The sequence below is a fragment of the Priestia sp. SIMBA_032 genome, assembly GCF_046535215.1.
GTDB classification, from domain to species: domain Bacteria; phylum Bacillota; class Bacilli; order Bacillales; family Bacillaceae_H; genus Priestia; species Priestia aryabhattai.
On the sequence record NZ_JAWRXD010000024.1, the window covers coordinates 1 to 54,412 of the forward strand.

At 32.8% G+C, this 54,412-nt stretch carries 57 protein-coding genes and 5 pseudogenes; 27 read left to right on the forward strand and 35 right to left on the reverse strand.

All coding sequences use genetic code 11. The annotated features are described in order from the left end of the window. The first annotated feature begins 389 nt into the window (after window positions 1–389). Both desA and SB717_RS29285 read left to right on the forward strand, forming a co-directional pair. The gene (gene desA / locus SB717_RS29280) at window positions 390–1,442 is read left to right on the forward strand and encodes a Delta(5) desaturase DesA (protein ID WP_410906086.1); all 1,053 of its coding nucleotides are present in this window, start codon (window positions 390–392) and stop codon (window positions 1,440–1,442) included. Window positions 1,443–1,622: 180 nt separating this feature from the next. Continuing rightward, window positions 1,623–1,751: pseudogene (locus SB717_RS29285) on the forward strand (STAS domain-containing protein); the annotation flags it as partial. 215 nt (window positions 1,752–1,966) lie between these two features. On the opposite strand, the gene SB717_RS29290 reads toward SB717_RS29285, so the two are convergent. Next, the gene (locus tag SB717_RS29290; RefSeq protein WP_410906088.1) at window positions 1,967–2,488 is read right to left on the reverse strand and encodes a hypothetical protein; all 522 of its coding nucleotides are present in this window, start codon (window positions 2,486–2,488) and stop codon (window positions 1,967–1,969) included. Window positions 2,489–2,811: 323 nt separating this feature from the next. After that, window positions 2,812–3,252, reverse strand: coding sequence for a Spo0E family sporulation regulatory protein-aspartic acid phosphatase (locus tag SB717_RS29295; protein ID WP_410906090.1), 441 nt, complete (start codon window positions 3,250–3,252; stop codon window positions 2,812–2,814). 759 nt (window positions 3,253–4,011) lie between these two features. Here SB717_RS29295 and SB717_RS29300 point away from each other — a divergent pair. Then, window positions 4,012–4,320, forward strand: coding sequence for a hypothetical protein (locus SB717_RS29300; RefSeq protein WP_410906092.1), 309 nt, complete (start codon window positions 4,012–4,014; stop codon window positions 4,318–4,320). Between the two features lie 645 nt (window positions 4,321–4,965). Here the strand turns inward: SB717_RS29300 and SB717_RS29305 are convergent. Both SB717_RS29305 and SB717_RS29310 read right to left on the reverse strand, forming a co-directional pair. Beyond that, window positions 4,966–5,148, reverse strand: a complete 183-nt coding sequence (locus SB717_RS29305) for a hypothetical protein (RefSeq protein WP_114894902.1) — start codon at window positions 5,146–5,148, stop codon at window positions 4,966–4,968. A 138-nt stretch (window positions 5,149–5,286) separates the two neighbouring features. After that, entirely contained in the window at window positions 5,287–5,427 is a 141-nt protein-coding gene (locus SB717_RS29310; protein WP_080743162.1) for an FbpB family small basic protein, read from the reverse strand. Window positions 5,428–5,670: 243 nt separating this feature from the next. Between SB717_RS29310 and SB717_RS29315 the strand changes: the two genes are divergently transcribed. After that, window positions 5,671–5,871, forward strand: a complete 201-nt coding sequence (locus SB717_RS29315) for a cold-shock protein (protein ID WP_013056497.1) — start codon at window positions 5,671–5,673, stop codon at window positions 5,869–5,871. Between the two features lie 269 nt (window positions 5,872–6,140). Here the strand turns inward: SB717_RS29315 and SB717_RS29320 are convergent, their stop codons facing one another. Next, window positions 6,141–6,344: a cold-shock protein gene (locus tag SB717_RS29320; RefSeq protein WP_074683740.1), complete on the reverse strand. Its 204-nt coding sequence runs from the start codon at window positions 6,342–6,344 to the stop codon at window positions 6,141–6,143. Window positions 6,345–6,982: 638 nt separating this feature from the next. On the opposite strand from SB717_RS29320, the gene SB717_RS29325 reads away from it, so the two are divergent. The 3 genes from SB717_RS29325 to SB717_RS29335 all read left to right on the forward strand — a co-directional run bounded on the left by SB717_RS29325 (window position 6,983) and on the right by SB717_RS29335 (window position 9,263). Beyond that, complete coding sequence (locus SB717_RS29325) at window positions 6,983–7,837, forward strand: malate synthase (RefSeq protein WP_410906094.1); 855 nt, start codon at window positions 6,983–6,985, stop codon at window positions 7,835–7,837. 565 nt (window positions 7,838–8,402) lie between these two features. Then, a complete protein-coding gene (locus SB717_RS29330; protein WP_053488355.1) occupies window positions 8,403–8,591 on the forward strand; it encodes a hypothetical protein in 189 nt (62 codons plus the stop codon). A gap of 522 nt (window positions 8,592–9,113) precedes the next feature. Next, complete coding sequence (locus SB717_RS29335; RefSeq protein ID WP_312036284.1) at window positions 9,114–9,263, forward strand: hypothetical protein; 150 nt, start codon at window positions 9,114–9,116, stop codon at window positions 9,261–9,263. Between the two features lie 396 nt (window positions 9,264–9,659). Here SB717_RS29335 and SB717_RS29340 read toward each other — a convergent pair whose 3' ends face one another. The 3 genes from SB717_RS29340 to SB717_RS29350 all read right to left on the reverse strand — a co-directional run bounded on the left by SB717_RS29340 (window position 9,660) and on the right by SB717_RS29350 (window position 13,558). After that, window positions 9,660–9,878, reverse strand: coding sequence for a hypothetical protein (locus SB717_RS29340; protein WP_221789539.1), 219 nt, complete (start codon window positions 9,876–9,878; stop codon window positions 9,660–9,662). Between the two features lie 1,011 nt (window positions 9,879–10,889). Beyond that, window positions 10,890–12,239 (reverse strand): polysaccharide deacetylase family protein, encoded by a 1,350-nt coding sequence (locus tag SB717_RS29345; RefSeq protein WP_410906096.1) that lies wholly within the window; start codon window positions 12,237–12,239, stop codon window positions 10,890–10,892. Window positions 12,240–12,778: 539 nt separating this feature from the next. Next, entirely contained in the window at window positions 12,779–13,558 is a 780-nt protein-coding gene (locus SB717_RS29350; RefSeq protein WP_410906098.1) for a peptidoglycan-binding domain-containing protein, read from the reverse strand. A gap of 641 nt (window positions 13,559–14,199) precedes the next feature. Here SB717_RS29350 and SB717_RS29355 point away from each other — a divergent pair. Further along, a pseudogene (locus SB717_RS29355) lies at window positions 14,200–14,640 on the forward strand (transposase); the annotation flags it as partial. Between the two features lie 235 nt (window positions 14,641–14,875). Here SB717_RS29355 and SB717_RS29360 read toward each other — a convergent pair. Continuing rightward, window positions 14,876–15,361 (reverse strand): CBO0543 family protein, encoded by a 486-nt coding sequence (locus SB717_RS29360; RefSeq protein ID WP_410906100.1) that lies wholly within the window; start codon window positions 15,359–15,361, stop codon window positions 14,876–14,878. Between the two features lie 195 nt (window positions 15,362–15,556). Here SB717_RS29360 and SB717_RS29365 point away from each other — a divergent pair, with 195 nt between their 5' ends. Then, the gene (locus SB717_RS29365; RefSeq protein ID WP_410906171.1) at window positions 15,557–15,823 is read left to right on the forward strand and encodes an NlpC/P60 family protein; all 267 of its coding nucleotides are present in this window, start codon (window positions 15,557–15,559) and stop codon (window positions 15,821–15,823) included. Next, window positions 15,723–15,956, forward strand: coding sequence for a C40 family peptidase (locus SB717_RS29370; protein ID WP_410906102.1), 234 nt, complete (start codon window positions 15,723–15,725; stop codon window positions 15,954–15,956). The genes SB717_RS29365 and SB717_RS29370 overlap by 101 nt, the downstream gene beginning before the upstream one ends. Window positions 15,957–16,184: 228 nt before the next feature. On the opposite strand, the gene msrA is transcribed toward SB717_RS29370, so the two are convergent. Next, window positions 16,185–17,153, reverse strand: coding sequence for a peptide-methionine (S)-S-oxide reductase MsrA (gene msrA, locus SB717_RS29375; protein ID WP_410906104.1), 969 nt, complete (start codon window positions 17,151–17,153; stop codon window positions 16,185–16,187). A gap of 415 nt (window positions 17,154–17,568) precedes the next feature. Here msrA and SB717_RS29380 point away from each other — a divergent pair, with 415 nt between their 5' ends. After that, a complete protein-coding gene (locus SB717_RS29380; RefSeq protein ID WP_410906106.1) occupies window positions 17,569–18,027 on the forward strand; it encodes a hypothetical protein in 459 nt (152 codons plus the stop codon). 438 nt (window positions 18,028–18,465) lie between these two features. Here SB717_RS29380 and SB717_RS29385 read toward each other — a convergent pair whose 3' ends face one another. Both SB717_RS29385 and SB717_RS29390 read right to left on the reverse strand, forming a co-directional pair. Beyond that, on the reverse strand, window positions 18,466–19,428 hold the full coding sequence (locus tag SB717_RS29385; protein WP_410906108.1) for a DUF3231 family protein: 963 nt from the start codon (window positions 19,426–19,428) through the stop codon (window positions 18,466–18,468). Between the two features lie 666 nt (window positions 19,429–20,094). Next, window positions 20,095–20,736 (reverse strand): FMN-dependent NADH-azoreductase, encoded by a 642-nt coding sequence (locus tag SB717_RS29390; RefSeq protein WP_410906110.1) that lies wholly within the window; start codon window positions 20,734–20,736, stop codon window positions 20,095–20,097. Between the two features lie 208 nt (window positions 20,737–20,944). Between SB717_RS29390 and SB717_RS29395 the strand changes: the two genes are divergently transcribed. Further along, window positions 20,945–21,451 (forward strand): RrF2 family transcriptional regulator, encoded by a 507-nt coding sequence (locus tag SB717_RS29395; RefSeq protein WP_410906112.1) that lies wholly within the window; start codon window positions 20,945–20,947, stop codon window positions 21,449–21,451. Window positions 21,452–21,604: 153 nt separating this feature from the next. On the opposite strand, the pseudogene SB717_RS29400 reads toward SB717_RS29395, so the two are convergent. Then, window positions 21,605–22,303, reverse strand: a pseudogene (locus tag SB717_RS29400) (aspartate/glutamate racemase family protein). Window positions 22,304–22,586: 283 nt separating this feature from the next. On the opposite strand from SB717_RS29400, the gene SB717_RS29405 reads away from it, so the two are divergent. Both SB717_RS29405 and SB717_RS29410 read left to right on the forward strand, forming a co-directional pair. Next, window positions 22,587–23,375: a hypothetical protein gene (locus SB717_RS29405; RefSeq protein ID WP_410906114.1), complete on the forward strand. Its 789-nt coding sequence runs from the start codon at window positions 22,587–22,589 to the stop codon at window positions 23,373–23,375. A 4-nt stretch (window positions 23,376–23,379) separates the two neighbouring features. Next, window positions 23,380–23,850 carry a hypothetical protein gene (locus SB717_RS29410; protein ID WP_410906116.1) on the forward strand — a complete coding sequence of 157 codons (471 nt, stop codon included), beginning with the start codon at window positions 23,380–23,382 and terminating at the stop codon, window positions 23,848–23,850. A gap of 128 nt (window positions 23,851–23,978) precedes the next feature. Here SB717_RS29410 and SB717_RS29415 read toward each other — a convergent pair whose 3' ends face one another. From SB717_RS29415 to SB717_RS29435, 5 genes are all read right to left on the reverse strand, one after another. Beyond that, window positions 23,979–24,614, reverse strand: coding sequence for an MEDS domain-containing protein (locus SB717_RS29415; protein WP_410906118.1), 636 nt, complete (start codon window positions 24,612–24,614; stop codon window positions 23,979–23,981). A 397-nt stretch (window positions 24,615–25,011) separates the two neighbouring features. Next, window positions 25,012–26,178: an MFS transporter gene (locus SB717_RS29420; protein ID WP_410906120.1), complete on the reverse strand. Its 1,167-nt coding sequence runs from the start codon at window positions 26,176–26,178 to the stop codon at window positions 25,012–25,014. Between the two features lie 290 nt (window positions 26,179–26,468). Continuing rightward, complete coding sequence (locus SB717_RS29425; protein ID WP_410906122.1) at window positions 26,469–26,897, reverse strand: GNAT family N-acetyltransferase; 429 nt, start codon at window positions 26,895–26,897, stop codon at window positions 26,469–26,471. Between the two features lie 662 nt (window positions 26,898–27,559). Beyond that, a complete protein-coding gene (gene corA, locus SB717_RS29430; protein WP_410906124.1) occupies window positions 27,560–28,519 on the reverse strand; it encodes a magnesium/cobalt transporter CorA in 960 nt (319 codons plus the stop codon). A 46-nt stretch (window positions 28,520–28,565) separates the two neighbouring features. Further along, complete coding sequence (locus SB717_RS29435) at window positions 28,566–28,763, reverse strand: hypothetical protein (RefSeq protein ID WP_410906126.1); 198 nt, start codon at window positions 28,761–28,763, stop codon at window positions 28,566–28,568. A gap of 356 nt (window positions 28,764–29,119) precedes the next feature. On the opposite strand from SB717_RS29435, the gene SB717_RS29440 reads away from it, so the two are divergent. The 3 genes and pseudogenes from SB717_RS29440 (at window position 29,120) to SB717_RS29450 (ending at window position 32,732) form a co-directional block, all read left to right on the forward strand. Then, window positions 29,120–29,377, forward strand: a complete 258-nt coding sequence (locus SB717_RS29440) for a hypothetical protein (RefSeq protein ID WP_410906128.1) — start codon at window positions 29,120–29,122, stop codon at window positions 29,375–29,377. Window positions 29,378–29,419: 42 nt separating this feature from the next. Beyond that, complete coding sequence (ftsW, locus tag SB717_RS29445; protein WP_410906130.1) at window positions 29,420–30,610, forward strand: putative lipid II flippase FtsW; 1,191 nt, start codon at window positions 29,420–29,422, stop codon at window positions 30,608–30,610. A gap of 773 nt (window positions 30,611–31,383) precedes the next feature. Beyond that, a pseudogene (locus SB717_RS29450) lies at window positions 31,384–32,732 on the forward strand (IS3 family transposase). Between the two features lie 151 nt (window positions 32,733–32,883). On the opposite strand, the gene SB717_RS29455 reads toward SB717_RS29450, so the two are convergent. Further along, entirely contained in the window at window positions 32,884–33,093 is a 210-nt protein-coding gene (locus tag SB717_RS29455) for a hypothetical protein (protein WP_410906132.1), read from the reverse strand. A 74-nt stretch (window positions 33,094–33,167) separates the two neighbouring features. Between SB717_RS29455 and SB717_RS29460 the strand changes: the two genes are divergently transcribed. Further along, on the forward strand, window positions 33,168–33,314 hold the full coding sequence (locus SB717_RS29460) for a hypothetical protein (RefSeq protein WP_410906134.1): 147 nt from the start codon (window positions 33,168–33,170) through the stop codon (window positions 33,312–33,314). A gap of 188 nt (window positions 33,315–33,502) precedes the next feature. Here SB717_RS29460 and SB717_RS29465 read toward each other — a convergent pair whose 3' ends face one another. From SB717_RS29465 to SB717_RS29500, 8 genes are all read right to left on the reverse strand, one after another. Continuing rightward, on the reverse strand, window positions 33,503–34,345 hold the full coding sequence (locus SB717_RS29465) for an alpha/beta fold hydrolase (RefSeq protein WP_410906136.1): 843 nt from the start codon (window positions 34,343–34,345) through the stop codon (window positions 33,503–33,505). 21 nt (window positions 34,346–34,366) lie between these two features. Next, entirely contained in the window at window positions 34,367–35,380 is a 1,014-nt protein-coding gene (locus SB717_RS29470) for an NADP-dependent oxidoreductase (RefSeq protein WP_410906138.1), read from the reverse strand. A 370-nt stretch (window positions 35,381–35,750) separates the two neighbouring features. After that, window positions 35,751–36,500: an SDR family NAD(P)-dependent oxidoreductase gene (locus SB717_RS29475; protein ID WP_410906140.1), complete on the reverse strand. Its 750-nt coding sequence runs from the start codon at window positions 36,498–36,500 to the stop codon at window positions 35,751–35,753. 68 nt (window positions 36,501–36,568) lie between these two features. Continuing rightward, on the reverse strand, window positions 36,569–37,144 hold the full coding sequence (locus SB717_RS29480) for a TetR/AcrR family transcriptional regulator (protein ID WP_410906142.1): 576 nt from the start codon (window positions 37,142–37,144) through the stop codon (window positions 36,569–36,571). Window positions 37,145–37,634: 490 nt separating this feature from the next. Then, entirely contained in the window at window positions 37,635–38,693 is a 1,059-nt protein-coding gene (locus SB717_RS29485; RefSeq protein WP_410906144.1) for an alkene reductase, read from the reverse strand. A gap of 14 nt (window positions 38,694–38,707) precedes the next feature. After that, window positions 38,708–39,556 carry an alpha/beta fold hydrolase gene (locus SB717_RS29490; protein ID WP_410906146.1) on the reverse strand — a complete coding sequence of 283 codons (849 nt, stop codon included), beginning with the start codon at window positions 39,554–39,556 and terminating at the stop codon, window positions 38,708–38,710. Between the two features lie 110 nt (window positions 39,557–39,666). Further along, the gene (locus SB717_RS29495) at window positions 39,667–40,242 is read right to left on the reverse strand and encodes a TetR/AcrR family transcriptional regulator (protein WP_410906148.1); all 576 of its coding nucleotides are present in this window, start codon (window positions 40,240–40,242) and stop codon (window positions 39,667–39,669) included. Window positions 40,243–41,215: 973 nt separating this feature from the next. Further along, window positions 41,216–42,316: a GerAB/ArcD/ProY family transporter gene (locus SB717_RS29500; RefSeq protein ID WP_410906150.1), complete on the reverse strand. Its 1,101-nt coding sequence runs from the start codon at window positions 42,314–42,316 to the stop codon at window positions 41,216–41,218. 122 nt (window positions 42,317–42,438) lie between these two features. On the opposite strand from SB717_RS29500, the gene SB717_RS29505 reads away from it, so the two are divergent. The 4 genes and pseudogenes from SB717_RS29505 to SB717_RS40305 all read left to right on the forward strand — a co-directional run. Then, on the forward strand, window positions 42,439–43,641 hold the full coding sequence (locus SB717_RS29505) for a macrolide family glycosyltransferase (RefSeq protein ID WP_410906152.1): 1,203 nt from the start codon (window positions 42,439–42,441) through the stop codon (window positions 43,639–43,641). 28 nt (window positions 43,642–43,669) lie between these two features. Next, window positions 43,670–44,239, forward strand: coding sequence for a dihydrofolate reductase family protein (locus SB717_RS29510; RefSeq protein WP_410906154.1), 570 nt, complete (start codon window positions 43,670–43,672; stop codon window positions 44,237–44,239). 440 nt (window positions 44,240–44,679) lie between these two features. After that, window positions 44,680–45,426, forward strand: coding sequence for a type I methionyl aminopeptidase (gene map / locus SB717_RS29515; RefSeq protein WP_410906156.1), 747 nt, complete (start codon window positions 44,680–44,682; stop codon window positions 45,424–45,426). Window positions 45,427–45,579: 153 nt separating this feature from the next. Beyond that, window positions 45,580–45,693: pseudogene (locus tag SB717_RS40305) on the forward strand (DUF8096 family protein); the annotation flags it as partial. A 178-nt stretch (window positions 45,694–45,871) separates the two neighbouring features. On the opposite strand, the gene spxA reads toward SB717_RS40305, so the two are convergent. Continuing rightward, window positions 45,872–46,273 carry a transcriptional regulator SpxA gene (spxA, locus tag SB717_RS29520; RefSeq protein ID WP_057244072.1) on the reverse strand — a complete coding sequence of 134 codons (402 nt, stop codon included), beginning with the start codon at window positions 46,271–46,273 and terminating at the stop codon, window positions 45,872–45,874. Between the two features lie 634 nt (window positions 46,274–46,907). Here spxA and SB717_RS40310 point away from each other — a divergent pair. Then, window positions 46,908–47,060, forward strand: coding sequence for a DUF8096 family protein (locus SB717_RS40310; protein WP_486360773.1), 153 nt, complete (start codon window positions 46,908–46,910; stop codon window positions 47,058–47,060). A gap of 27 nt (window positions 47,061–47,087) precedes the next feature. Then, complete coding sequence (locus tag SB717_RS29525; protein ID WP_410906158.1) at window positions 47,088–47,546, forward strand: SMI1/KNR4 family protein; 459 nt, start codon at window positions 47,088–47,090, stop codon at window positions 47,544–47,546. A 142-nt stretch (window positions 47,547–47,688) separates the two neighbouring features. Here SB717_RS29525 and SB717_RS29530 read toward each other — a convergent pair whose 3' ends face one another. Together SB717_RS29530 and SB717_RS29535 are read right to left on the reverse strand one after the other, a co-directional pair. Next, complete coding sequence (locus SB717_RS29530; protein WP_410906160.1) at window positions 47,689–48,102, reverse strand: hypothetical protein; 414 nt, start codon at window positions 48,100–48,102, stop codon at window positions 47,689–47,691. Window positions 48,103–48,397: 295 nt separating this feature from the next. Further along, window positions 48,398–48,664: an AbrB/MazE/SpoVT family DNA-binding domain-containing protein gene (locus SB717_RS29535; protein WP_410906162.1), complete on the reverse strand. Its 267-nt coding sequence runs from the start codon at window positions 48,662–48,664 to the stop codon at window positions 48,398–48,400. 376 nt (window positions 48,665–49,040) lie between these two features. Between SB717_RS29535 and SB717_RS29540 the strand changes: the two genes are divergently transcribed. After that, the gene (locus tag SB717_RS29540) at window positions 49,041–49,298 is read left to right on the forward strand and encodes a hypothetical protein (RefSeq protein WP_200509023.1); all 258 of its coding nucleotides are present in this window, start codon (window positions 49,041–49,043) and stop codon (window positions 49,296–49,298) included. 43 nt (window positions 49,299–49,341) lie between these two features. Here SB717_RS29540 and SB717_RS29545 read toward each other — a convergent pair whose 3' ends face one another. The 4 genes from SB717_RS29545 to SB717_RS29560 form a co-directional block, all read right to left on the reverse strand. Continuing rightward, on the reverse strand, window positions 49,342–49,893 hold the full coding sequence (locus SB717_RS29545; RefSeq protein ID WP_057244070.1) for a L,D-transpeptidase: 552 nt from the start codon (window positions 49,891–49,893) through the stop codon (window positions 49,342–49,344). Window positions 49,894–51,028: 1,135 nt separating this feature from the next. Next, window positions 51,029–51,508, reverse strand: a complete 480-nt coding sequence (locus SB717_RS29550) for a site-2 protease family protein (protein WP_053488408.1) — start codon at window positions 51,506–51,508, stop codon at window positions 51,029–51,031. Window positions 51,509–51,882: 374 nt separating this feature from the next. After that, window positions 51,883–52,008, reverse strand: a complete 126-nt coding sequence (locus tag SB717_RS29555) for a hypothetical protein (protein ID WP_255257736.1) — start codon at window positions 52,006–52,008, stop codon at window positions 51,883–51,885. 31 nt (window positions 52,009–52,039) lie between these two features. Continuing rightward, window positions 52,040–52,315: a GlsB/YeaQ/YmgE family stress response membrane protein gene (locus SB717_RS29560; protein ID WP_053488407.1), complete on the reverse strand. Its 276-nt coding sequence runs from the start codon at window positions 52,313–52,315 to the stop codon at window positions 52,040–52,042. A 526-nt stretch (window positions 52,316–52,841) separates the two neighbouring features. On the opposite strand from SB717_RS29560, the gene SB717_RS29565 reads away from it, so the two are divergent. Beyond that, window positions 52,842–53,141, forward strand: a complete 300-nt coding sequence (locus SB717_RS29565) for a hypothetical protein (RefSeq protein WP_410906165.1) — start codon at window positions 52,842–52,844, stop codon at window positions 53,139–53,141. A 12-nt stretch (window positions 53,142–53,153) separates the two neighbouring features. Then, window positions 53,154–53,735, forward strand: a complete 582-nt coding sequence (locus tag SB717_RS29570; protein WP_410906167.1) for a hypothetical protein — start codon at window positions 53,154–53,156, stop codon at window positions 53,733–53,735. Window positions 53,736–54,061: 326 nt separating this feature from the next. On the opposite strand, the gene SB717_RS29575 is transcribed toward SB717_RS29570, so the two are convergent. After that, window positions 54,062–54,412: IS3 family transposase (locus SB717_RS29575; RefSeq protein ID WP_410906169.1), on the reverse strand; the 351-nt coding region annotated here is incomplete at its 5' end.

The window sequence follows — 54,412 nt, forward strand, 5'->3', positions numbered from 1 at the left end:
GATGAAATTGTTAAAGAGTTTTTATACCAAAATGAACAAAAGTTGAACATTCATAGCTCTGAAAAACTACCGGCCCTAGTCATCATTTAGAGGAGGTAGTTTTTTGTTCGCAATATATTTAAAAAAATAGTGGCTCAAAACCTGTTGGTAAGATACAGGTTTATGAGCGCCATTACATAGCTAGGACTTCAATAATCCTAATGCTTTAATCAAACTGATTTTTTCCCACACACTTTTTTCCTTTTATTAAGAAAATACATTCACACATGTATGACAGTTGTCATACTAGTTACTTGACGTTTATATCTTTTGTTACCAGCTACTATGTTCTACTATAAAGATAAAGAAGAGCTGTATATTAAATATGGTAAAGATGTAAGGAGGAACACATGAGCAAACAAAAAACGACTGAATTAAGAAAAAATGTAGCACCTTTTGAAAAATCCAATACGAAATCGAGTATAAAGCAATTGATAAACACATTCCTACCGTTTTTACTACTTTGGTTTCTAGCTTATAAAAGTTTGTCCGTTTCTTATTGGCTAACACTGCCAATAGCTATTGTTACAGCTGGATTCGTCGTCCGAATCTTCATTATTTTCCATGATTGTTGTCATCAATCATTTTTCAAAAGCCGAAAAGCGAATAATATCCTTGGTACAATCAGTGGGGTTATAACGATGTTTCCGTATGAACAGTGGAAACGAAGCCACTCGATTCATCATGCCACGAGCAGCAACTTAGATAAACGAGGAACTGGTGATGTGTGGGTCATGACAGTTGATGAATATGTTGCAGCTTCCTACTGGGGCCGGTTAGCTTACCGAATTTACCGTAATCCAATTGTTATGTTTGGATTAGGTCCCATCTATCTTTTCTTCGTTTCTAACCGATTGAACCGAAAAGACGCGAAACGAAAGGAACGTTTGAACACATATTTAACCAATTTCTCAATTGTTGCAGTGTATGCACTTTTATGTTGGGGTATTGGTTGGCAAGCTTTTCTGCTCGTTCAAGCTCCCATCCTTTTTGTAGCAGGATCACTTGGAATTTGGCTATTTTACGTACAGCATCAATTTGAGGATTCCTATTTTGAAAATGAAAAAGAGTGGGATTACGTAAAGGCTGCAGTTGATGGTAGCTCCTATTACAAGCTTCCTAAAGTTTTACAATGGGTAACAGGTAATATTGGTTTTCATCATGTACATCATTTGGCTCCAAGAGTTCCAAACTATAATTTAGAAAAGGCGCATGAGTCTACGCCACCATTACAGAAAGCAACAACCATTACACTAAGCACAAGCTTGAAGTCTCTTCGTTTTCGGCTTTTAGATCAACAAAATAAACGTTTTGTAAGCTTTAAAGAAATTAAGCATCTCGTAGACACTAAAAAATCGCATATGAATTTAAATAACAAAAGGCCAAATCTCGATAAAAATTAAATATTCATACGATAAAACTATTCATTTCCTAATAAAAAATAATTGGATTAGTTGAACTATAATCGGAATAAGGGTCACTACATAAAAAGTGTCCCTTATTGGCTATTTGTCTATGTTGTGTATACACCTTAAAACTTTTATTTGCATGTAATACATTAACTTTTATTCAGCCTTCTTTATCTCTTTCATTTAATTGATGCCCTTGGACTACTTCGGGTGAAGTTTATCTTATCTGGTATTAGACCCGAAGTTGCCCAAACAGCTATTCAACTTGACCTTTCATTTAAAAATATAAGATTGAAAGGGTAATGTGTTAATCAAGATGTTTCCAGGCATCGACTCATACAATTAAATTCTGCAACAGAAAAAACCTACCTCTCTTGACTGGAAAGAGATAGGTTTTTCTATTTTTAGTCGAATCAGATATACATCCTCAATTAACATAATGGATTTTATTAGAAATAATATACGAAAAGGCTCTTTATGGAAAAATAAATAAGTACCTTGATAAAATAGGGGTGCTTTTACGTATTTATTTCTTCTTTACCATCCAGCACTTCTTTCTTTAACGTGTCAAAATCTCTTTTAGCTACTTTTTCAATCTTATCAAATAATTCATCACCTTTGATTAATCCTTTTTCTTCTAGTATTTCTTCTAACGCTTTAAATCTTACTCTAGATAAAACAACCTCATTTACGGCATTAACCATCAACTTCTGATCTTTTGTAAGTTCTTTTTCTTTGGCTGGTTCTTGTTGTAACTTAATTCTAAATACGATTTTTGTATCATCTGATATCTCTGCTGCTTGATAAAAAGTACTGTGTGAAATATTTTTCATTTTAAGTTTCTCATTTTTATCAACAATAGTAAGTTCAAAATCGGGGCTCTCAAAAAATAAGTCATATAAGTTATAATCTTTTTTTCCTATAACCGACAATGCAAACCCAATCTTTTTTAGCTGCTCACCTGTAGTGGAATGTGTAATTGTTTTTTCTTCGAAATTTTCAACGTTAAATTCAACATTATTGATAATTAATTGTTTCAATTCAACCACCTCTTTATCTATATGAATACGACGAGTCTTAAAAGATTCCCTGTTTTCTCAAAATAAAAAAGGACACTGATGAATCAGTATCCTTAAAGGATTATTTAGAAAACCTTGTGCTTGGAAGGGTAATTATTGAAGATCGGTTGTAATGTCATATTTCAAGAAAAAAATTATACTGTTTTGTGGTTATATAACAATGGTACTTGTGAAGTTAAGGAACAAAATTCATTAGGAAAAGTTAAATTAGTATCAGTTTTTTCTAATCCGATGTTTTTTAAGTACTTATAAATTTAGTTTTAAGCGTTAGAAAAGATAGATTTTCACGAATGAGTTGTTAACTTTCGTAAATTTTGAAGGGCAACAAAACCTGCTTTAGTTCCATTACCAACTAGAACTAAAGCAGTACATACTCCAAATGTTGCTAGATTTGAATGAGCAATCAATTGGGCAGAACAAAAACGAATATTACTTCTTGCAAGCTCAACGGCTTTTACCTCATATTTAAAATTACTAACTTTATAAATACCATACGAGTGTCTCATTCTAGATAGATCCCCTCCGTAATCTAAAAACATGTTAGTTGAACTAGAATAAGATTTCATATGCAAATTTATAAGCTTGTCCAAATCTTGACTACACTTAATTGTTTTTTTATCTAAAAGTCCATAATTACTACCTAGATCAATTAATTCTTTCCTTTTTTTTGCAATACATTTTCGTAAGTCCTTTATTTGACCTACTGAATTGATTACCATTGACATAGCTTTTTCTCACCTCATCGAAATTTTTCAGTTTCTAGGAAATTTAGTAGGTCTATAATAAAAAGATAGAGCCAATAAAAAATATTATGAGCAATATAAGATAGAATGAAAACGATTTCTACAAAAGATATCAAAAAATTACAAGAAAATACAAAAATTATAGACATTAATGAGCTATCCCATTCGAAAAAGTATACTTTTTCGAATGGGATAGCTGTTTTTTAAGTCATTTTTCCACAGTCCAAGAAGGGGTGCTTTTTGGGACTATCTATATTGGACAACCTCAATCATAAATTAACTATACATAGTTAAGGGGATTCTGGTGCATAAGTGTTGAAGTGTTGTTACTGAGAAGCTACTAGAAGAAAATATCCTTTATTCCGCGGGTCATTGTCTATTCATTGCAATTCTGAGCGTTTCTCATAATAATGTTTTTAGTGAAGGAGTTGAGAAGATTGAAAAAAATCATATACTGGATTATCTTTATTTTGTTGATTGTAGCTTATGTGACTGACGTAGAAAACATTGACTTAAAGGATTTATTCTCTTCATCACAAGAAAGTACAACATCCTATGATAGATAAAGTGAACTATTTTCCGACTGATAAATATTCTGAAACCGCAGAACATATTGAACATACCATTAATAAAGGTAAGTCAGCTATTTGTACAATTAATCCTGATGGGGCAGAAGAGAACAGAAGCCAATCTTTAAAGGGGCTTCCTACTAAGTAAGGTTATGATAGAGATGAATTTTTAATGATATTTTGCGATGAAGGAGGAACAGGTACAGAAATTGAGTATGCTAAGCCTGCTGATAATCGGAGCATCTTATCAAGTCAATCAATTGCCGAGTGGAACAAAGGTTTTAATTCAGATAAAATAAAAAGAACAGGTATTGTAAGGGAATTAGACGAATTAGGACGTGTGAAAATTCGATATGAATTATGTAAAGCTTTTGGGATAGAAGATAATACAACACATTTAGAGCTATTTGTTATGGGAGGGTTTGTACAGGTACAGGAGAAATTAAATGATCAAATATTCTTATTCTCGAAGAAGAATTGAAAAGAAGGGATCTACCCTTCATTACTAAAACAGATAGGAGTAATTAATTCAGAATTATGCTTCTATCTGTTTTTCCTTTTTTACAACCCACATCAGGAATTCCATTTCTTGATTAGTTAGCTTTCTATTTAAGGATTGTTCAAACTGTAAAACTAACTCTATAAAGCGCTGCATGTTATCCATTTATGTTATAACTCAACTCCTTGAGTTTATCTTTAAGTATAGAATAAGTTTAAGGTTTTTATTTTGTCAAATTTTGTTGTGTTTTAATACTATAATTTAAGAAGAAGCATAAGGAAGCCATTATAAAGATAGTTCAATTAGACAATTAGCTCTTTTTTTTGGATGTCATATTGAGGTTAACTATGAGAAGGAATGGAAGAGATATAAGCATGAATTAACCTTTGTAGATCAAGTAATCTGGACTATCAAAGATTTATTTTGGAAAAGAAACATGTTGATTTAAAGTAAATAGCGATTAATGGAATCGCATTATAAAACATACATAGATAGAAAGAGCTGAGTTACATAAAAAGAGAGGAAAATACCTTTTTTATTTGTTTACCCTTGGAGAAAGTATTGACCATAGATAGTGGGTTCTAAGGTGAAAATGTTGAAAAAGCACCCCTGAATGGGTGCTGTGAATTAAAGTAGTTCATCATTCTGGTTTTTTAGAAACTTGCTTTCTAACTCTAATTGCTTCATTCGTCGTTGTAACCCTAAATTTTCTAAGTCTTGTTCTAGCTCGGAAGATAAATCAGTTTGTTCTTTAGCATTTTCCATTTGTTTTCTAGTAGTTGCCAACCTCTTTTGTTCTTTTGAATTCATATTAACAGCCCCTTTCTTTTGACTTGCTAGATTCGACATAGCAGATGAAATATCCTGTAAAAAGCCATTTACCTAAAAATGCAACAGCAGTACAATACAAAAAAACATCCGTTTAGATAGGATGTTTTTATTTTACTTTTATTTCGTTTTCATCTTTATAGCCTGCTCTTGGCGAGCTTCAATTTTTTCTTCAATCTTTTCCATGACCTTTTTATCTTCTAGTATTTTATGTCTATTTTCATTGACTAGGTTTTGAAAAGAGGGTTTTAACTTTCTCATAATGGCACTTCTTTCTCACTGTTTAGTTTAGTCCGTAGACAAGTATGATTATAACGGTTAAATGGAATAAAGCAATTATTTGCTATCAACATCCCTATGTGTTACACTACATTTAACTTGTTTTTGTTCGGTATAAGATTGAGAGAAGAAAAAACCTTAAACAGAAGTTTTTATCTTGAAATAGTATGATTGGGCAAGAGAGGTAATACATTTGTGGAGTATTCCACAGCAGGAGGCAACATTATGACACAAGGTACAGTAAAATGGTTTAATGCAGACAAAGGTTTCGGTTTCATTGAAATCGAAGGCGGAGACGATGTATTCGTTCATTTCAGTGCTATTCAAGGTGAAGGTTTCAAATCATTAGAAGAAGGTCAAAAAGTTACTTTTGATATCGAGCAAGGTCAACGTGGAGCACAAGCTGCTAACGTTCACAAAGCATAATCAAAAGTGATAACAAAAGGACTCCTTATGAAGGAGTCTTTTTTTATGGTCTTATAATTAGAAAACCATGATTTATCTACTATTAGTTCAATAGAAAACCCAGGCTTTAAAAAAAAGCCTGGGTTTTAGACAAGACGATCGATACAAGGTATAACTAGTTATAACACATAATAGAAATAGAAAGCAAATGTAAATAAATTAACTATATTTTCAATTAAATTAAATAATATAGTAGTAATTTTTAATCTATGCGATAGCATTGGTACAAATTATCTTCGATGGGGATTAAGGGGGATTTTATTAATAAGCCGTTCTCCAGCTTCCATGTGATTTCCACACAAAGGGCATTTTTGGTGATTGTCGTAAGAGAAATCTTTTCTCATCCAGCCCTTACAATCTTCTACTGTACATTCCCAAACCTCTGTTTGTTCTTGAGCTAAAAGTTCTTGATTTCTTTTGCCGTAATAATACATACTAACATCACTACTCCTCATATTATATTATAGCTTATAAAGGAGTAATAATTATTTATAGGAATTGAGTTTTTTACCATTATATTTCCATTGAATAATGCACGGAATTTTTAATATGAGAATTTCTAAACACTTGCTAATAATGTTCATATCTTCTTATTTTTCTTTTTACTTGTACCACTTACTGTAGTAGTACACCCTTAAACTAAGTCTCCAACGTAATAAGGGTTAGTTTAGAGATTAGTTTAATCGTGGAATCATTTCACTTATCACCTGTAATCAAGTGGTTATTTATAGGGACTTTCCAGAAGGATCGCGACTTTTTAGAGACTTTTATTTCAATTTATTATAAATAATAAAACTTTATTTTAACTCAAATTAAAATATATTGTCAATGGAAAATTTGTAATATTTTCAAAAAATGTTATAATAGTTTTACAATTGTTTTTTCAATCGTATTCCGAATTCTGCTGTGTTTTTTCAGATAGAATTATGGATACATTTTTTCAATACCCTTTTTTAAATTGAAAAAAAACTCAAACAGTTGTGTGAGCTTTAAAGGTAAGTTAGTTGAATAAAATTATTAATTTACTATCTAATAGTAATCGTGTTTTTATTCTACAAGGAGGCCTAGAATAATGAATTTAATCAATAAGAAAGTTACACACAAGCTTTTTGGGATAGGTAGTATAGTTAAATATAATGATTCTAGTATTGAAATACATTTCGCCTCGGAAAATAAAAAGTTTGTTTTCCCCGATGTATTTGGAAAGCATCTAAAACTGCATGATAAAAGTGTTGCTAATTCACTCGAAAAAATTATAGAAAAAAAGGAAATGGAACACAAGGAGGAAGAACGGAAGAAGGAAGAGGAAAAAAAACTTCAACGAAAAAACCAAGAACTTCGCTGGGGACTTGAAAAACTTATGAAAAATCATAAACTTCATTCTGAATCACAAATGGTTTTTTGGTGTGACATAGAAGAACAGAGTAGTTCTTTTTTAGAGTGGAAGGTTTTTTCAGGCGTAATAAAAAGTGGTAATAACAAGGGGAAGCCAACCAAACCCACCCGTTTGCACCAAAATAGTGCTGTCTTGTTAACTGCAATAGATTCCAATATGCCTGAAAAAGATAGACGTGTCTTAGGCGTCTATATGGTAAATGAAGATTTTATCGGTAAGCTTTGTGAAGATGGATATATTCCTGCTCATTCAAAATACAGACTCCAACTTACAGAACAGGAATCGGATCAGATGCTTTTCTGGGAATATTATGTAAATGAAAAGTCATCCCAAAAAATGACATGGAATACAGGTAAATACCGTTATTTTGATAATTTATGGATGGCTCAAATTTTACTTGATATAGTTGAGTTGAAAAATGACCCAAAGGAAAGAGAGCTGGCACAACAATTTTTTGAACATTTTTGTAAAATGAATCTGATAACAGTTGAGGAGTTACCAAAGCCTAATGGCGCATTAATGCGTATGTAAACGTTAGCCCAAAGATAATAAGAACGACTAGGGACTGACACATTTTTCCCACCTATTATTAATGGTGAACATTCCTTTGCTCTGTTCTGTTCGCTAATAAAAAGGCAAGATCAGAACATAGCAGAGGTAGAAAAGAGACAGTAGGTCATAAAAAAATCTATAGAAAATAATCCTTTACTATTTTATGACTATATACTTTACTATTAGTAACCTCTAGTGGAATAACTATCGGGGAAAGGTTACTTACTTTTTGAACGTATATACCAGAATGAGGAAAATCTATACGGGTTGATGTAAGCTTTTCTCAGCTCTATTATAAGAATAATACGATAATCTTATTATTTTTAATAGAAGAGAAGATGAGGGATATAAGCGTGAAAATATTTAGTAATGGAAAAACAGTAACTATAAGAGTATCGAACGAATTAGTAACAATCTTAAAAAGTCATTATATAGAAAACATGAACAGATACTCTTATACGGTTACTAAATATCCAAGTGCTTTTTCCTTTGAAGAAGAATTAATGAAATAAGAAGAATAAGTAGATAAAGAGGAGATAAACCTATGCTTAAATTTAAAGTTATTTTCGAATTTATAAATGGCAGGACAAAGGAATTAAAATTCGAAGCCACATCAAAGAAAGAAGTCATTAGTCATATAACAAAATATGAAAGATTCATTTCGAATGAAAAAGAGCTAGTGCACATCAATTTAAATAATGTGGTACAATTTATGGTTACAGAAGAAAAATAATAAAAAAAACTAGGCATCTAATAATTGAGGCGCTTTTTATTTTAATAGATAGACTGATTTAAGAAATAAGCAGCACTATAAGATTTAGAGCCTCTTGATTCCATGAGGTGTCATTAGTGTCATTAGTTGCAAGCACTTACGAAAAAAAGGTGCTTTTTTTAATGTATTTTTGTAAGTCTTTTATTTGACCTACTGAACTGACTACTATTGAAATAGCTTCTTCTCACCCCATTGAAATCTTTCAGTCTCTAGGAAATTTAGTAGGTTCATAGTAAAAAGATAGAGCCAACAAAAAATATTATGAACAATATACGAGAGAATGAAAACGCCTTCTATAAAACACATCAAAAAAATACAAAAAATATAGACATTAATGAGTTAATCTGTCCGAAAAAGTATACCTTTTAGTAGTAAGATGAACTACTTATTACTTATAGATTTAGCATAAAGATTGGGTTTTTCACCATACTTATAATAAGGATAAATTGAATCTGTTAAGTAGCCTGAAGGTGGTGAGTTTTTATGAAAAATAGAGATAAAAGACGAAAAAAGAAACGTGACTTTTTAAAGGATTATTTGAAAAAAAAGTTAGGAAATTGGAAGCCTGGACTTGGCAAAGAACCTACCTCTAACTCTAAGACGATGACTCATGAAAATAGAAACCTTGATTAGATAATATGTAGAGATGCTAACATATCATAGCTTCTACACGCTTGTCACTTAATAAGGTTAGATAAAAGGAAGAGGAATTCCTATTTTTTCGGGAATATTCATACTGAGATTTGCTCTGTGGCGAAATGAAGTCCATTTAAGCTGGATAAATGAGTCATTCATTGCAAAATCCCCACCTATATAATATGAAAAAGTATGTATATGGATTTTTAATTTAGTTTAAACTAATAACATATTCCCCAATCGCCTGAATTTTAACAAGCCTTTGCTCCCGTTGAGCAAAGGCTACTTTTTTGACGAGTGTCTTCTATAAAATATGTCATTTTAAAAAGACTTTTGTGTAAGTAAAATTAGTCGCTCTAAAAAGATCCATTCTTTTAGAGCGACTAATTTTTATCATTCTTTATAAAGACAGTTATATGCATGAGTATTAGTGGATGAGACAACAAATGTTGGTTGTCCCCTTTGATTTTTATGAAAGACTTTCACACCACAACCTGGGCAAGCAAAAAATCCTCTGGAATGCATGTAGCTGAATTTTGTGATTTCTTCGGGTTTAAAAACACCCATTTTCGTTCCACAATGAATATATACAGCTTCTTTTACACTTGACATTGGATCACTCCCCTATATACGTTGAGTAGCTTTCTATTTTTAGTATATAAGAGATGAGTGGATAATTTAACCTTTTTAAACCAATTTAATATGAAATTCAGAAAATTATTTAAATCTGAAGTTAAAGAGTAAAAGATATTTTTTTATTTATGTATCTTAAGAACCACCTTTTTATATAAGCAAACGTCAAAGTGAAAACAGTGAATGTTGGGTAAATAGAAAATATCTATTTGCGCAAAAGGGTTATAAAATTAATTATGTTTATTAAGTAATGTCTAAATTTATATTATACCTATAAGTAATAGTTAACGTATTTTATTAAAAAATGTTTTATCTATTACTCACTTTGTAGAAAAAGAACTAATTTGTCGTCAGGTGAAGTAAATAGTGAATCTTAAATTTTCATAACGGAGTTTATCAATTTACTCCTTTACGTTAAATACGTTTATTTTGTGTTTTTAATTAAATTTATCTTATTAAAAATATATCGATATTAAATACTTTAAATTTTTCGTTTAGTTATTAGGGATAAAGAAATTTCTTGAAAGGGAAGTAGAAGATAGAGTGGTATCTGTTAAGAAGTGAAAATCGTCATTTGTCATTAGTAAGAGTAAATAGCTAAAGTAATAATTTACATAAAATACTTTACCATCTACTTAGTGTGTTTAGATTATCATCAAACAAAAAATGACCTTTACTTTAAAGTGTTAAATTGTTAACATATGACAATCTTTCTTTTATTGCTATTCCTTAGCCTAAAAAGCACAAACCAATCTATATGGTTTGTGCTTTTTTTGTCTTTACAGATATAATCAAATCTACTTACTATAATGTCTCTTATAGGCAGTTGAAAATTAGGAAGCTCTTAATAAACGGACATTTTTCATGTTTCATCTAATGAGTTTACTACAATTATTTAAGTGAATTATTATTAGAAATTCATGTTGCCTTTTCTAGTTTGAGAGATTAATTACTTATATCTTAATATTTATTCAATAGAAATTATCTCTTTTATGACCCTGGAACAGGTAAAGGTCGCTCTTTATCAAAAACGGGCTTTACATCAAATAAAGTAGATAAGGTATTTTTACCCTTATACAAATCTTCATACATCCGTATGCCATCTATATTTATTCGTCCTTGTCTTAAATATTCATCTGTTAATTGGACCCAAGAAGGCTTAGATGCGTCTACATTACAGAAATAATTAAATCCCTTGTTTTTCAGATATTCATAGCGCTTACCTTGATATGGGTGCCAGGAGCCTATATCACTTCCAAATGGAAATAAGTAAATATCTGTTTTCCCAATGATACTTTCTACTTCTTTTTCCCACTTATCTGTATCTTTTACGAAGACTTCATATGGAGCGCTTCCGTCATTTATATGACCCCAACTATGACTAGCAAATTCCCAACCTTGTTTTTTCATAGTCAAAGAAACATTTCTTGCTTTTTCCCGGTCTTCCTTAAGTGTTGGGCTATTAGTATATTCAGAAGGTGATGTTCTATAACCTAAAACACCGTTATATCCCGTTAGTGCAATAATGCCTCTTGCCCCCCTATAAGAAAAGTCAGGGTGCTTATCAATAAAATCCTCTAATAGGGGTGCAACATCATATGATCCTGTCACAATTGATCCATCTTCTAGCTCCATCTCGTTAGTCAAATTCCCCTTTTTATTTAAAATAAGACGTTTAGCAAACCCATCTACTTCCATATATTCATAATAACTCACATCATCCTGTGAAAGAACAAAAGGTTTTTTTCCTTTTGGAAGCCAAATGTCTCCTGGAACCATCTTTTCAGACCTGTCTTTTTGCTTTTCTAAGTGTCCTATGTCATGTATGCTAACTAGAACATAGCCTCTATCATACATTTGTTGAATAATTTTTTTAAATTCTTCAATCGTAGTCATATATGCATTATAACCATCTTGCCTGTAGTCTCCATCAAAAGCTTTTTGATTATCTGCAATCAATGTATGAAAAAATACATGAGGTATCTTTGTGACATCTTGCCATCTTACCATTTGAGCCTTTTCTTTTTCATAACGAGTTAATGCACTTTCTAGGTCAGGATTACCTTCATAGTCTTTTACACCTTTAATTAAGGCTATTGCCCTGTCAAAATCGTAGCCCTTAGCTAGTAAATCGGCCTTTTTAATAACGCTTGAATCGTTAGAAACACTTGAGTTAATGTGAGTTGAAATTTTGCCTGATGCTTGTTTTGTTTTTTGCTTGTTAAAAAAGGCTAAATCTTTACTAGATAGCCAACTAACTCCTAGAATTATTAGCATTATTAATGCTAATAAAGACAAGGTTGCGATTCTGATTCTTTTTCTCTTTCCGTTCTCGTTCATGTGCTAAGTTATTCCCCTTTTGATATATTAATATAATTTAAAATTACACCTTCACATTTACAACAATAAAAACTTTTTAAATTGAGGTAATTCAGAGATTCCCTAAATTTTGAATTTTAACCTTTGATCAGGTATAAACCCAACAAATTCCTCACTATAGTGCAAATAATAAATTTGGGTTATAGTACAAGTCGTTAAAATACTTACAAATATTTTTCAAAACTTGAATGTATACATAATATTATTTTAAAAGAATTGATCAGTATAAAAAAGCACAGTCTATTCTAATAGAAATATTATCCATTAAATCTTATTTCATTAACCCTGAAATGATACTGATGGTATAAATTCAATTTTTATATTTATCGACACTAGTTTTTTATGTCTAAATTAGTGTCGTAAGCACACTATACAAAAATGACTTCTTATCACACCCTAATAGGTTTTATAAGAAGAAAAAGCAAGCTTAAGCCTGCTTTTTTCATGTATACTATCTTTTAATTAAACAAACTAATAAAGGTTTATAAATGCTCTATATTTTATTCCGCCACTACACGTCCATCCTTATAAATGTGGTACCATCCAATTGTACCTGTACCGCCTTGCTCTACCCAGTCTTTGTTTGCTGCTTTAAATCTGTAGTAAGATTGTTTTTTTGAGTCTTTTAATAATCTGCCGTCACCACTAAATATAATAGTGTTACCTAACTTTTTTTGACCTAATGCAATCGCAGTATTCACCGTAAACTGTTGTCTTTCCACTTTATTTTGATTTAAAGCTTTCCATGTCGCTGCACCAACTACACCATCTGAAGATAAATTATGATCAGCTTGGAATTGTTTAACCATCGTTTGAGTTTTTTGACCAAAAACCCCGTCAATACCAGTATCATATTTTACATCTTTAAGGATTTGTTGTAACTCTTTTACATAACTAGATTGAACTCCTAGACGCAATGTTGGTCTTGTTTCTAGTGTTATTACACTCCCTATTTGATCTAAAGCTTTCCATGTCGCTGCACCAACTACACCATCTGAAGATAAATTATGATCAGCTTGGAATTGTTTAACCATCGTTTGAGTTTTTGAACCAAAAATCCCATCAACAGTTACAGTATACTTCGCGTTTTTGAGAATTTGTTGCAATTCTTTTACATAACTAGATTGAGATCCTAGGCGCAATGTTGGTCTTGTTTCTGCTTTTGCTACAACTTTTTGAGAGTTGATCTTAGCTGCTGCATCAGCCGATGATACTCCAATCGCTAAGGGTGTTGCAACAAGTATAATAGTAGGAATAACAGTTAATAATTTCTTTTTCATAATAAAAATAACCTCCGGTTTTAATCATAGAATTCTACTAATCTTGCTAGTTTTCTAAATGAATGTCATTTAATATTTTGCATAAAGCATTTAATAAAAATAGTGAACTTTTACATTCCCCCCTCCTCAACTACAATCAATTAGTTAAAAAGGCTTGCTATATTCCAAGAGAAGGCCCATATGAGTAATGTTTTCAACTATAAGTTTTCTTATGTACTTTCTTTAAAATGTCTAAGGTTGCTTCATCCATTTGAAAAACCGTAATCTGTAGGAGTGGATGGTCGATTTGTAACTATTTCTATACCTAATCTTAAAATGCTCCTTCTTAATATAGTTTTATATATTAATTTACGAACCTTTTGGAAATCATTTTTTATTTCTCTTACTATCCACTGGGATAATTTTTCTCTTGTTTTAACTATTTATTTAAATTATAAAACATTAATGTTTCTAAAATGTTTCCGTTTTAATAGTTATAATGAAATAGCTAATAAATAAAAGTTGAGAGATAAAAACTTTAAAACATATATCGTTTAAACGAGAGCGTAAAATATCCTGTGTAAATGAATAAATACAAAAAGGAAGACCTTTTCTTATAGAATTAAGTCACCACAACTAATTCAAAGAAAGAAGGTCTTCCTATGAATCAGTTTACAACAGATCTCGTTCAAGCTCTAGTTCAAAAAGAAGATGTGATGGAAATTTTCCGTTCTCACTTAGAAAATGTGGTTAATACGCTCTTAGCGAGCGAATTGACAGCTTTTTGGGACTACGAAAAATATAACCGTATTGGATTTAATACAGGAAATTCACGAAATGGTTCGTATTAACTGACGCTGCACACAGAGTTTAGAAAACTTCATCTCGTTATTCCTCGTGATCGGAATGGCGACTTTAAGCAACAGACGGTGGCTCCTTATAAAAGAGCCAATGATACGCTTGAAGCGTTTGCTATTCATATGTTCCAAAAGAGTGTAACGATTGCTGGAATTGCCCATTTGATGGAGCTCATGTATGGTCACCATTACACACCTCAAACTATTTCAAATATGACAAAGGTGATGTCTGAACAGGTAAAGGCAATAGCATTCCCAAGTTCTTCTCATGCTCATATAAGTGAAGTTTCTATTGGGGGTAACTTAACTGGACGGGAAAATGAAGACCTGTTTGGTACATTAACTGGTTGGGAAACATCAGGTAACCCATTTGAAACTGAACAATTAGATTTGTTCGTGTTTGAAGAAGCAGTACCAGTTGAGTTTCCACCTATAAAACAAGAGGAAGACACAAGATCACTGTTTCTAGTAGGAGCATAGGTTAATTCTTTTGTTTCTTTTCTATAATGTGAATAATTTCGATTACTAAACGACTAAATAACGTTCTTACATTAAGACTAATAAGGCTGTAATACCATTTCCATCCTTTTTTCCATTTAATTAGTTTCGTATTTTTCTCTGCCCATAACTCAAATAGGAATAGTGAACTAACAGTAGATACTATTTTAACTATAATTTTAAAAGGCTTGTCGTTTTTAGTTAATTGATACAGCCATAAAGAAACAGTTGGTAAGTATAAAAGGTCAAACAAAACATTTAATTTAAACTCTTTTCGAATAAAGCGTACAGGGTAACTAAGTATATTACGATTAACTAAAAACATGTCAACGATAGCATTTGTATATCCATTCATAAACAAGATCAATAGTGAATCTTTGATATTGACTTTCTTTAAAACCAAGGGTAAGCTGCCTAAAAATATAATGGTTGTATATTTTAGAAATCGTCTTTCTAATTTATTTCTCATATAGCTTCATCTCTTTTCTTAGTCATAAAATTAGTATTAGCTGCTCTATTATTTACGATGCAACAGTTTTTTCTTTGTTATGCAAATGTAGCAAAATAAACTGTGACCATTCTTTCTCAAATGGTTACCTTCGTTCAGTATCAAAAACCTGAATAGGAGTGTTGTCCATTGAAAAAAAAGCTAGTACCTATCATAATGACTTTTGGAGTTTTTATCCCGACTCAGGCATTTGCCGCAACGGGAGATAGAATTATCAAGACAGGCGAGAATTACCTTAGGCGGCCTTACTCATATGGAGCATCAATTGGTGACCTATCGAAATTCGATTGTTCATCATTTACAGCTCAGGTGTTTAAGGGAAATGGCATCACATTGCCGCGTGTTAGTAGTGATCAGGCGAAAACTAAATCCCCTTTTTGCAAGTTACTTGCAAAAAGGGGATTTAGTTTTTTACGATACTGATTACGATAGAATTGTAAACCACGTAGGGATTTATGAAAGTTCAAATAAGATGATTAATGCTACTTCTTCTAAAGGAGTATCTGACACGGACACAAATAATTCTTATTGGAAACCTCGCTATGTCTCCCCTTGAAGAGTTCTGCCAACAAAACAGCTAACTGTTCAGACAACTAAAACAACGAGTACTGCTAAAACAACTTATATAGTTGTAAAAGGAGAATTATTACGGAAGATTAGCAAGAAGTATAGAACAACAGTTGCTAAGCTAAAGTCAGCTAACAACCTTAAATCTGATTTGATCCGTATTAGTCAAAAATTACCCTTAAAAACATGTTTGCTAGTTTTAACAGGTGAACTCTAATTATCCACCATTATTCTTGAATATGTGAAGATATTCGCCATAACCTTCTTCGACAAGCTTTTCTTTTGGAATAAATCTTAATGCCGCGGAGTTAATACAATATCTTAGACCTCCTTGATCCTGTGGCCCATCCTCAAATACATGTCCCAAATGAGAATCTGAAGAATTACTTCTAACTTCTATACGTCTCATTCCATGAGAAGTATCTAGATTCTCTGATAACTCACTATTTTTTAATGGCTTAGTAAAGCTAGGCCATCCGCATCCAGAATCAAATTTGTCTAAGGAACTGTATAGAGGCTCACCCGAAACAATATCTACATAAATTCCTTCATCTTTTTTATCCCAATATTCATTTGTAAAGGGAGATTCTGTGCCGTTATTCTGTGTTACGTTGTATTGAATATCTGACAAGTTTGCAACAGCTTTTCTATGATTATTTTTCCAGTTTTCTCTAATGAATGATGCTCTACCGGATCCTTCTTTATATAATTGATAATGTAAAGAATTTTTTTTATAGTAGTCTTGGTGTTTTTCTTCAGCAGGATAAAAGGGTTTTGCAGGTAAAATTTCAGTGACAATGGGTTTGTTGAATTTTTTACTTTCTTCTAATTCAGACTTAGATAATTCAGCCAATTCTTTTTGTTTTTGGTTATGGTAAAATATGGCTGTTCGGTAGGATTCTCCTCTATCATTAAATTGTCCATTCGGATCCGTAGGATCAATTTGCTGCCAAAAAAGATTTAATAATTTTTTATATGGAAATATATTAGGGTCAAATTTTATTTGGACTGCTTCATAATGTCCTGTTTTATTTGAACAAACTTCATTATAAGTTGGATGCTCTTTATGCCCCCCTGTATATCCTGACACTATACTTATAATACCTGGAAGTTCATCGAATGGAGATACCATGCACCAAAAACAGCCCCCAGCAAAAGTGGCAATTTCATAATTGGTTGTAGTCATTTTAATCGCTCCTATTTCTAAAATTATTAAAGCAAGAGACTTTATTTAAACTTCCCTTCAATAATGTTCGATATTCAATTCATTTGAATTTCAACTACTTCCAATAAAAAATATATCTTTGATGCTTATTTATAAGCTATGCTCCTTCATCGGTTACGTAGGATTCTGTTTCCATTTCTGATGAAATTAAATGTAAAACATATTAAGTTTACTTTTTTCATATCAATTTCTTTTTATGTTATTTTTAGTCTATTTTTGTTAAACCACAAACCGTAAATAAACAAGTTGCAAATTGCAAATAATAAATTTATTACAATTTAAGTTAGAAAAGACATTTACTTTTTTATTACTTTTAAATTGTCTACTTTAAAAGAATGATACAGAAAAAATAATGTTGATTGGATAAGTGGTATTAATGAATGAAGATAAATTACAAAAGTTACTCTGGAGCATTGCCATACCGGGGTTTGGCCAGTTATTAAACAGAAAAATACTCAAAGGTATAATATTCATCTCCCTAGAATTTGTCATAAATTTTAATTCGAATTTAAATAACTCGATTATGTTAAGCTTTAATGGAAAAGTTAACGAAGCCATTGAAGTAACTAATTATCAATGGCTATTGTTTTATCCTTGTGTATATGTATTTGCTATGTGGGATGCAGTTAGAGAAGCAAAGGGTGAAAACCCTCCATTTTACTATCTTCCGTTTGTTTTGGGGGCTTATTTAGGAACAGTCGGTATTATTTATTCTAGGTCTTTAACTATTTTTACAATACTATTAGGACCGGTATTTTTAGGTATCATCTTTTTCTTTTTCGGTATATTATTAGGGAATTTCATAAGGTACATATTAAATAAAAAACGTTTTTAAGTATAATCAGTGACTGTAAAATACTCAATAACAGTGATTTAAAATTCCCTAATAATAACAGACAATCATTTCAAGACAACATCATGGATGGAGTGGAGAAACGGTACTGAAGATTGGAGAGTTTTATTAGAAGAAATATAAGCAATGGGATATGAAGGTCAACTGACAATATTAAGGGATTTTGTTTGTCCTCTTCGTAACCAACCAAAGAAGCAGGCAATTTTACGGCTTGAAACGCCACCTGGAAAACAAGCTCAAATGGGATTGGTATACGTTGGGAAGTATTTAGTCAATGATACGCTGCAAGATGTATGTGGATGTAGAATTCTGAATTCTACATCGTCGCAATATTGAAGGCATTTTTGGAAAAATTCAAAGTTTTCTTCTATGGATTCAACAAACTTTTCCATAATGTTGCACCTCTATTTTTTTATTCTTTTACTTATGCATCCAATTAGATAGAGGAGGTTCATTGAACCAATTTTTTCTTACTAATAACTTAAATCCTTTTTCTGAAAAGTCTTCGACCTGCTGGATTAATTCTTTTAATAAATTTACATGATCTCTTTTATAGCTAACTACTATAGCACTTTGTAAATTGGTTATTCCTACTGGATTTAGATACATAATCAAATTTGCTATTAGCTTATCTGAGAATGGCGAGGCTTCAATCTTATTAACGTGAGCCTCCAATCCAGTTGAGGTAGGGACACCGTTCTCCCTAAAGATATTCGATAAAGTAGAAGCTTGTTTAAATGCGATTTTTTCTCCCTCCAGTAAAAAATTTTTTATGTCATCATCCTTTACAACTTCAGAAAAACCAGCACAAAGAGCAACCCCCACATTATTGCATTCAAGAGAACTAAACATATGTGACAGTTCTACTGCATTAAGTGGTCTTTGCTGAGTTGATATAACTTTGAACAATTTCCCTTTTCTCTCTTCCGCATTTTTGTAAGAGAAAGAATTATTTTGTAGCATGCCTTTATCGCCTAACAACCCTAATAAAGAATAATCTATTTCAGTTAAAGTATCGAGAAGTTCTTTAAAAATTTTTTTAATTTTTAAATCAGTTAATTCCGAATACTGAAATGCAAGTTCTTTCAATCCGTTACCTGTTACATGTTTAAGAATTTCTGTAGTTAGTTGATCTGAAAATAACTTCGTATTTGAATTATATAAATCATCTTGGGTGTTGAAAAATGAGGTACTTTTAAATCCCTTTTCAGACAAAATTAAGTTAGCTGTTTGTTCTTGATGCGTTGATAATTCGTTTATTTGTTTTAGAATTTCTTTCACGTCAATATCTTCTGTAGTTCCAATAAGATATTTCAAAAATATGTTAATCATATTAGAACTTGATTGTAAGTACCAAAGAAAACCCAATTCATTTACATTCATTTTTTCTACCCCTATCAATTTATTTTCTCTACTTATATTTTCTAAAAACATGTTAACTTATTCATAACCTTTTTCTTTCAGGTGAATACTAATAACTAAATTTTTTGATAAATTCTTAATTACTTTATTAGAGAAATACCTTTTGTAATCATACGTTAGATATTGATTCACTAGGATGATCGCTTCCTTTGTATATTTATTATTTCATACCTTATCTTTTCATAAATATTTTAATTATGTAACAACATTTATTTAAACTAAAAAACCTCTTGATTCTTTTAAGTAAATAGTAAAGTATTTTCGTTATAGGTACTTTACTATTCATTTAATGGATCGTGAAATATAGGTGAAAGAAAAAATGTTTCTTTCTAAGTAGAGCCGATTACAAGATTTACTATATGTAAGTTTACGTAATCATAACTAATCACTCAATACCGGAAAGTCTTCTTCGTATAAGTTTATTTCTCTAATATCCTCATTTGTATGAAAATGGCGTTAAGCTTGCAGAAAAGCTTGCCCTACTTGATGACTAACTTAGGTTTCCACTGATTTTGGATTCGCAGTAATGTATAAAACTTTTGCCATATTAAACCTAACTCTCCCTTGGTTAAATAAAGGAAATGTCAAATGGTTGATTCATTTGACATTTCCTTTATTGAATTATTTTTATTTTTCCGCCAATCTTGAAGCAGCTACTTCCACTTCTTTATATGCTTTTTCTACTACCTCATTTGAATCTAATACATTCGTTCCTTGTACACGAACGATTTGATAATCTTCAATACCAAGGAAATTAAACATTGATTTTAGGTATTTGTGAGAGTATTCAACTTCTGTATACCAATCATTATTTGTATAGATTCCTCCACTTGCTTGAATAACAAGCAATCTTCGTCCGTCTTTAAGTAAACCCACTGATCCAGTTTCCGTATATTTAAATGTCTCACGCGCGATCATAATATTATCCATATAGTCTTTTAATTTTGATGGGATATTAAAATTATGCAAAGGCAAAACGATTACATACGTATCTGCACTCTTAAATTGGTGTAAAACCTCAGACATACGATCCGTTACTTCTTTCTCTTGGCTCGTTAGCCCTTGTCCATTTCGTTGTTTTTCCCATGCACTTAATACTGTTTTATCTACCATTGGTACTATATCACTGTATAGATTAATTTGCTCAATTGTTTCATTATTAGGAATTAATTCTTTATAAGCTGTTAAAAAGTGATGAAAAACCTTCAAGCTATATGAAGAAGTATCATCCACTTTCGGATGTGCATTAATGATAAGAGTTTTATTCATTTGTCTTTCTCCTTTAATGTGCATTTTAATCTTAAATTGAAGACTATTTTAATCGGCGATTAATTTTGTCTCTAATATAAACCCTATGATTATTTTTGTCAAATAAAAAAATAATATACTGTAACAGATTTCTTCTATTTGACAAACACTCAAAATACTCCTAAGATACAATTTGATAACCCTTAAAACCAAAAGCAGGTGAGTTTATATGCAGTATAGCGTCGGGGTTGAATATGCATTACATTGTCTTGTTTATTTAATTGATACGCCTTCAAAAGAAAGTGTGGGAATAAAAGATTTAGCAGAATTCCAAGGACTTTCGGAGACATTTCTTTCGAAAGTTTTCGGTAAATTATCTAAGGCTGGTATTGTAAGTTCCGTTCCTGGTGTAAAGGGAGGATATAGATTAGCTAAGTCCCCAGAAGAGATTTCTTTTTGGGATGTAATAGAAGCTGTCGAAGGACCCAAACCTATTTTCCAATGTAAAAATATTGTACAAAACGGTATATTATATCAAGACAAGGACTGTAGTTCCTGTGAATCCAGCAATTCTACTTGTACAATTAATTTGGCCATGCTTGAGGCAGAAGAACAGATGCGTGAATTTCTTCGTCATAAAACTCTTGCATGGTTAGATAAAGAACTTAACCGGGTTTTACCTGAGAAGCAAAGAACAGATACGCGAGAATACTTCGCAAAAAAAAGCACTAACTGAATCGCCTTGACGAATTAGTTAGTGCTTTTTTAATTATTTCGACTACAAATTAACTGTTACGTTATATAGGTTTAGTTAACATAAAACCACTTATAGGAAACCTTTGTTCTGAAGAATATGATACTTAGTCTATTTTTTTAACTGTTTATTTTCTTAGGGTATCCCTAACGCCCAATCAACTGCTGCTTGTGCATGTATTTCAGTTGTATCAAATATAGGTATCGAGATATCATTCTAATTAATTAGTAAGGGAATTTCAGTACAACCTAATATAACTCCTTCTATCCCATCGTTGATTAAACCATTTATAATTTTTTTATACGCACTTTTGGAATCTGCGTTAATTCTCCCTAAGTATAATTCTTTGTAAATAATGTCATGTACAATTTGACGTTCTTCTTCACTGGGGATATTAACTTTAAGATTATGGTTAGCTGTAAGTCGTCCTTTATAAAAATTCTCTTCCATTGTAAACTTTGTTCCAAGTAATCCTATTCTACTAATCTCTTGATCTTTTATTTTCATAGCCGTAGCATCTGCAATATGTAAGATGGGAATACTAATATGTTGCTGAATCTCACTTGCCATTTTATGCATAGTATTTGTACAGATAACTAAAAAGTCGGCTCCACCTTTTTCGATATATTGAGCTCCTTTAATCATTAATTCTGTTGCTTCATCCCACCTATCATTATGTTGTAATTTTTTTATTTCTTCAAAGTCTACAGAGTACATCATACTTTTAGCAGAGTGATGTCCTCCTAACTTTCTATTTACTGTTTGATTAATAATTCTGTAGTACTCACTTGATGATTCCCAACTCATTCCACCTAATAGGCCTATTGTTTTCAATTTTCCTAACCTCCTTTATAGAGAATATTACTACAAATTAGGTTTCTTTCAGCGTGAACATCATATACAACGGTAGTTACTATAATGAGTATTCTCAGAAATAACATATGAAAAGGATCTTTATGGAAAAATAAAGGGCTTTTTTTTGTTAAAGGACTCTTCATTACTGGCAAGGATTAGATTTATATCAGTTAATTGAATCAGAATAAATAAACCAGAGCATGTTAAATATGGATGGTAGGTATAAAAAGTATATTTTCTTAGCATCCATAGGAGATCGTAAATGAATAATTATAAAAATGACAACACTGCAAGACGCTATATTGCTCACGTTAGTATATTTGGAACGACTCAAATCCATTTAAGAAATCCCTACATTATTGCCTGGTGGTCAGCAGCTTTTCCTGGTTTTGGGCACTTGCTTTTGTCTAAATACCTTCGAGGCTTTGTATTATTTATATGGGAGGTCATCATAAATCTTCAATCACATGTAAACCAGGCTATGATTTATTCTATTCAAGGGAACATTGATATGGCAAAAGAGGTACTTAATACAAGATGGCTTCTTATTTATATTCCAGTTTATATTTTTGCTATATGGGATAGTTACCGAACAACCGTTGATTTAAATAAGATCTATCTGTTAGCTGAAAGGGAAAATCATCGTTTCAACTCCTTTAGTATAGGAGCCATGGAAATAAACTATTTAGATAAACGGAATCCCATCTTATCCATTGTATGGTCCGTATTCATGCCGGGTCTAGGACAACTCTATATTCATCGTATCATTGCTGGTTTCTTTGTCATCATTTGGGCAGTCATTTTCTTTTATTATTCTCATCTTCTTGAGAGTGTTTCTCTTCTGTTCTTAGGAGAAATACAACGAGCTACTTCCACTTTAGATGCAGAATGGTTGTTATTTTTCCCCTCTTTGTATGGTTTTGCTATCTTTGATTCTTATATGAATACGGTTGAGAATAATAAACTTGTTGAAAGAGAGCAGAAAAACTTCTTCGAGAAAATGTACCAGCACCCAAGCTTTTGTATTAGAAAAGGAAAAAAGGTGAAATGAAAATATGCAAATCTTTTCTACATTTGAATACTCCAGTTACATAGAGTTAGCTGTTTCAGAGCTAGAAAGAACAGGAATCAAGAAAGAAGACATATTTATCGTTCCTCTCAATAATCGAACAGAAGCTCGTCGGATTTTTGATAGCCTTCATCGAGCAGATGGTGTTTCTCTTATTGATTTAGGAATGGCTCTAGCCACAGCCTTTTCAGTCATTGGTGCAAGTATTGGTTTTAAACTAAGCTGGGGCCCTATTTATTGGGGGATTATTAGCGCTTTTATCGGATTTATCTTAGGATTAGGAATTAAACTATTTATGTTTAAAGTAATCAAGAAAAATCAACGGCTTCTACGTGGCAAACATTCGGAAGTCATACTCATTGTTGATTGTAATGCTATAGATGCCGAAGTGGTTGAACAAATTTTGTGGAAAAATCTTGCCTTAGGTGTTTCAAAAGTTCCATCAGATGGCTTTTAAAAATAAGTTACGCCATATAATATAATGGCGAGATATAAGATGAATTAATTACTATTCAGGATTAGAGACAACTTCCTTAACGCATGGGGGGAGTTTTTCTGTTTTTAAGCTATATATGGTATACATCTTTAGTTAACATAATGAATGATATAGGAACCATAAAAGCCATGAATATATAGATTCATGGCCACACTTTTAATAAATTCACCCATTATAAAGGGGAGAAATAAAAAGTTATCATCTGTCATAATATATTGATGTAATTGCTGCAGAGTAGTATCCAAAGTAGAAGATAAAGAATCAGCAGCATATGCACAAACGGAAATCATACCTTCTTCTTTAACAAAATTATCGGCAGTTGATTCAAATTCTTCTAGTAAAAGAACATCTGGTTCCTCTGAAGCCCATTCTACGTGGGCCCATGTCCTTATCAATGTATTTTTCTTTTTCAATCTAGACAAATCATCTTGAAAATGCGCAAGAATTGTTTTGGTATGAAAATCACCATTTGCCAAGTAATAATCAAAATTATTCACTAAACGAATCGCTTTTTTTTGTTGAGGACTAAACTCTTCATCAATGTTAGTTTTTATTTGAGGAAGTGTCCTCATACTCTCAATTATCAATATATGTTGCTTACTTTCTAATCCACTCCTGATAAAACTCATTAAATTATTTATGTAAAATTGTTTATCTTTAAAACGATAAAAGACATGGCCTTTATCAAATTTTTTGGAACTAGATATAGAATTAATTGTTTTCATAGTTCACCTCAGAATAATTTTAGCAAAAATTCCTAAAAATCTATAGGGGAATAAGATATTCTTATTTGCGATAATTTTACATATTACAATGTTGAATGTCCTTTAATATATTGAGTAAATTATTCAAGCTGAAATAAAGCATCAGTTTAACATCTATATTTCAACAACGAGAAAAAAATACTGATCATTAGTTATTTCTATTTTTAAAGTGTATATGATATGCAAAGTTAGTTACCATAATCACTCTTTCCGGAAGCAAACAGGCGAAAGAACCCTTATGAGAGTAAGGGTTTCAACGAGAAGTAGACTCCCTTTCGGAGCTATCTAGGACATTTTAGTCTTTTTACTTAATAAAAGTGTTTGATAATAAAATAAAAAGACCTCCTTGTGAGGTCTTTTATCTACTAATAAAAGTTGTTTTTTCCTTTAACAACTTTCTTTTTTGGGTGCTAATTATAAAACTTAAAACAGCAGCAATACTACAAGCATATGGAAGAGTAGAATATCCCCAATTCGATATAACGTAACCTCCAAGCATTGACCCAAGGGTAATACCAACATATAGAGCTGTATTGTTCCATGCCATTACAATTCCCCGTTCCAAAGGATACTCAACAGCTAATCGAGCTTGATAAGATGTGAACCCTGCATATCCAACTAAAGCCCATATAAACATAAAGAAATACAACCAATCACCGGATGAGAAAAATACGCCTAAGCAAAGGAGTATTAGGATCAATACAATCAATGTATTTATAGAAATTTTTCTTTCCCCAAATTTATCAGTTAATTGTCCACTTGAAAGGCTCCCTAAAACCGCACCAATACCGTAAAAGGTAACAGCTAATGCAATTTCTGCCGATGAAAATCCACTATTAAAGTGTAAGGCTGCACCTAAATAAACATAGAGGGTGTACATTGAAATGGCCCAAATGGTAGTTACGCTTACGGAACCAAGTATTTTTATTAGATTTCCTTTTAATAAATTTGTTGTTAGTTCATTACTAGGAACAAACTTCCATGCTTTAAAATTTACAAACATCAATATAACTCCTAGTGTGGCCATTACAATAAATACAGAACGCCAACCGAGAAAATGTTCCAATAATGTACCGAGTGGTGTTCCAGCCCAAAGGGCTGTTAAGTGACCAGAAACAACGATTGAAAGCCATGTTCCCCTTCGACCTGGTGGTGCGATATCTCCGATGATAGCGTATATTAAAGGGGTAATTGAAGCTACTGAGAATCCAGCTAAAATACGGCTAACAATCAACCACAAAAAGGATGGGGCACAGGCAGTTAGGATATTAGAAGCAGCAAACAGTAATAAACCCAATGTAATCAAAGATCTTCTGCCCTTTTTATCTGAGAGCCACCCAAAGAATGGAGCTGAAAAAGCATACGTAATCGCAAAGACCGTTACCATCCATCCAGCCGTGGCTGAACTAATTTTATATGCTTGTGAAATGAATGGTAATAATGGAGATACAACAAATAAGTCAGTCCCCATTAAGAATAAAGTAATCCATCCGACACTTAAACTTAATCTTCCCTGTCCCTTCATCACATTCCCCCTATAATGTCATATTTCATGTATATTCTCTAAGTGTATCCTCTATACAAATTTAGTTAACATAACCATGATAGGAATCACCAAAAGAGAAGAATCCATATATACAAAGGGTTCTAGATATATCAAAATTTATCGTTTATGCACGATATCAAGAATAACGTTAAGAAACGTAGATTTTATGTCCAAAACGCAACTTCAAACTAAAAAAGGCGAATTCCCTGGACATTTTCAAAGGGAACTGAATTTTTTCTTTGACTTCTACAAGTAAAGAACTCCGTTTGTTAAAGGGACATTTGAAAATGATGACAAGTAATATCTAATCCACCTTTAAGGTAGAATCTATGTGCATCATGTCTATGAACACCAGAATCTAAATGAAATTGTTCACACTCATTTTCCTTTGCTTGACTTATTAGCCAATCCCATAGGATTTTTGCATATCCTTTTCGACGGCTTTTTTCATTTGTAATTAAATCATCTACATAAAAATAATTTCCCCAAGCTAAAGATTCAGTAATCCTATATCCAGCAGCTGCTTTAATTTCATCATTTTCAATAACAGCAACTAAATTAAAATCATATTTACCCTGCAAACGTTTAATTTTTCCTATAAATTTATCTTCAGTTAAATGTGGCCGTAGTTGTTTAAAAGTGCTAAAAGTAGACAGTATTTCTGAATCTGATTTCATTATTTTCACAGTTGGTTGCATGGTATTTCCTCCTTAATAAAGCCTTTGAAATTGCTGATATCAATATAAGAAATTTTATAATGCAAACTGACATTTAAAAAGGGACAATTATAAAAAAATGAACATGTCAGAGGTGACTGCAAATAAAAAATACTATGATACGTTACTGAAAAAACTCCTGGTCAACGACAGGAGTTTTTTCTCTTTTTATGCTGTATATGGTATACAATATTAGTTACCATAATGTGATTTATCAGAAGCAAAATAAGTTTTATTAAAAATAATCATATTTTATGTTTCATTTTCGGTTAAAGGGGTAAAGTACTCTGATGGATTGGAATTTTACAAGAAACAGTCTTTTTAGATCTGTTTCTTTTTTTATTTAAAATTTTAAAAAGAATAATAAATAGCAACATGAGCAAACTACCCAAGATACTGCAAAGTGTCAAGACAACATTGCGATTACTGTATAGAAAAGGCTGCCTCTTTTGACGGGGAAGAGTCTGCCTTTTTCTGTTTTTAAGCTGTATATCGTATACGTTTATAGTTAACATAATCACTATTTCCTGAAGACCCGAAAAAAGAGAACCCATACGCCCCAAGGGTTCGAAGAATTTCTCTTTTTCTTTTTTATGCAACTTTTTATTTAAAAAATTATTAGAAAGGCTTCCTTCCAGCTCTTCCTACTTACTGACATTGAACCAGCCTTTTCGTTTAAACCAGAGAATCATACCGATGGTCATTAAAACCATAACTCCTAAAACAATATAATATCCGTAGTGCCAGTGAAGTTCAGGCATATGATCAAAGTTCATTCCATATACCCCTACAACAAATGTAAGGGGGATGAAAATAGAGGAGATAATGGTTAATGTCATCATAATCGAGTTCATCCGATTGGCGTTAAGTGAAAGGTAATTATCTCTCATATCTGATGTCATATCTCGATTAGCTTCCACCATGCTTGTTAATTTTATCAAGTGGTCATAGATGTCATTGAAATAGGCTTTCTGCTCCGCAGGTATATGTAAACGTTCAGAATTAATAATTCGATATAGCAGATCACGCATAGGAAGAATGGTTTTTCTGAGCTTTAATAAATCACTTCGGATATCAAAAACGTCATTCATTAGTAAAGCAATTGATTTTTTAGCATCTCTGCTTTCAATTTCATTTAATTTATCCTCAATTTCATACACAATTGGGAAGTAATCATCCACTAATTGGTCTAGAACCGCATAAGCAATATAGGACACTCCTTTATTAAATCCACTATGATGTTGTAAAAGGCGTTGTTGTACTGTTTTAATACTGATTACCGGTTTAAAGTGAAAGGTCACTAAATAATTTTCTCCAATAAATAAGTCTACTTCTTCAACATCTAACGTGTTGCTGTTTAAATAATGAAGAACTAAAAAGCTGTAACCCTCATAATAATCAAGTTTAGGACGTTGCAATAAGTGAAGACAATCTTCGATAGCTAGAGGGTGAAAGTGGAAAAACGTCTCTAACACTTTTGCTTCTTCCTCAGATGGAGAGGCAAGGTCTACCCAGAACCACTTAATCGAAGGATCAGACAAGTGATCAAGGGGTATATCTTCTTTGACCTGTAGGTCTTGTGTGATAGCTATTGTTCGAATCATACTGCTGCTCCTCTATGTGATTAATGTTTCTATACATTATAGTATGTTACATAAAATAAACGATTAATCCAACTGCTAACAAGGCAATGAAATCTTTCTGATATTTTCTTCTCTTTTCTTCACTTGTATCTTTATTTTTCCCAAAATATTTATCTATAAAAATAATAATACACAGAAGGAGGAAACTAAGGATGATGTCCAGTGTTAAGAAATGAAAGAAATGATCTGTAGTAGTCAATGACATAGTAATTCTCCTTATTTCTCACGTTTAAGTGTGAGAATACTAAATAAGTCTCTCTTCATATTTTAATTAGGTACAAAAAGTACTAAAATCAATGTAGCTGTATAATAACGAATAGCATAAAAAAGAAAAGATTCGTTTTTTATTGTTTTCTTTATCCTAATGTCTATAATTAAATCATTCAAAACAACTTATTATATACCAAAACGTTCTATATGTCCTAATTTGTTGGAAGAAAGAGGATTATTAACCTTAAAAACAGGAACGTCTAAGAATAATATAAGTTAATAAGGTGAGACGGAGAGGAAAGAATAAAGCGTAACTAAATATAATAAAAGACATAGTAGTGGGAGATTTTCATGAAATACGCACAAATTTTTATTGATAATCGCATTCGAAATGCAACGTTGATTGTATTGCTTATTTGTATGAGTATAGCTTGGCTGTTTGATAGCGATTACTGGTACAATATAGCCGTTCTTATGGTTTCAGTATCTTTTCTCTTACATAGTATAAATGATTATATCGTCGGAAAGAACAAAGCACGAGGAACTGTTATTATACTATTGAGTGTTCTTTTTACTCTATATAATCTACTAAGAATTTTTGTTTTATGATAAAAATAAGATTCTTACACTTGCAAGGAACGAGGAGTTTTTATGTTTAAGAAAATAGTAAAATGTTATGATTACAAATTTATTGCAGCCTTAATTGTTCTAAGCCTCATAGGTTTAGTCATGGTTTACAGTGCTAGTATGGTAACGGCGGTTAGTCGTTACGGTGTTGAAGGGGATTATTTTTATCAAAAGCAAAAACTTGCTCTGATAGCAGGATTCTTCTTTTTCTGTGTTTCTGCCTTTATTCCCTATAAAATTTATCGAGAGAAAAAAGTATTAAAAATCTTATTAATAACAGTGATTACACTTCTTGCCTTGGTCCTTATTTTTGGACATACCGCGGGAAATGCACAAAGTTGGCTTATACTGGGCCCGATTAGAATACAACCACTAGAATTTACAAAACTAACGATCATTGTATATTTATCGGCTGTTTTTGCGAATAAACAAGAGTATATCAATGATCTAAAGCGCGCTATTATTCCACCTATTCTTATCGTATTTTTTATTTGTTTCTTAATTGCTTTACAACCCGATTACGGTGGAATTCTCCTTATTTTAGGTACAGTTGCAGCTATTGTCTTATGTTCAGGTATCTCTAGAAAATCCATGCTAAAGATTGCTTTACTAGGAGTAGTAGGTGTGATCATTATGCTCATCGTTTTATTAGTAACAGGACAGATGGCTACCGTTTTTTCTCCTGTTCGTTTGGCTCGTTTCACTGGTTTTCTCCATCCTTTTGCGAATCAGCAAGGAGATGGCTACCAATTGGTTAACTCCTACCTAGCTATAGGAACTGGGGGACTAGCTGGTCAAGGGTTAGGACAAGGTATTCAAAAGGCTGGTTATCTACCTGAGTCTCATACAGATTTTATTATGGCAGTTATTGCTGAGGAATTAGGTTTTTGGGGAGTGCTGCTTGTATTAGGATTGCTATTTTTTATTATTTTACAAGGCTTAAAAATTGCTAAAAGATGCAACGATCCTTTTGGCGCCTTATTAGCCATTGGTATTTCCGTTATGATTGGTATTCAAGCATTTGTTAACCTAGGAGCAGTAACGGGACTTCTTCCTATTACAGGTGTAACGTTACCTTTTGTAAGTTATGGTGGTTCTTCTCTTACATTGCTTATGTTTGCTGTAGGAGTACTAGCGAATATATCCATGTTTAATAAATTTGAAAAGAAATATAAAAACAAAGTAACAGATCCGAGGGAACTGAAAAGTGTCTAATGATTCACATAAATGACATTTCCATAAAAATTATGGAGCATAAAATAAAATGATAAACAAAAGGCACTGGTTAAGATCCAGTGTCTTTTGTTTATGGAAGGAGGTTAGGTTTGTAGTATTGCTAAAGGAATAAAAAGATCTATTAGAAATCCTCTTATGTACGATTCATATACTTTCCTAAAAATCTTTATGTAGAAGATAAAAATTATTCCCTTCGAAAAAATTGCAAGGCGCTATAAACGATCCATAGAAAACAGGCCACCATAACTTGTTTTTCTATGCAAAGAATAATTGTCCATAGGATCACTAAAGTTAAAATAGGAATAGATAACTTTCTTATCATTCACACCTTTCCTTTCTTCATTATTCTCCTATCTATATTCATGAAAACGTAGTGAATTGCCTTTTTTGTGCAAAAAAAAGACGCCTATTATGGCGCCTATATCCAACGAAATAGTTTGGAAAAGGGGAAAGATGTTAACTCTAAGAATTAACATGATCTTATTTGGTCTTTACCCTTTTTAAAAGAAAAAAAACAATTGATATACAGAGCTCTAGTTAACATAAAACACATTTTCGGAACACATTAAGTATCTATGCAAGAGGATATTGCAAATCTGCTATGTAAAGGTTGCATAACTGCTGCAACCTTTGAGCAAACTACTCAAGAGAGGTATCACTTTTAATACCTTGATGCGTTACTGAAAAAACTCCTGGTCTGAACTGCGCCCCAATTGTTAGACATAATCTAACCAATTGGAGGCGCAGTTTTTATGAAGAGATTTTCAGAAGAAGAGAAACTAATGGCTGTGAAAAAATACTTATCTAATCAAGGGTCTTTTAAAAGAATCGGAGATTCTATAGGGGCAGATGAAGGAGATGTGCGCAGTTGGGTTCAACGCTTTCAATATCATGGGAACGAAGCGTTTAAAAATTCCTATGCAAGGTACTCAGTAAAAGATAAACTAGATGTACTCACCTATATGAAAGAACAGGGTACGTCAATAAGAGAAACAGCTGCTATCTTCAATATTAAATCTAGAAGAACGCTTAAAAGGTGGCAAACTCTTTATGAGAATGGTGGTATTGATGCCCTAAAACCTAAGGGAAAGAGGCGTCCATCCTTGAAGAAGATAAAGAATAAACAAGAAAACCCTACTACTCAATCAATTGATGCTCTACAAGCTGAGCTAGAATATTTACGTGCAGAGAATGCTTATTTAAAAAAGTTGAAGTCCTTAGTTCAGAAAACATCTCTACACGAGAAAAAGCAGAAGTAGTACACGAACTAAGGAAACAATTTGACTTAAAATTACTACTACTTGTATCTAACCTTGCGCGCAGTACCTATTATTATTGGGTAAATGCTTCTTCCAATCGTATTGATAAATATGGAGATATGAAAAACCTTATCCAAGATATATTTCATCATCATAAGGGACGTTATGGATATCTTCGTATTACGCTAGAACTTAGACGCCAAGGCTATGTACTAAATCATAAAACTGTACGTCGTTTAATGAAAGAACTAGGATTAAAATGTTTAGTTCGAGTGAAAAAGTATCGTTCTTATAAAGGAAATGTTGGAGAAACAGCTCCTAATGTCCTGCAGCGTGATTTTTAAGCTACTCAGCCTAATCAAAAATGGGTAACAGATGTGACAGAGTTTCACCTGTTTGGCAAAAAGCTTTATTTATCCCCTATACTGGATCTTTTTAACGGTGAAATTATCTCTTATCACATTGAATCAAAGCCTATCTATCCTTTGGTAGGTAAGATGCTTGATCAAGCATTAAAATGCTTAAAACAGGGAGAAAAAGTCATTCTCCATTCAGACCAGGGTTGGCACTATAGAATGTCGAAGTACAAAAAAGCACTCCAACAAAATAATATTATTCAAAGTATGTCCCGTAAGGGTAACTGTCTAGATAATGCCGTCATAGAGAATTTCTTTGGCTTATTGAAGTCAGAGCTTTTATACCTTCAACAATTTAAAGATATGGACCATTTTGAGAGAGAGCTAAAAGAATATATACATTACTACAATAACATTCGAATTAAGGAAAAATTGAAAGGCATGAGTCCAGTCGAATACCGTACTCATGCCAACTACGTTGCTTAAATATTAATTGTCTAACTTTTTGGGTTCAGTTCATTACCAAGGGTTCCGATGAGGTTACGATTTCTGCTTTATGCAGCTTTTTATACATCCTTGGTTTGATAGGGTTTATCAACCAAATGAATGACCTGAAGATGTATAAAAAGCCCACGTTTTATTCATATGCTCGTTTACTACTATTAATTCCTTGCCAAAAGACATCCCAAGTTGAAGAGATTCTTTTCTCTAAACGCTCTGATCTTCCTCCATACAACATCTCTACAAATAATCCATCTAGAATGGTGAGATAGACTGCCATAGCAGTATCAGCACTAAATTTAGAATGTAATAAATGATCTTTTTCTTCAAATAATGATTCTAACAAACACTCTAAACTATTCGTTAATCGGTAAAATTCACGTATTATCAGCTCTTTGAGTTGTTGTGGAGGAAAATATAATGAATAAAGAAGAATTTAAATTGGCCATTAAACAACTCCCCAATATAAGATATGAATATTTTATCAAAAAGTTGCTGACCATGAAGGAATTTGGGGTTTATATAACTATCGTTGAACAGCACAGGGTATCCATGGTAATATTTTGATTCCTTTCTTTCCAAAAAAATTTCAGCAAAAAATATGAATGTATATTTGCTAAAATAATTCAATATTTTTTGCCAGGATCGTTGTTTTAATTATGGAGATGGATGCTCATCCTCCACTTTGAGTTATAATTGATAAACGAAGACTAATATTCATGCTTTCAAAAGGATAGTCTGTATTTTAATGTTCATTAACTTAAAAATGTTAGTACAATTTCGACAAACTCTTTTGGATATTGAAATAAAGAACCATGTCCTGCATGATTAAATATTATTATCTTACTATTAGGAATTCTATTTGATAAGTCATATGAATTTTCTGTTGGAACCATGCGATCATTATCTCCGTTTATTATTAATGTTGGCTGAACAATTTTGGATAGATCTGCAGGCTTCTCTTTACCCCATTTAGTGATTGCATCTAATTGTTTTCTATAAGCTTTTAAACTAATTGTTTTATCTCGATGTTTTTTCCTTTTTTTTATTTGAGTTAGAAATTCCTTAGCCTTTTTCTTACCATTATCTGTGGTTGGAAAAAACAGATAGGTCTTGATGTCTTTAAAAGTCAAGGCAGCACGGACAAGGTCAAGATTAGTAATACGGCTGACATTAGAAATCCCTTTTCCTCCTCGAGGTCCCGTACCAACTAATACCACCTTTCTTACCAAGTTTGGTTCTTTTGAAATTAATTCTTGCGCAATCATTCCGCCCATAGACAAAGCAATCAAATCAACCTTTAAAAACCCTAATAGTTTTATAAATGTGATAGCATCATCTGCCATTTGAGGGATGTTGTTTGGTACTTCACCATTGGATAGTCCGACCCCTGTGTTATCAAATGCGATGACCCAATGACTTTTAGCAAGACCATCGATAACCCTTGGATCCCAATTATCAAGATTAGCTGATAGATGTGTCAATAAAATAATAGGGGTTCCTTTTTTTTCTCCTAATTCTCTATACGCATACCTTTTACCATTCTGTTGCTGAATGAATAAGTTAGGTGCGTCAATATAAGAATAATAAATCGACATTGCTACTCCTCCTACTTACCTTCAAAATTTAATAACCACTTTTCCTTTTGGATGACCATTTGCAACTAAGTTTAGTGCTTCGTTAATGTTATAAATTGTAAAATTAGTAGGATCGATAGCTGGAACAATATTGTTTTCTTCAATAATGTTCGTAATTTTTTCTAACTGCTTTCCATCAGCTCTTACGAAAAGAAAGCGATATTGAACAGCCTGTTTTTTTGCTTTCCTATCAAATTTAGCACCAACTAGTCCAAAAAGGATTTGTTTCCATTTAGGAAAACCTCCATCTATTGCAAACTGCTTATTTGGTCCTGTACGAAGACTTAGTAAGCGACCACCAGATTTGATAATGGACAATTCTCTGTCAAATTCATCTGCACCGAGTGTATCAATAACAAAATCAACTTTGTCTAGTATTTCCCAATAATTTTCCTTCGTGTAATCGATATATTGATCCGCACCAGCATTCAACGTCCTCTCTTTAGCAGAAGGACCCCCAGAAACAATGACCTTCAATCCCATTTCTTTAGCAATTGGAACAGCCATTTGGCCAAAGCTTCCGGATCCTCCTGGAATGAACACTGTTTGCTCTTTTTTCGCTTCTAACTCTTCTGTTAACCCTTGAAATGCCGTCAAACCAGTTAGAGGTGCAGCAGCTCCGGTGACATAATCTAAGTTTTTCGGCAAATGCCAGATGGCTGCTGCATCAACTGCAACATACTCTGCAAATGCTCCAATCTTCTCAATAGGGAGTCTCGTATAAATAGAATCTCCTACCTTAAATTCATGTACATTTTCACCAACTTTTTCAACTATTCCAGTTAGTTCATTTCCTAATGTAAGAGGCATTTCATAATCTTGAATTAGTTTTACGCTTCCTGTAATATTTAATATTTCAAGTGGGTTGACCGCCGCAGCTTTGACTTTTACCAAGACTTCGTTGTCATCGATTTCTGGGGTTGGAATGTCATTGACTTGGGCATGGATATTTTTTGAGTACTTGGTGATCTGAGCTGCTTTCATGAGTGTTTTCATTTTTTTATCAGCACCCTTCCGTTGAGTTGCATTTATTAAGTTTCTTTACCTTATTTTTATTATTTTCGCTGTCTGCTTCATTTTTCTATCCTCAATATAATTCTTTTTATAAGATCTTATGTTATTCCAATCATTTAGGTGGAGGGAATCTTATTTTAGGAGATGTCTGCCTCCCTATTTTAGGATCAACCCACCACCAAAAACTTAAATACTTACAACAGCATCTTTATTATCCATTTGGTACTGTTGTTTTTTAGAACGTTCATTCTCAATTGATTAAATTTTTTTGAAACGATACTGGAAAGAAATCTATATTTCTCATCCTCACAGATTATTTCCGTTTCTTTAGTTTAAAACTTTTGGTGACAAATTATGCGCCTAGTATTGCATAAATTTGATCTCTTAATTTGAATTCATAGTTTACATCTACAATCCCTACCACTTTATCTCTGTCATAAAGTTCCATCATAAAACCAGCCATTTGCTTAGCTGTGTGATACATAGGGACATTTGCTTTGTAATCAAATCCTTTCATATCACTTGCAGATTTCGCGAATTCTGTTTCCGTCATTGCTGGTGCTAAAATCTTCACCTTCATTTTCGCACCTTTCTGTTCAAGTTCTTTTGCAAGCCCTTCTGTGAATGCACTAACAAAATATTTAGATGCAGAATAAGTAATACTACCAACATAAATTGCATATCCGAGTGCTGATGATACGTTAATTAATTGAGTTTCCTCTACATGAGAATAATCTCGCACAAATAGTGTAGAAAGGATTGCCAATGACTCTATATTAAGACGTAGCATGGATTCTACTTTCTCTAAATTCTGATCCGTCACAGAAGAAGATTCACCAAGACCAGCATTATTAATCCACGTCTCAATTTGATACTTCTTTAAACTGTTATACAATGTGTATGCCTGATCTGTGACAGATAGGTCACTTGTATGAATAATAACATCTAAATCAGGATTTATATTCTGAATGGCTGATTTAAGCCCTTCTAATTTATCTAATCTTCTAGCTACAATAATTAAGTTTTTGCCACGAGCAGCAAATTCTAGGGCAGTTTCATATCCTATACCTGAGCTTGCTCCTGTAATAACTGTGTACTTCATATTCATTCTCTCCTTAAAAATATATTCAGATTGGTGTTAATTCATTTATTTAAATAACAAGATATATCTTAGTCCAGTGTTGATAAAGTCAAATCAATAATGGTTTCTAATTCTTTCTTATCATCTGTTGTTTTTGCTAATACTCGTATTCCTACAAGGGAATTATGAATAAATTTAGAAAGCCCTTTGATATCATAGTGTTCAGGGATTTCTCCTTGTTCTTGACCATGTTTCAGTAGATCAAATAATAAGGTTTCGGTCTTTAAAAAAGTCTCTGCAACTTTTTCAGCTGCTTCTTGATCGAGTAACGATAATTCAACTGCTGTGTTTACTGTTAAACATCCTTTTGGCTGTTTATCATTTGGATAAATAACCATTTCAAATAATTTTCGTATAGCCTGCTTAACCGTTAATTCTGGTTTTATGTTATTTTTAATTCTTTCATCCATTACTTCTACATAGTGACTTAGGGCTCTAATAAATAAAGTATGTTTATCACCGAATGTATCATAGATACTTCTACGGTGAACGCCCATATAGTTCACCAAATCTTGCATGGATGTTTTTTCATACCCCTGTTGCCAGAAAAGCTCCATTGCTCTCCTTAATGCTTCTTTTTCATCAAATTCTTTATTTCTAGCCATGTACTCCCACCTTAGAACGTATTATCTCTTATTTCTGAGAAAGGATTTAGAATTATTTGACGCACTTAGAGTGCAACAATTTTATACTATTCATTCCCCCAATAAATTCTTTAGGTAATTTAAGAATGATCATTCTTATTTGGATAAAAAAACTGTTAGATCTAACTCGTTTTGAGTATATCAATTTAAGAACGTTCAGTAAAGAATTTTTAACCGAAAGTTAAAAACCATTATTTTCCCCACTCCTCAGAACTCATTCGTGGGTTTTCTATTTTAAGTTTAAGATCAAAAATAACCTATTTGTCCTAACCACGCCAATGATAACCATATTTCCACCAATTAAGTGATAGAGTTGAAAGGATTCTTGTAAGAATAAGACGCTAGCAACAATCGTATTTAGCTAAATTAAAAAATAGAAAAGAAAACATTAGAGTTACTTCTATGTTCTCTTTTCTGTTTTTAAAGTATTATTTCATACTGCTTAAATAAATTATTTTAAGAAAGGATAATCTGTATAACCTTCTTTTCCTCCGGCATAGAGCGTATTTTTATCAGGTTCGTTTAGGGGAGCACCTGATTGAATCCGTTCTACAAAGTCTGGATTAGCTAGTACCCAAGTGCCTACTGTAATAACATCTGCAAGATTATTATCTACATCAGACGAAAGTTGATCTAGAGGACGACCTGGACGGTTAACAAGAAGTGATTGATCCCAAAGCTGACGCACATCTTTTAGGAATTGCTCGTTTCCAAAGTGCATTAAATGAAGATATGCAAGGTTAAGCTTATTTAATTCACTTATTAAATAGCGATACATCTCAAGGCTATTTTCCCCCTCATCAATGCCTTGCAGTGTTCCTTGAGGAGAAAAACGGATGCCTGTTCTTTCTGCTCCTATTTCATCAACAACTGCTTTAGCTACTTCAATAGCGAATCGAGAACGGCCCTCAATCGTACCACCGTATGCATCTTGACGATGATTGGAGTTTTCACTAAGGAATTGTTGGATCAGATAACCATTCGCTCCATGAATTTCAACTCCGTCTGCACCAGCTTCAATTGCTGTACGTGCTGCTAAACGAAACTCATTGACAACATCTTTTATCTCAAGCTCACTCAATTCTCTTGGTGTTGGAATTTCTTTCATTCCTTCTGCCGTGAAAATTTCTACACCAGGTCCAATAGCTGACGGTGCAACTGCTTGGCGGTGGTGAGGTGTGTTATCAGGGTGTGATACACGTCCCACATGCATAAGCTGAATAAAAATATGACCGCCTTCACTATGAACTTTAGAAGTTACTTTTTTCCACCCTTTAATATGATTTTCTGTATAAATACCAGGTGTATTAGTGTAACCTTGCCCATCATCTGAAGGTTGGGTTCCTTCGCTTATAATTAAACCGACTGAAGCACGCTGACCATAGTACTCTGCTACTAAATCGCTCGGCGTACCATCTGGTAAAGCTCTGCTTCTAGTCATCGGAGCCATACCTATACGATTTTTTAAGTCAATGTTTCCGATACGAACTTTTTCAAATAATCTGCTCATATGAATACTCCTTTTTAATAAGAATTAGAATCAAGAAATAAATTTACGTGTTCTGCAAATAGTTCTGGAAATTGAAACAGATGCCCGTGACCAGAATCAGGATATACAATCAGCTGTGCTTTGGGTAATTTCTCTGTTAAGATATAACTGTTTTTAGTCGGTACCATCACATCATTAACACCATTAGTAACAAGTACAGGGTGTTTGATGTCTTGTAACCATTCATAATCATGATTAGATTTTTGTTTAGCCCATTTTGCAATGGCTTGTAATTGTGCCTCTTTTACTTGTTCTGAACTGTTTATTTTTTTCTGTTTAAAAATTCTTTGTAGTGAAGCCATTCCTGCAGATTTACTTGTTTCGGTTTTTTCGTAGAAAAAGAACATAAAATCATTTATTCCATCTTCTTCTGTTCCACCGTGACGATTCATTCTTTCAAAAATCTCTGGATTTGGATTAATACCAGATTCAGGTGAAGTACCTGCTAGAATAATTTTTCTTACTAAATCTCCTTCTTGTAAAGCTAGCTCTTGCGCAACCATGCCACCAATGGAAAAACCAAGAATGTCAACTTGTTCTAATCCAAGAGCTTTTATAAATGTTGCTGTATCTTTTGCCATATCAGCAATTGTAGTAGGCGTTAGTCCATCGGTCTCACCAACCCCTTTATTGTCGAATAAGATTACTGGGCGTTTATTTGCAATAGGTTCAAGCATATTTGGATCCCAGTTTTCCATCGTTCCTCTAAAGTGAACAAGAAATACTACTGGTATACCATCTTGTGTACCAAATTTTCTATATGCGTAACGAATTCCATCTGCTTCAATAAATTCTGATTCTGTTGGTATTTTAAAGTTTGTCATTTTTGTGTTCCTCCTTAGAAATTAAAAAGAAATTTTATCAGTATGCATTATGATGGTTTGTTTCATATTAATTTTAGAACGAACATTCTAAAAAAGACAAAAAAAGAAAGCTAGTCTAACACTGAAAGTGCTAGAGCGATGATGCCTTCTAATTCTTTTTTATCATAATTAGTTTTTATTAGTACTCTTATACCTACCAAATTGTTGTGTAAGAAACGAGATGTATTATCAGAATCGATTTCTTTTGATAGTTCTCCACTAGTTTGGCCCCGTTTTATAAGGTTATTAAACATACCTTCAGTACGGTTAAACATTTTTGTAACTATGCGTCCAATTTCTTTGTCCAACAAAGATAATTCAACAGCTGCATTTACTGATAGACAACCTTTTGGGTATTGTTCAATGGCATTCAGTACGAAAATAAAAACCTCACGTATCGCCTGTTTAGTGGATGAAGTGCTGCTAATTATGCTTTCCATCTTCTTGACGATGAGCTCTTCATAGTGATTAAGGGCAGCTAAAAACAATGAACGCTTGTCACCAAATGTGTCATATATACTTCTGCGGTGTATCCCCATATGATCCACCAAATCTTGCATGGATGTTTTTTCATAACCCTGTTCCCAGAAAAGCTCCATAGCTTTTCTTAATACTGCTTTTTCATCGAATTCTTTACTTCTAGCCATTTTATTTCTCCTTAAAAAAATCCATGAGTCAATACTAACAAAAACAAACGTCATAATCTATTGTAGAATGAACATTCTAAAATAAAGACATGAATTTCAAACCATGATTAAAGAATAACATTTTTAGAATGATTAGTAAAGAATTATAACTAACCAATAATCCCCAAAACATTTGCTGCGTATCAAAATGGTAGCCATTAACGTTCACTTAGGGGTATCGCCAAAAATCTCTTCTATTCGTTTAGTTTCTTCAGGGTTGTTTTCTTCCACTGTTTCAATTAATGAATTAAACTCTTCTACAAATGCACTCATACTAAATAAACAAGAAAAAACAATCGGATCCCTTACTCAAACAAACTGCCCCTTTAGTTGTATAAGAACCTGAAAGAAGAAGAGAAAAATTAAAACAAGAAGAATTAAAATGAAATCCTTGACTATATTCCTTTACCGTTTTAAAACAGAATTAAATATATCGTCCGTAAAAGCATATCTTTTTAGAAAAATCCGCGTCGAAATAAAAGAAATACCTGTTAAATAATCATTGATATTCTGTGATTTAGAAGCGTAATATTCTGTAGAAAAAAGCTTCATTTGTCTACATGGAGTAAAATCAATAACACTACTTTTAATAACATACGTTTAGTTTTACTTAATGATATGACGAAAAGTAAACTAAACATAATCAGCTTTTTTAAAAGGGGAAGAAAGATCAATATTAAAATCAACAATTCCTAGAGACTATCGATTATTTGCTTTCCTCAATTTTAAGTATGTATATGCACTTAACGTGATGGCTACTATTACTATACAAGTAAGAGGAAATAGAATTGTATTAACAAAATGATCATAAAACCAAGTATACATAAAAACCACCTCAAATAGTTTAAATTCACATGGATAAGCTTTAACTTATAAGAATTCAACAGAATATATGAATCACTTCAACTTCGGAAAAAAGATACAAATAAATTTGTTATCCTCTCTGTTTCTTTCTGTTTTTCAAGAAAGCAACAAAAAGAAGAAGAAGGGGAATAATCGCGAGGATAGGCATATGTAGAATAAACATTTCTACCTTTAGTCCTTCATGGAGATGTTCTTGAAAATTGCTCGCAATCGTGCTAGCCATAAATAGAATAACGAAGCCCAAAGGGTAGGAAAGACGTGAAGGTGATTTAATCTTAAATAAGTTAGCCGTACCTATGACAGCTGCATATAATAACACGCTAATCTTAATGAAACCACCGATAACTAAAGCAAGCATAAAAAATACATCAAGACGTTCCAAAAAGTCAGCTACCTGGATGCTTTGTACCGTACTAAGAAGAGGGAATTGTGAACGTGAAGTCAAATTAACCCCAAGTACACTAATGTTAATAAGCATGGTAATAATTAAGTTGATGCCACTTAGTCCTGTTGCACATAACATCGTCATTTTTGCCTTTTTTTGGTCTTTTAAATACGGCAATATCATTGTAAATACCATCGCTTCTGCAAACGGAAAATAGATGGTTTGAGTAAATGCAACTTTCAGGACAGGTAAAACACCTTCTTCAAGTACTGGCTGTAAGTTTGTAAACTCGATTAAACCTGAACATACGATGAGAACAAACCCCGCGATGGCAAAAATATACATGAATATAAAAAGGATTTCTCCTGAGCGAGCTACAACCTCGATTCCTTTTCGAATCGTATAAATAATAACAAGCATTAATAAAGTATGTGCAATGAATAAAGGAGTCTCAGGGTAGGCGGAGGTTAACAACATCTCGCCAAAATCACGGAGAACCCTCGCTGCATCATACATAAAATAAAGGATGTAGACAAAGGCAAGTACCGTCCCAATCCCTTTACCCATGATTTTTTGCATGTACTCGGTAGGCAGCAGATCCGGATAATAAGAATGCAGCTTATTATAGACTAGAAATAGAACAAAACTTCCTACCATCCCAAGCAGAATCGCAAGCCAGGCGTCTTGTTTTACATCCATTGCAATAGGTACCAATAAAGAACTACCTAGTTCAAACAGAACCATTAGAATAAATAATTGACTGGCACTAATTTTTGCCTTCTCCATTCAACTGGAACCTCCTTTCTAATTTTATTTAAATTAATCTTTTGCTTTCTCGACCTTTCATTACTTACAATTTTTTAAACGTTATGTAATAGATAGCAGATTTACTTTAAGGAGTGATTATAATGGCACGTGTTCTATTTATTAATGGTGGATCAGAAGGACATATCAATCCAACAATTGCAGTTGTACAAGAGCTTATTTCACGTGGAGAAGAGGTAGTATACTTTTCAATAGAAGCTTTTCGAGAACGTATTGAAAAGACAGGAGCTGATGTACGAACATTTGACGGTCAAAAATTTTTAAAAGCCTTTATCTCAGGTGGAAGAAATTATTTAATCGAAAGAATCAACGGTCTTTTACATACAGCAGATATCATTATACCTAGCGTTCTTGAACAAATCCAAGGAGAACAGTTTGATTACATCATTCACGATTCGATGTTTGGTTGTGGACGTTTACTCTCCCAAATTCTAAAACTCCCTGCAATTAATTCATGCACATCTTTTGCTCAAACTGAACTATCATTTAAAAGAATGTTAGAACACCTTTCGCAAAATATTCCACCAGAACATGCTAACAGGATAAATAGTGATTTTCAAAGTCTAACAAGAAAGATTAAAGAAAAATATGGGGTTGAAATCACTTCTCCTTATGAAGTTTTTTGTAATCCTGCCCCTCTTACCATTGTATATACAACTAGGGAGTTTCAACCTTTTCGAGAAACATTCGATCAAACGTACAAGTTTGTAGGACCATCCATTCCTGCAATAGAAACACAAGGAAGCTTCGACTTTTCTGTATTAAAAGGAAAAAGTGTCATTTACATTTCATTAGGTACTGTTTTTAATCAGGAAATTAATTTCTATAAACTTTGCTTTAAGGCTTTTGAGAACACTGACTATACCGTTGTTATGTCTATTGGTGGAAAAACTCAACTATCTGATTTAGGGAAGATTCCTAAAAACTTTATTGTGAAAAATTACGTTCCACAAACTGAAGTGCTAAAGTACACCAAATTATTTATCACACATGGCGGAATGAATAGCACCAATGAAGGTCTCTATTATGGGATTCCACTCATTGTAATCCCACAAAGCGCAGATCAGCCGGTAATTGCTCAACAAGTTGAGAGTCTTGGAGCTGGCATTAAGTTACAAATGCAAGGGTTGACTGTAAGTCACATATGTAAAACCGTGGATTATGTGTTAGGACATCCTTCCTTTCATAAAGCTCTAACAGATATAAGAGAATCTTTTCAAAAATCAGGGGGATATCAGCAGGCTGTAGATGAGATTTTCACATTTAAAAGACAATACAATATTTAAATATAGAACATGTAAGGGTGGAGATTTTATGTCCAATAACATAAGACCTAGAAGAATAATTTTAGATTTAGCAGTTACTTTAGATGGATTTATTGAAGGACCAAACGGAGAAATTGATTGGTGTATCATGGACTCTGATATGGGGTTTACTCATTTCTTGAATCAAATTGATACTATTTTATATGGAAGAAAAAGCTACGATTTATGGGGGGAATACACTCCGGAAACTGGAGATTCTGATGCCGAAAAAGAAATGTGGGAATTAGTTCACAGCAAAGAAAAGTATGTTTTTTCTAGGACACAAAAAAGGGCTGATCATAAAGCAATATATATAAATGATAATATTTTGGAAGAAGTAAATAAATTAAAGCAAAAGCCTGGTAGGGATATCTGGCTCTATGGCGGAGCAAGTCTTATTACAAATTTTATAAATTTAGGGCTTGTAGATGAATTTAGATTATCGGTTCATCCTGTTGTTTTGGGAGATGGGAAACCTTTATTTATTGACATAAAACAAAGGTTAAACCTTAAACTGGTTAATACAAAAACGTTTTCTTCTGGCGTTATCCAGCTGTGCTATCGCCTTAATGATAATTAATGAAATTCAAGAAAGCTTTTTTAATAAGAGTAAACAGAAAAGAGTGATTAACCTGGAAGAAATAAAGGAGCAGGAAACTGATCTTAACAAGGTATATGACTATGCTGAATATCCAGATAAAATTTAAATACACTAAACTAATAAGAGGATATTATGTTCAATATACGAGCATATATCCTCTTTTCTTATAAATATTAGATTCGTTATTTAGATACTATACATATAGTTTAATATGTACATATTATAAAGGAGCTTAAGTTTGTTGCAAATGGAGGCGTGATGAGGTCTTCAGACCAAGCGTTAATATGATTAAGGGGGTGAGTGGTATGAGTTTTGTAACTTTGTAATAAGTGATATTAAGCAATCGGACCAGCTTATGGAGAATCGGAAACATTACGTTGGGTAAAATGAAAACATCAAAAAAATTGGAGGGTTCATATATGACAGTTGGAGGTAAGGATGATATTGATGGGCTTAAGGAAATCGGCAAAATCGTTGCTTTAACAATAAGTGAAATGAAAAATCAGACACGTGCCGGAATGACGACCAAAGAATTGGATGAAATCGGGGGACGTTTTTTAAGAAGATATGGTGCGGTCTCTGCACCAAAGATAACCTACAATTTTCCTGGTAACACATGCATTAGCATTAACCATGAGGTTGCTCACGGAATACCAGGGAATCGGAAGATTCAAGAAGGTGACCTAATAAATATTGATGTCTCTGCTGAGTTAAATGGTTACTTTGCCGATGCAGGTCATTCCTTTCAGATCCCTTTATATAACCCTTCTGTAACACGTCTCTGTCAATACACACACAATACTATGATGAAAGTTATTTCTTCACTTAAACATGGGGTAAGATTGAATGAAATCGGAAGAATTATTCAAAATGAAGCCCGAAAAGGTGGTTACAAGGTAATTACGGATCTTTGCAGTCACGGCATTGGAAGGTCTTTACATGAGGCACCTGAAGATATTTTACCTATCTATGACAAGCATGATAAACGGGTATTGAAAGAAGGTATGGTTATTACTGTTGAGCCTTTTTTATCAACTGGAGCAGAGTATACAGTTGAAAGTTCGGATGGATGGACTTTATGTGTGCCCGATAATAGTCTTTGTGCACAATATGAGCACACAATAATTATTACAAGGGATCAACCGATAATTACAACGATAGCTTAGATATTGTTTTCAGATGTTAGGTCCATAGATGTTTAAGGAAGTTCATCAAACGGACGCTTTTGTTGAACAAAGATTAAAAGATTAATACATATTAGTCATGTACAATATGTATTAACCTTTATTTTCTATGTTTTTTTCGATTTGGGTCTTGATAATAAGGTCAGTGGCAGATGCGACAACTGCAATTCATCTTACTTCAAAAGTTCTGTAAAAGGTGGTATTTTCTTACGCGAATGTCGGGAATACGGTATGAAGAAGAGTATCTAAATATAGAGGATTATATAGTAAAAGGAGAAGGGTTTTTACCCTTCTCCTTTTTATGTAGATGTAGTTGTGTTTACTCATTTTTAGAATCTGAAATATATACCTTACTACACTGCCGATGCCTTTTATTACAATCTACTTTAGAAGTTAAGGCAGCCGTTGATTGCTTTTCTATTACCCTCTAATGATCACCTACTACTGCCTGTTCTGTCATCGTGAAAGTACGAAGTTTCCGAGGAATAAAAGCTCTTATCTCTTCTTCTTTATATCCGATTTGCAGTATTTTACGATCTTGTATGATAATAGGGCGTTTAAGTATAAAAGGATGGCTCTTTATCAAATCATACAGACCCTGTAACGACAGTGCATCAATCTCTATATTTAACTTTTGAGGGATCTTTGACCTTGTAGAAATAATTTCATCTGTACCCTTTTCTGTCATACTAAGAATATTTTTAATTTCATCTTCTGTAATAGGTTCATACGATAGATTTCTCTCAATATAATCAATTTGATGTTCCTCAAGCCAAGCCTTTGCTTTTCGGCAAGAAACGCAGCTGGTTGTCGTATATAGATTAATCATTTTTTACACCTCGTCTATATGTATTTTTTTCTATCTTTAATTAATCAATGTAAATAAAAGTATATAGATTTCTAATAAGTAAAAGCCACTTGTATACTACAAGTGGCTTTTTGCTACGTTGAACACATTAGGTAATTCACGTATTATTCCCATCACCATTATAACATAGTTTGTGCATCTGTTTAATGAATTTTCGATATGACTAAAAATTTGAGATATATGATTAAGAACGATACGAACCTTCTATATTTTATAACAAGGAAATGAAACATATAATTCCACTTTTTACAGCGCAGCAAGTGTGTTAAAGAAGGAGATTGAAATGATGTGAAATTGGAGGATAATTAAGCTTTATCTTTAATAGTGAGGTGTGTAAAAATCAAGACCAAGTTTATCCTACATACTACAAAAAGGGACAATGTATTACAGAAAAGGGATTCATCCAATCTGTTGATTCCCTGGGGAATTTGTTTGTTTTTATCGATGAAGTATCGAATTAAAAAATAAAATGAGGTTAAATGAGCTAGTTTATGTTCGTTTTACATAAAATAATGTCACCTTCGCTTTTTGTGGTAAGCTAATATAAGGCAATTAGAAAAGAGTGATCAACATGGAAGAAAAATAGCAGCAAGAAATAGATCTTGATAAAGTGTATGAATACGATGAATTTCCGGATAAAGTTAGTGGCAGATGCGATAACTGCAACTCATCTTACTTCAAAAGTTCCGTAAAAGGTGGCGTTTTCTTACGTGAATGCCGCGAATGTGAGATGAAAAAAAGTATTTAGTTGGTACTGATTGAAAGGGCTGGGGAAATGAGAGATATTTGGGATGATGGATACAGTCAATCAAAAAAGTTAACAGAAGAAATGGTCAATGATGCAGAAAAGAAGTTGGGTGTGAAGTTACCAAAATCCTATATTGAGTTATGTAAAATGCGGAATGGCGGCTCTTTAAAATATTGTGACTACCCTACCTCCGTTCCAACAAATTGGGCAGACGATCATGTAAATGTCCCTGAGATTTATGGAATAGGGAAAGAAGGCATTTTATCAAGTGATTATTACATAGAAGAATGGGAGTTACCAAAAGATATTGTTCTATTATGTGGAGAGGGACATTGGTGGATTGCATTCGACTATCGGAATACAAAAGATAGCCCTCCTGTAATTTATATGGATTTAGAATGGGGAACAGACACACTTATATTTGAATTAGCTCCTGATTTCGAGACCTTTGTAAATAGCTTATTTATTTATGAAGATGAAGAATGACTAAATTTATACAATACAAAGGAACTGGCATTCAATTGTCGGTTCTTTTGTAAAACCTTCTCTTTTTTAGTTTAACTGTGTTTTAACCATCTTTAATTAGAAAAACACCTTACTCTCTAGGTGTTTTTTCTAATTTATCATGTTATAACTTTTCTCTTAACATAGAAATTTCATCAATTAAATCCTTTATTAATCGACCCAATCCTGCTAATTGCTCATCTTTGCGATCACAATCATCAATTTTCATAGATAGTTCTAAAATACGACAGGTCTCTTCAACTGTCAGGCCATGATCTCTTGCAAGAGTTTTTACTGTATCAAGAAATTTAACAGCATCATTCTCAAAATGATCTTTTCGTGGTGTTTGATTAAATAATGTTCCCATTTTCTCTCTCCTTAAAAATTTAAGTTTTATATTAGTAAATGGTACAAATGAATTAGCACTAGATTTGCAACTAGTACAGGCTGAGAGATTATGATTATTGCAAAGGTGTATTTCTAAAACTTGAGTTATACAATTTATAATGTTGCTACCTATAACATATTCGGTAATCATCTAACGATCACCTACTACAGTACATTTTCTTTTTATTTTATAAGTAGACAAGTACGCCCACTGAAGTAGTTACATAGTATCTACAAAATAAAGACTTCGTTTATTAATTAGTATCTATTCCGTTAGTTTTTCTACATGAATATTGCCAATTTGAAAAGAAAAAGATCATCTGAGTATAGATGACTATATAACAAAAAGAGAAGGTTAAAAACCTTCCCTTTTTTTATGTAAATGTGGCTTCAGTCTTTTTAGAACATGAGATATGCAATTTATAATGTTGCTACCACTATTTCAATTAGTTATTTTTTAATGCATGAAATAAAATTTCTGCTCCTCTTGTACTTAACACTATTCCACCTGAATATAACCTGTTTTGTAGAGAGATTTCACCTGTTATCATACATTTGAGCAAATGCCTATTTTTCTTTAAAATAATCTTATCTTCATTTATATGAATTTTTACAGGAGCTCTCTCTTTAATGTTAAAAATGCTTCGTATCTCAACTGGAAGAGCTACACGCCCTAACTTATCTACTCTTCTTATAATACCTTTTGATTTCATTCTTCCTTTCGCTTCCCTTCCTTGCTATTACTTGCGATGATAAATGCTAAAATTCATACAACTAATAATGGGTATTTCCCAATAAAACAAAAGTTAATGGCGTCACGGCGCTTCTCAGTAACACTATATTTTCTATTGGAAATTATCAAAATCCTGATGCTACCAAATAGATGGAGAAGATTAAATTAAAGAGACTTATATTACTCTAAAAATGATACAGGTTATTTTCCTTTTAGCTACCTTTTCAACATGCTGGCATTCTTTAAATTCAGATGGTCTAAATACGATTTCTATCAAACATCCCTTCGAAATATCCTCTGTCATTGTTGTAATATACCAGTGAAAAATTAACATATACTTAGAAGATTCTTAAAAAATGATTAGAAATTTGAAGACAATAAGTTGTAGCTTATTTCGAAGCTATACAATAGAAAATAATGTGAACTCTAACTTTGAAAAAAGTGAAAAAAAGGAGAGCTTTTTTCATCAGGCCGGAGTAATACCTAGGGTTACAGGAAGTCATACACAAACAATCGTGCCAATAATCAAAAATGAAATGCTAAAAGAAGATCTTCAAGGAGCAGTTATTAAAGAAATAGAAATTTTTCAAATGCAGATGATAGAACGAAAATAAAAAGCAGCCATTATAAAAAATATAGTAGCTGCCTTTTTATATATTATTTAGTATTATAACCTTTAAACTTATAACCATAAATTTTTGTTAGTTCTTGAAAGCTCTTAGGTGAATTTGTAATTGCAACAGGTGTTCCAACCTTAACTTTATCAAAAAGTTTCTCAATTGAAGCATTATGCATTCTCACACATCCTTGACTCACATATTTTCCAATACTTGATTCATTAGCATTACCGTGAATAGCATATGTATCGCCTTTTGTTCCATCAGCATCTAGACCCAACCAACGTTTACCAAGTGGATTACGTGGGTCACCCCCAGGAATATGTCCTGTATAATATGGACGATTTTTAATTTTATTCACGATTTTAAAATGTCCTACAGGTGTTTTCTCCCAACTTTTCCCCGTAGCTACTGGTTCAATCATCTCAACATATCCATTATGATAATAGATTAGTTTGTTGTAGTGCTTATTAATAATAATTAAATCATCACTCTTTGTTACGGCTGCTTCAGCTTTAACTGCTGAGCTTCCGAACAGGGTTACAAAAGCAAGTGCAAATACCATTAATGAATTTACTAAGAACTTCTTCATCGACCTATATTCCCCTTTTGTTATGAATATTACATATCTTAAATAATGGTTATATAAGTTATATAACCATTATTTAAGATATGTAATATATATACATTATAACCAATATATAGACTGGTTTCAATATAGGTTTTAGTGGTTATAATACTTAAAAGGAGGGATTTATATCGTAGTTGATAAAAGTAAGAATAAACAGGTTCTTGTTACCTTCCCACTGGAGCAATTAGAAGAAATAGAAGAGTACTGGCATGAAAAGAGATATAATAACCGTAATGAAGCAATAAGAGCACTCATACAAGAAGGACTAGAAAAATTAAAAAAAGATGATAAATAATCATAGATCTCATAAAATTCTATGTTAGTCATAGGGTTTCTTTTATATTTAGCAATGGCTAACATTGCTCCGCATTACTTTATATTCTTGTTTCCCCCATACTGTTTTCCATTACATTTTATCTATGTTCATACAGAATAGCTATTTATTATCGAGGCCTTATATAAGCATCTTTCAATGGGTAACTCTAATTTGCTGTATTTAGTCGGTGGGTCATTCTTAGACTTCTCGTTCACTTCACGCGAAAGGTAGCCCACTAAGCTAACCCCATGTATAAAAAATGAACATATATCTTTTTATGTAAGGTGTATGAATTTTATTTTTTCGGTTAAAATCTATAATCAACTAACTTTTTTTAACAGCATGTGATCCATGTGACCTTCTACTCTCTATGAGTAGAAGGGTTTTTTATTTGTTTAAGGTCTTTCCTTCTGGGTATAAAAATAAATGTAAAGTTATCTAAGTCATCAACCTTTGCTTATAGTATGTTTCTATCTTGCCTTCTATCTATAGGATAGAAGGTTTCCCTATGCAACCTGTTTAAAGTATGATTTTATTGGTAATGAATAAATGTGTTACCTTTCTCGCAGGGTATACAATGACATTTCAATCACACAAATGACCTTCTACCTGACAGGAGTAGAAGGTTTTTTGATATCAATTATTTATCAACATCAACACTAATTGCTGAATTAACTATATTATTTAAAATAATTGTATTTTTATCATCTAATTTATTACGTAAAAAGGAATCCCATGTAGCTTGCAAACCCATCATTTCACATCATTATTCCAGCTTTATTAATCAGGGTTACATGTTATTTTTCCATATCTCAATGCATCATAAATAGCACGTCCATCGCTTGAAGTTGTTTCTGTAAATTTAATAGGCAATAGCGAGAAGACAATATAATAAACAGAAAAATAGACAAACTGGTAAGAAAAGAGACTTGCTGAAAGGATGTCAGCCATAACCAAACCATTTATAAGGAAAATAGAAGCTAAATTAGCAATGGCACCTCCAGCATAGACACAAGCATGGGTAAATCGGTTATCGTATTTTAGTTTTTCATATACACAAAAAGAATCTAAAAAGTAGACTGATTTTATTTTAATTTTTTTCCATTTAAAAATGGTTTTTCCTTTTCCAATGGTAAAATCCACTCTCCCTCCGAAAAAAATTGCCATGATAGAATGTCCTAATTGGTGAACGAGAGATACAAGTGGTAATACAAGTAAGAAAGAAAACAAGAACTTAGGCATATCACTGAATCCAAACACACTTCCATCCCCTTTATTATGAAATGATTTACTAAATAGTTAGCTTATTAAGGTAGATAAATTCTTATTAACAGTGAACAGATTTTTCCAACAATGAATGTGCCTTTTTGATCGTATGTATAATCCTTCGTTTGGCACTTCGAAAGGACTTTAATCAAAGTATAGGACCAATCGTTTTTTACTAAAGCAGTAGTGAAGGTAATTAATAATCTTTGAACTTTGCTATGAAGAAAATCTTCATTTTATTTTTTAACATTCTCCATAACAATAAACGACCCTATGTATCGTAACCAAAGTTACTAAGGTCGCTTATGCTATATTCTGATTTATTATTTTTTTCTCTTTTTCTTTGTAATAAAATATCTGGTTTCTCATTAAGTTTCTGACAGAACTTCGCTATCATGATTAATTTGATCGAACAAATAAGTAAGGTAAGATTCTAATTCAAATTGATTATCTTCAACAAAATCATCTAACACAGGCTTACTTTCTTCTCCCATTTTTAATCACTCCAACTTAATTTTTTTCGGTTTATTTTGCATGATGACCATGATTGTTTTTTTGTCCCATCTTTCTTAGAACAAAGCTTACAATTAACACCAGAATGATTGCTCCAATAATGGCTGGAATGATGGCAAAACCACCAATAACTGGTCCCCAACTTCCCAGGATCAGACCACCTAACCAAGAACCAATAAAACCAGCAATAATATTACCAATAATGCCTCCAGGAACGTCACGCCCTGTAATTAAACCGGCAAGCCAACCGATAATTCCACCTACAATTAGCATCCATAGAATTTCCATAAATCTCTCTCTCCTTTTGAAATAGTTAGTTGACTTTACCCCCGGCTAAAGCTCATTAATCCTGTTATTTTTTTCCTCTATAAATTTTTTCTCTTTATGTCATAAGATCATGGAGTTTTGCTTGTCCTTTATTTTTGTTCTCTTGGACAACATCAAATGTCTCGTCCATTTCATAAGAAGAATAAGCTAGTAGGACAACCCCCAGCATATAAAAACCCCTTACTTCTTACATAATCAGCTAACCCTTACCTACTGCAGTAGGGGTTCTTTGTTATTTTTCGAGTGGACAGGCAAGCCTACCGCAGTAGCTACATAGTATCTAAAGTATTGTAACTCCGTTATCTAATCAGTAGCTAGCTCAGTATCGCTACCCCGTTAATACAAGCTTTATAACCCTGTTGAAGCCATTTGTGGAATCTGTAAGGGAGCTGAGCCGAAGAGGCGAAGGGGGCGACCGGATGCCTTGAGCTGGAAAAACAGGTACGTCAAAAGCAAAAAAATTAAAAGAGTGAAAGAAGGTATCAACATGAGAAAAACGCATTATAATACTTTTCGAAACTTCTTCCATAAACCATCCTCTAAATCTTCAACAAAACCTCGTCCCTTCAGGGCTTGTTCCTTTGTTCCGTTTAGTCCACTCGCCATGCTTGACCCCACCATTCTTACTATAGGAGGCATCGTCTTAGGGATTGCTATTATCGAACGAATATTAGAACGATGGGGTGTGATCGATCTTGTGGATCAGTTCGCAAGAGTAATGCGTTTTATTTTGCCTGTCACTTTCTATAGTGCTTTGATTTACTTTTTTGCGACATTTATGTTTTGAGGAGGAATGCTGATGTTTGAGAAGCTCAAATTACGTGGCCAATTAATTAAAGCGTTTCGTACGGCAGAGATTTATCGGGTGGTGAAACGTGGAGACCGTACTTCCTATCTGTTTCCAAAAATTCATCAAATCGATCATCATCACACCTATACGCGGTATGCCTTTTCCTTACTAAATGGGATCGACCCGGAGCTTTTAACGAAAAAAAGGTGGGCATTACGGCAAGTATTAGGCAGCAACATCGAAATAAACGGCAGTCTGAAGAATTTTAGTATCACGGTCCATCACAAAAACCTGCCTAAGATGCTTGAATACAACTATGGAGCCATCCATCATCATATTAAAAAAATGGAGCTCCCAGTCTGCATTGGTCAAGATATCTATGGAAACCCTGTCTCATGGGACTTTGCGGATAATGTTGATGTTCACATGACCTATTTTGAAGTTAAGATATTAGCAGGAGAGAAGAAAGTTCAAATCTTAGACTCATATTGCTGGCAACCGATATCTAAAATTAATCATTTGACCATGTTATTTGAAGATGAACGTGAGGTTGTACTAAATTATATAAAAAAGAGAAAACAGTTCATTTAATCTTGCTCAAGGATATTATTTTACCTCTATACAGGTGCATGGAGGTCCATTGTCTTTTAAAAAAAACTATAAAAATATTTAGAGGGGAAGTTAAATAGTTGATTAATCCAACCTTTAATTTAATAAAAATTGTCATGCATACTACTATGAGGAATAACTTAGTCTTTATGAATCATTACCTCAATTCGAGGGACATTTTGTTATCCAGATCTAAGAGACCATAAAGCATATTATCTATCTCCTCCAAGACAATTTATCTGGTTAACAAAAAAAGCTACTGCCGACGGGACTGACCCCTGTTTTTGAGACAGGGATCAAAACACCTTTTAAACGACCAGTTGCCGATATTGTACAGGTGACTGGTTGTTTAGTTTTGTTTGAATACGGGCATTGTTATAGTAAGTAATATAGTTTTTGACGGTTTGCTCTACGATGGTGGTCGTAGTGTATGTCAACTCGTCAAGGTAGAACGTTTCAGACTTTAGCGAGGAATGAAACGATTCGATAGAGGCATTATCTGCGGGAGTCCCTTTGCGGGACATACTCATGGTAATGCCTCTTTCTTTGATTTTTTGTTGATAAGCATACGATGTGTAAACCGAACCTTGATCGCTATGCAACGTACATCCTTCAGGCAAAGAAGGAAGTTGGCTTAACGTATCTAAAACAAACGCTAT

Coding starts and splice junctions, on each gene's coding strand:
- SB717_RS29570 (WP_410906167.1), top strand. CDS start 53,154: ATGTTTGAGAAGCTCAAATTACGTGGCCAATTAATTAAAGCGTTTCGT.
- ftsW (WP_410906130.1), top strand. CDS start 29,420: ATGTTTAAGAAAATAGTAAAATGTTATGATTACAAATTTATTGCAGCC.
- SB717_RS29535 (WP_410906162.1), bottom strand. CDS start 48,664: ATGAAATCAAAAGGTATTATAAGAAGAGTAGATAAGTTAGGGCGTGTA.
- SB717_RS29540 (WP_200509023.1), top strand. CDS start 49,041: ATGATTAGAAATTTGAAGACAATAAGTTGTAGCTTATTTCGAAGCTAT.
- spxA (WP_057244072.1), bottom strand. CDS start 46,273: ATGATTAATCTATATACGACAACCAGCTGCGTTTCTTGCCGAAAAGCA.
- SB717_RS29530 (WP_410906160.1), bottom strand. CDS start 48,102: ATGATTACCGAATATGTTATAGGTAGCAACATTATAAATTGTATAACT.
- desA (WP_410906086.1), top strand. CDS start 390: ATGAGCAAACAAAAAACGACTGAATTAAGAAAAAATGTAGCACCTTTT.
- SB717_RS29395 (WP_410906112.1), top strand. CDS start 20,945: ATGCAGTATAGCGTCGGGGTTGAATATGCATTACATTGTCTTGTTTAT.
- SB717_RS29490 (WP_410906146.1), bottom strand. CDS start 39,556: ATGACAAACTTTAAAATACCAACAGAATCAGAATTTATTGAAGCAGAT.
- SB717_RS29320 (WP_074683740.1), bottom strand. CDS start 6,344: ATGTATTATTACGGCAAAAGAAATCAAGAACTTTTAGCTCAAGAACAA.
- SB717_RS29300 (WP_410906092.1), top strand. CDS start 4,012: ATGATATTTTGCGATGAAGGAGGAACAGGTACAGAAATTGAGTATGCT.
- SB717_RS29440 (WP_410906128.1), top strand. CDS start 29,120: ATGAAATACGCACAAATTTTTATTGATAATCGCATTCGAAATGCAACG.
- SB717_RS29470 (WP_410906138.1), bottom strand. CDS start 35,380: ATGAAAACACTCATGAAAGCAGCTCAGATCACCAAGTACTCAAAAAAT.
- map (WP_410906156.1), top strand. CDS start 44,680: ATGACAGTTGGAGGTAAGGATGATATTGATGGGCTTAAGGAAATCGGC.
- SB717_RS29495 (WP_410906148.1), bottom strand. CDS start 40,242: ATGGCTAGAAGTAAAGAATTCGATGAAAAAGCAGTATTAAGAAAAGCT.
- SB717_RS29565 (WP_410906165.1), top strand. CDS start 52,842: ATGAGAAAAACGCATTATAATACTTTTCGAAACTTCTTCCATAAACCA.
- SB717_RS29345 (WP_410906096.1), bottom strand. CDS start 12,239: ATGAACGAGAACGGAAAGAGAAAAAGAATCAGAATCGCAACCTTGTCT.
- SB717_RS29305 (WP_114894902.1), bottom strand. CDS start 5,148: ATGAATTCAAAAGAACAAAAGAGGTTGGCAACTACTAGAAAACAAATG.
- SB717_RS29315 (WP_013056497.1), top strand. CDS start 5,671: ATGACACAAGGTACAGTAAAATGGTTTAATGCAGACAAAGGTTTCGGT.
- SB717_RS29335 (WP_312036284.1), top strand. CDS start 9,114: ATGAAAAATAGAGATAAAAGACGAAAAAAGAAACGTGACTTTTTAAAG.
- SB717_RS29420 (WP_410906120.1), bottom strand. CDS start 26,178: ATGAAGGGACAGGGAAGATTAAGTTTAAGTGTCGGATGGATTACTTTA.
- SB717_RS29385 (WP_410906108.1), bottom strand. CDS start 19,428: ATGAATGTAAATGAATTGGGTTTTCTTTGGTACTTACAATCAAGTTCT.
- SB717_RS29460 (WP_410906134.1), top strand. CDS start 33,168: ATGAATAAAGAAGAATTTAAATTGGCCATTAAACAACTCCCCAATATA.
- SB717_RS29510 (WP_410906154.1), top strand. CDS start 43,670: ATGTCCAATAACATAAGACCTAGAAGAATAATTTTAGATTTAGCAGTT.
- SB717_RS29500 (WP_410906150.1), bottom strand. CDS start 42,316: ATGGAGAAGGCAAAAATTAGTGCCAGTCAATTATTTATTCTAATGGTT.
- SB717_RS29365 (WP_410906171.1), top strand. CDS start 15,557: ATGACTTTTGGAGTTTTTATCCCGACTCAGGCATTTGCCGCAACGGGA.
- corA (WP_410906124.1), bottom strand. CDS start 28,519: ATGATTCGAACAATAGCTATCACACAAGACCTACAGGTCAAAGAAGAT.
- SB717_RS29295 (WP_410906090.1), bottom strand. CDS start 3,252: ATGTCAATGGTAATCAATTCAGTAGGTCAAATAAAGGACTTACGAAAA.
- msrA (WP_410906104.1), bottom strand. CDS start 17,153: ATGACTACAACCAATTATGAAATTGCCACTTTTGCTGGGGGCTGTTTT.
- SB717_RS29435 (WP_410906126.1), bottom strand. CDS start 28,763: ATGTCATTGACTACTACAGATCATTTCTTTCATTTCTTAACACTGGAC.
- SB717_RS29415 (WP_410906118.1), bottom strand. CDS start 24,614: ATGAAAACAATTAATTCTATATCTAGTTCCAAAAAATTTGATAAAGGC.
- SB717_RS29485 (WP_410906144.1), bottom strand. CDS start 38,693: ATGAGCAGATTATTTGAAAAAGTTCGTATCGGAAACATTGACTTAAAA.
- SB717_RS29380 (WP_410906106.1), top strand. CDS start 17,569: ATGAATGAAGATAAATTACAAAAGTTACTCTGGAGCATTGCCATACCG.
- SB717_RS29555 (WP_255257736.1), bottom strand. CDS start 52,008: ATGGGAGAAGAAAGTAAGCCTGTGTTAGATGATTTTGTTGAAGATAAT.
- SB717_RS29465 (WP_410906136.1), bottom strand. CDS start 34,345: ATGTCGATTTATTATTCTTATATTGACGCACCTAACTTATTCATTCAG.
- SB717_RS29545 (WP_057244070.1), bottom strand. CDS start 49,893: ATGAAGAAGTTCTTAGTAAATTCATTAATGGTATTTGCACTTGCTTTT.
- SB717_RS29525 (WP_410906158.1), top strand. CDS start 47,088: ATGAGAGATATTTGGGATGATGGATACAGTCAATCAAAAAAGTTAACA.
- SB717_RS29410 (WP_410906116.1), top strand. CDS start 23,380: ATGCAAATCTTTTCTACATTTGAATACTCCAGTTACATAGAGTTAGCT.
- SB717_RS29425 (WP_410906122.1), bottom strand. CDS start 26,897: ATGCAACCAACTGTGAAAATAATGAAATCAGATTCAGAAATACTGTCT.
- SB717_RS29475 (WP_410906140.1), bottom strand. CDS start 36,500: ATGAAGTACACAGTTATTACAGGAGCAAGCTCAGGTATAGGATATGAA.
- SB717_RS29370 (WP_410906102.1), top strand. CDS start 15,723: ATGGCATCACATTGCCGCGTGTTAGTAGTGATCAGGCGAAAACTAAAT.
- SB717_RS29325 (WP_410906094.1), top strand. CDS start 6,983: ATGAATTTAATCAATAAGAAAGTTACACACAAGCTTTTTGGGATAGGT.
- SB717_RS29330 (WP_053488355.1), top strand. CDS start 8,403: ATGCTTAAATTTAAAGTTATTTTCGAATTTATAAATGGCAGGACAAAG.
- SB717_RS29480 (WP_410906142.1), bottom strand. CDS start 37,144: ATGGCTAGAAATAAAGAATTTGATGAAAAAGAAGCATTAAGGAGAGCA.
- SB717_RS29350 (WP_410906098.1), bottom strand. CDS start 13,558: ATGAAAAAGAAATTATTAACTGTTATTCCTACTATTATACTTGTTGCA.
- SB717_RS29560 (WP_053488407.1), bottom strand. CDS start 52,315: ATGGAAATTCTATGGATGCTAATTGTAGGTGGAATTATCGGTTGGCTT.
- SB717_RS29360 (WP_410906100.1), bottom strand. CDS start 15,361: ATGAGAAATAAATTAGAAAGACGATTTCTAAAATATACAACCATTATA.
- SB717_RS29405 (WP_410906114.1), top strand. CDS start 22,587: ATGAATAATTATAAAAATGACAACACTGCAAGACGCTATATTGCTCAC.
- SB717_RS29505 (WP_410906152.1), top strand. CDS start 42,439: ATGGCACGTGTTCTATTTATTAATGGTGGATCAGAAGGACATATCAAT.
- SB717_RS29390 (WP_410906110.1), bottom strand. CDS start 20,736: ATGAATAAAACTCTTATCATTAATGCACATCCGAAAGTGGATGATACT.
- SB717_RS29310 (WP_080743162.1), bottom strand. CDS start 5,427: ATGAGAAAGTTAAAACCCTCTTTTCAAAACCTAGTCAATGAAAATAGA.
- SB717_RS29340 (WP_221789539.1), bottom strand. CDS start 9,878: ATGTCAAGTGTAAAAGAAGCTGTATATATTCATTGTGGAACGAAAATG.